Annotated in this window: 52 protein-coding genes (2 of these 52 cut by a window edge); 32 read left to right on the forward strand and 20 right to left on the reverse strand. The window is 70.3% G+C overall.

Features of this window, described 5'->3' with window-relative positions:
* Positions 1–155, reverse strand: partial view of a cysteine desulfurase family protein gene (locus tag BLU20_RS07625; protein WP_083372146.1) — the start only. Its footprint begins 1,003 nt before the window's first position; the window shows 155 of its 1,158 coding nt (coding positions 1–155); the start codon lies at positions 153–155; the stop codon falls past the left edge of the window.
* 318 nt (positions 156–473) lie between these two features.
* On the opposite strand from BLU20_RS07625, the gene ctaC reads away from it, so the two are divergent.
* Genes ctaC through BLU20_RS07640 form a run of 3 tightly spaced genes read left to right on the forward strand, consistent with a single transcriptional unit; the run spans position 474 to position 3,525 of the window.
* The gene (gene ctaC, locus BLU20_RS07630; protein ID WP_052367125.1) at positions 474–1,340 is read left to right on the forward strand and encodes an aa3-type cytochrome oxidase subunit II; all 867 of its coding nucleotides are present in this window, start codon (positions 474–476) and stop codon (positions 1,338–1,340) included.
* Positions 1,340–3,127, forward strand: a complete 1,788-nt coding sequence (gene ctaD, locus BLU20_RS07635; protein WP_029253595.1) for an aa3-type cytochrome oxidase subunit I — start codon at positions 1,340–1,342, stop codon at positions 3,125–3,127. The genes ctaC and ctaD overlap by 1 nt, the downstream gene beginning before the upstream one ends.
* Positions 3,124–3,525 carry a cytochrome c oxidase subunit 4 gene (locus BLU20_RS07640; protein ID WP_083372147.1) on the forward strand — a complete coding sequence of 134 codons (402 nt, stop codon included), beginning with the start codon at positions 3,124–3,126 and terminating at the stop codon, positions 3,523–3,525. Before ctaD ends, BLU20_RS07640 begins: the two co-directional genes overlap by 4 nt.
* A 384-nt stretch (positions 3,526–3,909) precedes the next feature.
* On the opposite strand, the gene BLU20_RS07645 is transcribed toward BLU20_RS07640, so the two are convergent.
* From BLU20_RS07645 to ctaE, 5 genes are all read right to left on the reverse strand, one after another.
* Positions 3,910–4,533 carry a superoxide dismutase gene (locus BLU20_RS07645; protein ID WP_029253593.1) on the reverse strand — a complete coding sequence of 208 codons (624 nt, stop codon included), beginning with the start codon at positions 4,531–4,533 and terminating at the stop codon, positions 3,910–3,912.
* A 181-nt stretch (positions 4,534–4,714) separates the two neighbouring features.
* Positions 4,715–6,385 carry a cytochrome bc1 complex cytochrome b subunit gene (gene qcrB / locus BLU20_RS07650; RefSeq protein ID WP_083372148.1) on the reverse strand — a complete coding sequence of 557 codons (1,671 nt, stop codon included), beginning with the start codon at positions 6,383–6,385 and terminating at the stop codon, positions 4,715–4,717.
* On the reverse strand, positions 6,382–7,413 hold the full coding sequence (gene qcrA / locus BLU20_RS07655) for a cytochrome bc1 complex Rieske iron-sulfur subunit (protein ID WP_083372149.1): 1,032 nt from the start codon (positions 7,411–7,413) through the stop codon (positions 6,382–6,384). The genes qcrB and qcrA overlap by 4 nt, the downstream gene beginning before the upstream one ends.
* Positions 7,410–8,195 carry a cytochrome bc1 complex diheme cytochrome c subunit gene (gene qcrC / locus BLU20_RS07660; RefSeq protein WP_029253590.1) on the reverse strand — a complete coding sequence of 262 codons (786 nt, stop codon included), beginning with the start codon at positions 8,193–8,195 and terminating at the stop codon, positions 7,410–7,412. The genes qcrA and qcrC overlap by 4 nt, the downstream gene beginning before the upstream one ends.
* Before the next feature lie 70 nt (positions 8,196–8,265).
* Positions 8,266–8,907, reverse strand: coding sequence for an aa3-type cytochrome oxidase subunit III (gene ctaE / locus BLU20_RS07665; RefSeq protein WP_083372150.1), 642 nt, complete (start codon positions 8,905–8,907; stop codon positions 8,266–8,268).
* Positions 8,908–9,178: 271 nt separating this feature from the next.
* Here ctaE and BLU20_RS07670 point away from each other — a divergent pair, with 271 nt between their 5' ends.
* Positions 9,179–9,607, forward strand: coding sequence for a response regulator (locus tag BLU20_RS07670; RefSeq protein ID WP_083372151.1), 429 nt, complete (start codon positions 9,179–9,181; stop codon positions 9,605–9,607).
* A 40-nt stretch (positions 9,608–9,647) separates the two neighbouring features.
* A complete protein-coding gene (gene trpD / locus BLU20_RS07675; protein ID WP_083372152.1) occupies positions 9,648–10,727 on the forward strand; it encodes an anthranilate phosphoribosyltransferase in 1,080 nt (359 codons plus the stop codon).
* 7 nt (positions 10,728–10,734) lie between these two features.
* Here the strand turns inward: trpD and BLU20_RS07680 are convergent, their stop codons facing one another.
* Genes BLU20_RS07680 through BLU20_RS07690 form a run of 3 tightly spaced genes read right to left on the reverse strand, consistent with a single transcriptional unit; the run spans position 10,735 to position 14,672 of the window.
* Positions 10,735–11,016, reverse strand: coding sequence for an Lrp/AsnC family transcriptional regulator (locus BLU20_RS07680; protein ID WP_029253586.1), 282 nt, complete (start codon positions 11,014–11,016; stop codon positions 10,735–10,737).
* Positions 11,017–11,047: 31 nt separating this feature from the next.
* Positions 11,048–12,829 carry a DEDD exonuclease domain-containing protein gene (locus BLU20_RS07685; RefSeq protein ID WP_083372153.1) on the reverse strand — a complete coding sequence of 594 codons (1,782 nt, stop codon included), beginning with the start codon at positions 12,827–12,829 and terminating at the stop codon, positions 11,048–11,050.
* 31 nt (positions 12,830–12,860) lie between these two features.
* Positions 12,861–14,672: an AMP-dependent synthetase/ligase gene (locus BLU20_RS07690; RefSeq protein ID WP_083372154.1), complete on the reverse strand. Its 1,812-nt coding sequence runs from the start codon at positions 14,670–14,672 to the stop codon at positions 12,861–12,863.
* A gap of 142 nt (positions 14,673–14,814) precedes the next feature.
* Between BLU20_RS07690 and BLU20_RS07695 the strand changes: the two genes are divergently transcribed.
* The gene (locus BLU20_RS07695) at positions 14,815–15,759 is read left to right on the forward strand and encodes an ROK family glucokinase (protein WP_083372155.1); all 945 of its coding nucleotides are present in this window, start codon (positions 14,815–14,817) and stop codon (positions 15,757–15,759) included.
* On the opposite strand, the gene BLU20_RS07700 is transcribed toward BLU20_RS07695, so the two are convergent.
* Positions 15,756–16,295, reverse strand: a complete 540-nt coding sequence (locus tag BLU20_RS07700) for a hypothetical protein (protein ID WP_083372156.1) — start codon at positions 16,293–16,295, stop codon at positions 15,756–15,758. The genes BLU20_RS07695 and BLU20_RS07700 overlap by 4 nt on opposite strands.
* 64 nt (positions 16,296–16,359) lie before the next feature.
* On the opposite strand from BLU20_RS07700, the gene BLU20_RS07705 reads away from it, so the two are divergent.
* The 3 genes from BLU20_RS07705 (at position 16,360) to BLU20_RS07715 (ending at position 19,799) form a co-directional block, all read left to right on the forward strand.
* Entirely contained in the window at positions 16,360–17,151 is a 792-nt protein-coding gene (locus BLU20_RS07705) for a lysophospholipid acyltransferase family protein (protein ID WP_231959145.1), read from the forward strand.
* A gap of 76 nt (positions 17,152–17,227) precedes the next feature.
* Entirely contained in the window at positions 17,228–18,445 is a 1,218-nt protein-coding gene (locus BLU20_RS07710) for a pyrophosphate--fructose-6-phosphate 1-phosphotransferase (RefSeq protein WP_029253580.1), read from the forward strand.
* Position 18,446: 1 nt separating this feature from the next.
* Complete coding sequence (locus BLU20_RS07715; protein WP_083372157.1) at positions 18,447–19,799, forward strand: class II 3-deoxy-7-phosphoheptulonate synthase; 1,353 nt, start codon at positions 18,447–18,449, stop codon at positions 19,797–19,799.
* Between the two features lie 30 nt (positions 19,800–19,829).
* Here BLU20_RS07715 and pknB read toward each other — a convergent pair whose 3' ends face one another.
* The gene (gene pknB / locus BLU20_RS07720) at positions 19,830–21,578 is read right to left on the reverse strand and encodes a Stk1 family PASTA domain-containing Ser/Thr kinase (protein WP_172829045.1); all 1,749 of its coding nucleotides are present in this window, start codon (positions 21,576–21,578) and stop codon (positions 19,830–19,832) included.
* Positions 21,579–21,644: 66 nt separating this feature from the next.
* On the opposite strand from pknB, the gene BLU20_RS07725 reads away from it, so the two are divergent.
* Positions 21,645–22,052 (forward strand): Rv2175c family DNA-binding protein, encoded by a 408-nt coding sequence (locus BLU20_RS07725; protein ID WP_231959146.1) that lies wholly within the window; start codon positions 21,645–21,647, stop codon positions 22,050–22,052.
* Positions 22,053–22,054: 2 nt separating this feature from the next.
* Here the strand turns inward: BLU20_RS07725 and BLU20_RS07730 are convergent, their stop codons facing one another.
* On the reverse strand, positions 22,055–23,152 hold the full coding sequence (locus BLU20_RS07730) for a polyprenyl synthetase family protein (protein WP_197675383.1): 1,098 nt from the start codon (positions 23,150–23,152) through the stop codon (positions 22,055–22,057).
* Positions 23,153–23,156: 4 nt separating this feature from the next.
* A complete protein-coding gene (locus BLU20_RS07735) occupies positions 23,157–23,645 on the reverse strand; it encodes a hypothetical protein (RefSeq protein WP_157270388.1) in 489 nt (162 codons plus the stop codon).
* Positions 23,646–23,762: 117 nt separating this feature from the next.
* Here BLU20_RS07735 and BLU20_RS07740 point away from each other — a divergent pair, with 117 nt between their 5' ends.
* From BLU20_RS07740 to BLU20_RS07750, 3 genes are all read left to right on the forward strand, one after another.
* Positions 23,763–24,842, forward strand: a complete 1,080-nt coding sequence (locus BLU20_RS07740) for a DUF4192 domain-containing protein (protein ID WP_083372160.1) — start codon at positions 23,763–23,765, stop codon at positions 24,840–24,842.
* A gap of 91 nt (positions 24,843–24,933) precedes the next feature.
* Complete coding sequence (locus tag BLU20_RS07745; protein WP_083372161.1) at positions 24,934–25,323, forward strand: universal stress protein; 390 nt, start codon at positions 24,934–24,936, stop codon at positions 25,321–25,323.
* A 192-nt stretch (positions 25,324–25,515) separates the two neighbouring features.
* Positions 25,516–27,123: an RNA polymerase sigma factor gene (locus BLU20_RS07750; protein WP_231959147.1), complete on the forward strand. Its 1,608-nt coding sequence runs from the start codon at positions 25,516–25,518 to the stop codon at positions 27,121–27,123.
* 112 nt (positions 27,124–27,235) lie between these two features.
* Here BLU20_RS07750 and BLU20_RS07755 read toward each other — a convergent pair whose 3' ends face one another.
* Positions 27,236–27,463, reverse strand: a complete 228-nt coding sequence (locus BLU20_RS07755; protein ID WP_043110000.1) for a DUF7455 domain-containing protein — start codon at positions 27,461–27,463, stop codon at positions 27,236–27,238.
* Positions 27,464–27,563: 100 nt separating this feature from the next.
* Here BLU20_RS07755 and BLU20_RS07760 point away from each other — a divergent pair, with 100 nt between their 5' ends.
* The 4 genes from BLU20_RS07760 to BLU20_RS07775 all read left to right on the forward strand — a co-directional run bounded on the left by BLU20_RS07760 (position 27,564) and on the right by BLU20_RS07775 (position 31,286).
* Positions 27,564–29,693 (forward strand): DNA gyrase/topoisomerase IV subunit B, encoded by a 2,130-nt coding sequence (locus BLU20_RS07760; RefSeq protein ID WP_083372163.1) that lies wholly within the window; start codon positions 27,564–27,566, stop codon positions 29,691–29,693.
* An 86-nt stretch (positions 29,694–29,779) separates the two neighbouring features.
* Positions 29,780–30,220: a DUF4430 domain-containing protein gene (locus BLU20_RS07765; RefSeq protein WP_083372164.1), complete on the forward strand. Its 441-nt coding sequence runs from the start codon at positions 29,780–29,782 to the stop codon at positions 30,218–30,220.
* A complete protein-coding gene (locus BLU20_RS07770; protein WP_083372165.1) occupies positions 30,199–30,783 on the forward strand; it encodes a DUF6580 family putative transport protein in 585 nt (194 codons plus the stop codon). Before BLU20_RS07765 ends, BLU20_RS07770 begins: the two co-directional genes overlap by 22 nt.
* A 146-nt stretch (positions 30,784–30,929) precedes the next feature.
* The gene (locus BLU20_RS07775) at positions 30,930–31,286 is read left to right on the forward strand and encodes a DUF2200 domain-containing protein (RefSeq protein WP_083372166.1); all 357 of its coding nucleotides are present in this window, start codon (positions 30,930–30,932) and stop codon (positions 31,284–31,286) included.
* 18 nt (positions 31,287–31,304) lie between these two features.
* Here the strand turns inward: BLU20_RS07775 and metH are convergent, their stop codons facing one another.
* Complete coding sequence (gene metH, locus BLU20_RS07780; protein WP_083372167.1) at positions 31,305–34,859, reverse strand: methionine synthase; 3,555 nt, start codon at positions 34,857–34,859, stop codon at positions 31,305–31,307.
* A gap of 83 nt (positions 34,860–34,942) precedes the next feature.
* Between metH and BLU20_RS07785 the strand changes: the two genes are divergently transcribed.
* Positions 34,943–35,944, forward strand: a complete 1,002-nt coding sequence (locus BLU20_RS07785; protein ID WP_172829046.1) for a GNAT family N-acetyltransferase — start codon at positions 34,943–34,945, stop codon at positions 35,942–35,944.
* A gap of 10 nt (positions 35,945–35,954) precedes the next feature.
* Here the strand turns inward: BLU20_RS07785 and BLU20_RS07790 are convergent, their stop codons facing one another.
* The gene (locus BLU20_RS07790; RefSeq protein WP_083372169.1) at positions 35,955–38,423 is read right to left on the reverse strand and encodes a DNA gyrase/topoisomerase IV subunit A; all 2,469 of its coding nucleotides are present in this window, start codon (positions 38,421–38,423) and stop codon (positions 35,955–35,957) included.
* Positions 38,424–38,579: 156 nt separating this feature from the next.
* Between BLU20_RS07790 and BLU20_RS07795 the strand changes: the two genes are divergently transcribed.
* The 4 genes from BLU20_RS07795 to BLU20_RS07810 are packed head-to-tail and all read left to right on the forward strand — an operon-like array spanning position 38,580 to position 43,645.
* Positions 38,580–41,231 carry a GNAT family N-acetyltransferase gene (locus tag BLU20_RS07795; RefSeq protein ID WP_083372170.1) on the forward strand — a complete coding sequence of 884 codons (2,652 nt, stop codon included), beginning with the start codon at positions 38,580–38,582 and terminating at the stop codon, positions 41,229–41,231.
* Positions 41,232–41,284: 53 nt separating this feature from the next.
* Positions 41,285–41,854: a DUF5998 family protein gene (locus BLU20_RS07800; RefSeq protein ID WP_029253562.1), complete on the forward strand. Its 570-nt coding sequence runs from the start codon at positions 41,285–41,287 to the stop codon at positions 41,852–41,854.
* Positions 41,851–43,008, forward strand: a complete 1,158-nt coding sequence (locus BLU20_RS07805; protein WP_231959148.1) for an alkaline phosphatase family protein — start codon at positions 41,851–41,853, stop codon at positions 43,006–43,008. Before BLU20_RS07800 ends, BLU20_RS07805 begins: the two co-directional genes overlap by 4 nt.
* A gap of 1 nt (position 43,009) precedes the next feature.
* The gene (locus BLU20_RS07810) at positions 43,010–43,645 is read left to right on the forward strand and encodes a thymidine kinase (RefSeq protein WP_029253560.1); all 636 of its coding nucleotides are present in this window, start codon (positions 43,010–43,012) and stop codon (positions 43,643–43,645) included.
* An 11-nt stretch (positions 43,646–43,656) separates the two neighbouring features.
* On the opposite strand, the gene sepH is transcribed toward BLU20_RS07810, so the two are convergent.
* The gene (gene sepH / locus BLU20_RS07815) at positions 43,657–44,826 is read right to left on the reverse strand and encodes a septation protein SepH (RefSeq protein WP_083372171.1); all 1,170 of its coding nucleotides are present in this window, start codon (positions 44,824–44,826) and stop codon (positions 43,657–43,659) included.
* Between the two features lie 141 nt (positions 44,827–44,967).
* Here sepH and BLU20_RS07820 point away from each other — a divergent pair, with 141 nt between their 5' ends.
* The 3 genes from BLU20_RS07820 to BLU20_RS07830 all read left to right on the forward strand — a co-directional run bounded on the left by BLU20_RS07820 (position 44,968) and on the right by BLU20_RS07830 (position 46,931).
* The gene (locus BLU20_RS07820; RefSeq protein WP_043109998.1) at positions 44,968–45,621 is read left to right on the forward strand and encodes a trimeric intracellular cation channel family protein; all 654 of its coding nucleotides are present in this window, start codon (positions 44,968–44,970) and stop codon (positions 45,619–45,621) included.
* On the forward strand, positions 45,618–46,448 hold the full coding sequence (locus BLU20_RS07825; protein ID WP_083372172.1) for an inositol monophosphatase family protein: 831 nt from the start codon (positions 45,618–45,620) through the stop codon (positions 46,446–46,448). Before BLU20_RS07820 ends, BLU20_RS07825 begins: the two co-directional genes overlap by 4 nt.
* A gap of 183 nt (positions 46,449–46,631) precedes the next feature.
* Positions 46,632–46,931 carry a DUF4193 domain-containing protein gene (locus BLU20_RS07830; RefSeq protein ID WP_029253556.1) on the forward strand — a complete coding sequence of 100 codons (300 nt, stop codon included), beginning with the start codon at positions 46,632–46,634 and terminating at the stop codon, positions 46,929–46,931.
* 75 nt (positions 46,932–47,006) lie between these two features.
* Here the strand turns inward: BLU20_RS07830 and BLU20_RS07835 are convergent, their stop codons facing one another.
* A complete protein-coding gene (locus tag BLU20_RS07835; RefSeq protein ID WP_029253555.1) occupies positions 47,007–47,471 on the reverse strand; it encodes a DUF3093 domain-containing protein in 465 nt (154 codons plus the stop codon).
* A gap of 54 nt (positions 47,472–47,525) precedes the next feature.
* On the opposite strand from BLU20_RS07835, the gene dut reads away from it, so the two are divergent.
* The 4 genes from dut to BLU20_RS07855 all read left to right on the forward strand — a co-directional run bounded on the left by dut (position 47,526) and on the right by BLU20_RS07855 (position 50,047).
* Positions 47,526–47,984, forward strand: a complete 459-nt coding sequence (gene dut / locus BLU20_RS07840; protein ID WP_269457183.1) for a dUTP diphosphatase — start codon at positions 47,526–47,528, stop codon at positions 47,982–47,984.
* A 113-nt stretch (positions 47,985–48,097) separates the two neighbouring features.
* A complete protein-coding gene (locus tag BLU20_RS07845; protein WP_083372173.1) occupies positions 48,098–48,826 on the forward strand; it encodes a DUF3710 domain-containing protein in 729 nt (242 codons plus the stop codon).
* A complete protein-coding gene (locus BLU20_RS07850) occupies positions 48,823–49,206 on the forward strand; it encodes an OB-fold nucleic acid binding domain-containing protein (RefSeq protein WP_083372174.1) in 384 nt (127 codons plus the stop codon). Before BLU20_RS07845 ends, BLU20_RS07850 begins: the two co-directional genes overlap by 4 nt.
* A gap of 1 nt (position 49,207) precedes the next feature.
* Entirely contained in the window at positions 49,208–50,047 is an 840-nt protein-coding gene (locus BLU20_RS07855) for a DUF3159 domain-containing protein (protein ID WP_231959149.1), read from the forward strand.
* Here BLU20_RS07855 and BLU20_RS07860 read toward each other — a convergent pair.
* Together BLU20_RS07860 and BLU20_RS07865 are read right to left on the reverse strand one after the other, a co-directional pair.
* Complete coding sequence (locus BLU20_RS07860; protein WP_083372175.1) at positions 49,962–50,708, reverse strand: potassium channel family protein; 747 nt, start codon at positions 50,706–50,708, stop codon at positions 49,962–49,964. The genes BLU20_RS07855 and BLU20_RS07860 overlap by 86 nt on opposite strands.
* Positions 50,708–51,364 (reverse strand): potassium channel family protein, encoded by a 657-nt coding sequence (locus tag BLU20_RS07865; RefSeq protein ID WP_029253549.1) that lies wholly within the window; start codon positions 51,362–51,364, stop codon positions 50,708–50,710. Before BLU20_RS07865 ends, BLU20_RS07860 begins: the two co-directional genes overlap by 1 nt.
* A 79-nt stretch (positions 51,365–51,443) precedes the next feature.
* Here BLU20_RS07865 and BLU20_RS07870 point away from each other — a divergent pair, with 79 nt between their 5' ends.
* The 3 genes from BLU20_RS07870 to acnA all read left to right on the forward strand — a co-directional run.
* Positions 51,444–53,447: an APC family permease gene (locus BLU20_RS07870; protein ID WP_083372176.1), complete on the forward strand. Its 2,004-nt coding sequence runs from the start codon at positions 51,444–51,446 to the stop codon at positions 53,445–53,447.
* On the forward strand, positions 53,444–54,691 hold the full coding sequence (locus BLU20_RS07875; protein ID WP_083372177.1) for a class I SAM-dependent RNA methyltransferase: 1,248 nt from the start codon (positions 53,444–53,446) through the stop codon (positions 54,689–54,691). The genes BLU20_RS07870 and BLU20_RS07875 overlap by 4 nt, the downstream gene beginning before the upstream one ends.
* Before the next feature lie 181 nt (positions 54,692–54,872).
* On the forward strand, positions 54,873–57,037 hold the 5' portion of the coding sequence (gene acnA / locus BLU20_RS07880) for an aconitate hydratase AcnA (RefSeq protein ID WP_083372178.1). 592 nt of this gene lie beyond the right edge of the window; the window shows 2,165 of its 2,757 coding nt (coding positions 1–2,165); it begins with the start codon at positions 54,873–54,875; the stop codon falls past the right edge of the window.

Below are 57,037 nucleotides of genomic sequence, written 5' to 3' on the forward strand. Positions count from 1 at the left end.
TCGAGCAGTGCCCGGGCCCGTCGACCCTCGGCATGGAGGCGACGCGGGTCGGCCCAGCCGTCCGCGAGGGACCGGACGTAGGCCTCCCTGGCAAGCGGGTGAAGGGTCGCGTTGCCCGAAGCGTCGAGCAGTGTGCGGGGTGGTGATTCCGTCATCGGCCGTGGTCTCCTGGCTGCTCGTGGGCGTCCGACCCACCACCGTACGGGGAGGCGGCTCGGCAATTATCTGACAGTCCGGGCGAGGGCGTGCCGAACCCGCTGGAATCGTGGGCCGAAGGTGACGGAACCGTCTGTATGCCGGGTTCGTCTCGCGTCATCCGAGCGAATCCCGGGCTAGGCTTCGTGTGTCAAGGACGAAGGTTCTGCGTGGGACTCGTGGAGACACACCACGAGACATCCAGGACGTGACGTGAAAGGCACCCCTTGCGTTCGAACTCACCACGCCGCACACGGCGCGCACTCGTTTCAGCAGCGATGACCGCTGCCGGCGTCGCGCTGCTCTCCGGCTGCTCCAGCGACGCTCTCCAGCGCGGCTTCCTTCCGGGCTTCGACGACGGCGAGGTGACAAACCAGACCGGGCGCATCACCGACATGTGGGTCGGCGCCTGGGAGGTTCTCCTGGTCGTCGGTCTGATCGTGTGGGGCCTGATGCTCTGGTGCATCACGGTCTACCGCAAGCGCAAGGACGACAACCAGCTGCCGGTCCAGACGCGGTACCACATGCCGCTCGAGATCATGTACACGGCCGTGCCGACGATCATGATCCTCACGTTCTTCTTCTTCACCGACCGTGACATGACCGAGATCCAGGACACGAGTGCGGAGCCGGACCTCACGATCCAGGCCATCGGCAAGCAGTGGAGCTGGGACTTCAACTACCTGGACAGCGACGTCTACTCCGTCGGCCAGCAGGAGTCGGACCCGAGCTCGCTCGGCGTCGACGACCGCATCGAGGACGCACCGGGAACGGCCGAGTCGCTGCCGACCCTGTACCTGCCGGTCGACCAGCGCGTCGAGTTCGAGTTGCAGTCGCGTGACGTCATCCACTCGTTCTGGGTCCCGGCCTTCTTGTACAAGCAGGACATGATCCCGGGTCGCACCAACACGTTCCAGGTGATCCCCGAGCGCGAGGGCGTCTACGCCGGCAAGTGCGCCGAGCTCTGCGGAGAGTTCCACTCCGGGATGCTCTTCAACGTCGCCGTCGTCTCGCAGGAAGAGTTCGACGAGCACATGGACGAGCTGCGCGAGCTCGGTCAGACGGGGTCGATCCCCGTCGAGGGCTTCAGCCGCGAGCAGAGCGAGCCCACCAACGACGCGCACGCAGAAGGCGAGGAGAGCTGATGGTCGCCCAGGCCGAGACGATTCCGGGCCTGGCGCCGCAGCGCCAGACCCTCGGACGGACAGTCATCAAGTGGGTGACGTCCACCGACCACAAGACGATCGGGTACATGTACCTGATCACGTCGTTCATCTTCTTCTGCATCGGCGGGCTGATGGCCCTCGTGATCCGGGCCGAGCTCTTCGAGCCCGGGATCCAGATCGTGCAGAGCAAGGAGCAGTACAACCAGCTCTTCACCATGCACGGCACGATCATGCTGCTGCTGTTCGCGACCCCGCTGTTCGCCGGTTTCGCCAACGTCATCATGCCGCTGCAGATCGGCTCGCCCGACGTCGCCTTCCCGCGGCTCAACATGCTGTCGTACTGGTTCTACCTCTTCGGCGGCCTGATCGCGTCGGCCGGCTTCTTCACGCCGCAGGGCGCCGCGTCGTTCGGGTGGTTCGCGTATGCGCCGCTGTCGAACACGACGTTCAGTCCAGGGCTCGGGGGAGACCTCTGGGTGTTCGGACTCGCGCTCGGTGGGTTCGGGACCATCCTCGGTGCCGTCAACTTCATCACGACGATCATCACGATGCGCGCGCCGGGCATGACGATGTTCCGGATGCCGATCTTCTCCTGGAACGTCCTCGTGACGAGCATCCTCGTGCTCATGGCGTTCCCGCCGCTCGCCGCAGCGCTCTTCGCCCTCGGTGCAGACCGCGTGCTCGGTGCGCAGGTGTTCAACCCCGAGAACGGTGGTGCGATCCTCTGGCAGCACCTGTTCTGGTTCTTCGGGCACCCTGAGGTCTACATCATCGCCCTGCCGTTCTTCGGCATCGTCTCCGAGATCTTCCCGGTCTTCAGCCGCAAGCCGATCTTCGGGTACAAGACGCTCGTCTACGCGACGATCTCGATCGCTGCGCTCTCCGTCACGGTCTGGGCGCACCACATGTACGTGACCGGTGCCGTGCTGCTGCCGTTCTTCGCGTTCATGACGATGCTGATCGCCATCCCGACCGGTGTGAAGTTCTTCAACTGGATCGGCACGATGTGGCGCGGGAAGCTGACCTTCGAGACTCCGATGCTCTGGAGCATCGGATTCCTCATCACCTTCCTCTTCGGTGGACTGACCGGTGTCATCCTCTCGAGCCCGGTGCTCGACTTCCACATCTCCGACACCTACTTCGTGGTCGCACACTTCCACTACGTCGTCTTCGGAACCGTCGTCTTCGCGATGTTCGCCGGCTTCTACTTCTGGTGGCCCAAGTTCACCGGGCGGATGCTGAACGAGCGACTCGGCAAGGTGCACTTCTGGATGCTCTTCGTCGGGTTCCACATGACGTTCCTCATCCAGCACTGGCTCGGTGTCGAGGGCATGCCCCGTCGCTACGCCGACTACGCGGACGAGGGGTTCACCTGGGAGAACCAGCTCTCGACCGTGGGTGCCTTCCTTCTCGCGGCGTCGACGCTGCCCTTCTTCTGGAACGTCTACACGACCTGGCGCAACGCGCCGAAGGTCACCGTGGACGACCCGTGGGGCTACGGGCGATCGCTCGAGTGGGCCACCTCGTGCCCGCCGCCGCGACACAACTTCGTCTCGCTGCCGCGGATCCGTTCTGAGTCGCCCGCGTTCGACCTGCACCACCCCGAGGTCGCCGCGATGGAGCATCCCCAGGCTGATCAGACGATCCTCGACAAGATCTACGGCGATGCCGAACGGCAGGGCCAGCAGGACACCGCCATCGAGCGTGTCGCCGAAGGCACCGGCGATCATGCTGCGTCGAAGAAGGATGAGGAAGGAACGTCATGAAGGTCGAGTACAAGGTCTTCCTGGCCATGACGCCGTTCTACATCGTCGTGGGGGTCATCTACGGGATCGCGACGGACTGGTCCGAGCCTGTCGGTATCGTCGGACTCCTCCTGACCGCCGGCCTGGTCACGATGATCGGCTTGTACCTCGTCCTCACGGCCAAGAAGATGGACGACCGGCCGGAAGACGACCCTGAGGGCCTGATCGAGGAGGGTGCCGGCGACCAGGGCGTGTACGCCCCGTGGAGCTGGTGGCCTCTGGCTACGGGGTTCTCGGCGGCCGTGGTCTTCGCCGCACTCGCCGTCGGCTGGTGGCTGCTCTACATCGGTGTGGCCATCGGTATCGTCGCTCTGGTCGGCTGGGTCTTCGAGTACTCCCGCGGACAGCACGCGCACTGACCTCTCAGCGTCGTTGCGTGCCTGACGCAGACACAGCGCCTCACCGCTCGCACAGAGCGGTGAGGCGCTGTTGCTTTCCCCGTCGCGACGGGGAGAGGGTCTCGGGGTCGGGCGACATCGGCTGATCACCGCTGACAGCGCTCTGTTCGCGGCAGAGATGTGGGCGTCGTGGTGCGGCGTGCACCACCGTCGCCCGAGCTGCGCTCTCCATGGCCGCCATCGCCCGTTGTCGAGATCGAACGAGCGTGGTCCCTCGCGTCACCCGGTTCCGCACTACGTGCCCACCGCCCGCCACCGACGCCAGAGGCCCGGCATCCTTGATGGATACCGGGCCTCTGGGCCTCACGGGGCGGTCGACGACCGCCGTGCGGAGAACGGACTAGCTCACGGGACGATCAGGCCCTGCGTCTGCGTCCGGGCACGGCTCAGGCGTGCCGACGCGTCCTCCCAGTTGATGATGTTCCACCACGCGCTGATGTAGTCGCCACGCACGTTGAGGTAGTCGATGTAGTAGGCGTGCTCCCAGCAGTCCAGCAGGACGATCGGGGTCAGGCCCATCGGAATGTTGCCCTGCTGGTCGTAGAGCTGGACGATGATCAGCTTCTGACCGATCGAGTCCCAGGCGAGGATCGCCCAGCCAGAGCCCTGCACGCCGGCTGCGACCGCGGTGAAGTGCTTCTTGAACGCCGCGAAGGAGCCGAAGTGCTCGGTGATCGCGTCGCCGATCTCGCCCTCGGGCTCGCCGCCGCCCTCGGGGGAGAGGTTGGTCCAGAACGCGGAGTGGTTGACGTGCCCACCGAGGTTGAACGCGAGGTTCTTCTCGTGCAGGTTCACGGCAGCGAGGTCGTCTGCCTCGCGGGCGGCCTCAAGCTTCTCGAGAGCCGTGTTCGCGCCGGTCACGTAGGCCTGGTGGTGCTTGGAGTGGTGCAACTCCATGATCCGCCCGGAGATGTGCGGCTCGAGCGCGGCGTAGTCGTAGGTCAGGTCGGGGAGCGTGTAGACAGCCATGCTGTGTAATCCTCCAATATCGGACCACGGTGCAGCACCGTGGTGTCAACGTCACTGCTGCGATGGATCGCCGCAGTGCGGTCATGCAGACGGCCCGCGAGAGTGCCCAGAGATCTGGTAAGCACTCTCGCGGGCCGTCTGTACTACTTTGCCGAACCTGCGGACAACTCGCGAGGGAGGATCAGCGATCACCCTCGTGCGTCGTGTCACCCGCGTGCAGCTCGGGAGCCTTGGCTCCCTCGAGCTCGTCGTGCGATCCGTGGGCGTGCGCCGCCGCCAGCTCGGACGGCGTGACCGGCTCGATGCGGTCCTCGTAGAAGAAGCGCGAGAGACGAGCCCAACGACGCTCCTTCTTGTAGCCCTTCCGGCGCACGCCTCGTGCGTCGGACTGAGGCTCGAGCTCGAGCGGGGTCGGTGCGTCGTACGCCACGCGCAGCCAGCGCTCCTGCTCGTCGAGCGGACGGTGGACCTCGATGTACTCGCCGTTCGCGAACCGGACGATACGCCCGGTCTCGTGGCCGTGGAGCACCAGCTCGCGGTCCTTACGCTGAAGTCCGAGGCAGATGCGCTTGGTGACCCAGAACGCGAACCAGGGTCCGACGAACAGCAGGATGCGGAAGACCCACGTGATCTCGTTGATCGAGAGCGAGAAGTGCGTCGCGATGAGGTCGTTCGACCCGGCGAGCGCCAGGATGATGAACGCCGTCAGGAAGGCGACGCCCAGGCCCGTGCGGACGGGCACGTTCCGCGGACGGTCGAGCACGTGGTGCTCACGCTTGTCCTTGGTGACGCGTGCCTCGACGAAGGGGTACACGATCAGGAACGTGAACAGGATGCCCGGAATGATCACGGCAGGGACGAGCACGTTCAGACTGAGCGTGTAGCCGCCGATGACGTACTCCGTCACGCCCGGCATGAGGCGGAGCGAGCCCTCGAGGAAGAGCATGTACCAGTCGGGCTGCGCGCCCGCCGAGACGGGCGAGGGGTCGTACGGACCGTAGTTCCAGACGTTGTTGATCGCCATGGTGCCACCCATGAGGGCGAGCACGCCGAAGACGACGAAGAAGAAGCCGCCGGCCTTGGCCACGTAGACGGGGAAGAGCGGGAAGCCGACGACGTTCTTGTCGGTGCGTCCACCACCCGGGTACTGCGTGTGCTTGTGCAGGACGACCATCATCAGGTGCAGGCCGATCATCGCGAGGATGATGGCCGGGACGACCAGGATGTGCAGCGTGAAGAGGCGGGGAATGATGTCCTCGCCCGGGAACTCGCCGCCGAAGACGAAGTACGACATGTACGAGCCGATGATCGGGATCGACTTGATGACGCCGTCCGTGATGCGAAGACCGTTGCCGGACAGGACGTCGTCCGGGAGCGAGTAGCCCGTGAAGCCGGCGCCGAGGCCCGTGATGAGCAGTCCGATGCCGACCAGCCAGTTGAGCTCACGCGGCTTGCGGAACGCACCGGTGAAGAACACGCGCATCATGTGCGTCACGATCGCGGCCATGAACAGCAGCGCTGCCCAGTGGTGGATCTGGCGCATCAGGAGTCCGCCGCGGACGTCGAACGACATGTGCAGCGTCGAGCTGAACGCCTCCGACATCAGGACGCCGTCCATCGTCGCGGGTGCGCCGTGGTGCTCGATCAGCGCCATGCTCGGGACGAAGAACATCGTCAGGAAGAAGCCGCTGAGGATGAGGATGACGAAGGAGTAGAGCGCGACCTCGCCGAGGAGGAAGGACCAGTGGTCCGGGAAGGTCTTGCGCGCGAACTCCTTGACGGCCTTGCCGAGTCCGGTGCGCTGGTCGAGGTAGTCAGCCGTACCCGCGGCTGCTCGTTCGGTCGTACTCACTTCAGACGCTCCCAGTAACTCGGGCCGACAGGCTCGTGGAAGTCGCTCTTGGCGACCAGGTAACCCTCGTCGTCGACGGAGATCGGCAGCTGCGGCAGCGGGCGCTTGGCAGGTCCGAAGACGACCTTGGCGCCGTCCGCGATGTCGAACGTCGACTGGTGGCACGGGCAGAGGAGGTGGTGCGTCTGCTGCTCGTAGAGCGCGACGGGGCAGCCGACGTGCGTGCAGATCTTCGAGTACGCGACGATGCCGTCGTGGGACCAGTCCTTGCGGTCCTCGGCCTCCTTGAGGTCGCGCGGGTCGAGGCGGACGACGAGGACGACGGCCTTGGCCTTCTCCGTGATCCACGCGTGCGACTCGCGCTCCTCCTCGGTCGCGTCGGGGATGACGTGGAAGACGGATCCGATGGTGACGTCGGCGGCCTTGATCAGTCGACCCGTGGGGTCGATGGCGAGGCGGGTGCCCTTGTCCCAGCGGGTGTGGCGGAACTTGCTGACGTTCCAGTCGCCGCCGACCGAGCTGACGAGCGGCACGGCGATGGTGAGCGGGAAGATCGCGAGCGCGGAGAGCGCTGCGCCCTTGAGGACGCCGCGGCGTGCGATGCCGGAGTCGGCCGCACCGTCCGAGAGCTTCTGGACGGCGATCTCACGCTCGGCGTCCGGGGTGCGCTGCTCGTGGCGCTCCTCAGTCACCTCGGTGTCGTTCATCAGGGTCTTGGCCCAGTGGACGGCGGCGAGGCCGATGCCGAGCAGGGCGAACGCCATGCCGAGCCCGAGGCTCAGCGTCGAGATCCGCACGCCGTCGGTGGTGCCGTCCGGGCGGAAGACGAAGTAGGCGACGATCGAGGCGACCGTGCCGATGATCGAGATGAGGAAGAGAATGACGACCTGGCGCTCGGCGCGCTTGTCCGCGGCGGGGTCGGAGTCGGCACGGCGGTGCCGGTGCTCGGGCAGACCCGGGTCGTCGAAGCGGTCGACGTCGCGGTTCTGTGCGTCCCCGAGCTCGGTGGAGTGCTGGTTGTCGTTCACGAGGACTTTGCTCCGATCCACACGGCGGCACCGATCAGGAGACCGAGGCCGACGACCCAGGCCCAGAGGCCTTCGCTGACTGGTCCGAGCGAGCCGAGAGACAGGCCACCGGCCGAGCCGTCGCGCTGCTCCTCGATGTACGCGATGACGTCGCGCTTCTCCTCGGGGGTGATGTTGGCGTCGTTGAAGACCGGCATCGACTGCGGTCCGGTCTGCATGGCCTCGTAGATCTGACGGTCGGTGACGTCAGCCTCGAGCAACGACGGGGCGAACTTGCCCTCGGAGAGCGCGCCGCCAGCACCGACGGCGTTGTGGCACATCGCGCAGTTGGTGCGGAAGACCGCAGCGCCCGTCGCGGGGTCGCCCAGTGCCGGGTCGACCTGCTCGTCGGTGGGAACGGTCGGGCCCGTGCCGAGGGACGCGACGTAGGCGGCGAGCTGCGCGGTCTGCTCGGCGTCGAACTGTGCGGGCTTGCGGATGGCCTGGGGGCCGTTCGACTGCATCGGCATCCGGCCGGAGGAGACCTGGAAGTCCACCGCGGCCGCACCGACACCGACGAGCGAGGGAACGTCGTCGGTTCCGGTCGCGGACGGGCCGTGGCACGTCGCGCAGTTGGCCTGGAAGAGCTTCTCGCCCGTCTCGATGTCCTGGGTGCTCGCTGAGTCTGCGCTAGCAGGGCTGGGCGCCAGGAGGGCGTAGAGCCCTCCGGTAGCCAGCAGTGCCAGCAGCAGGAGCACGACCGGTGCCAACCGGTGGTGCCTGCGGGCGGCGAGTGCCTTCACGAATCGATCCTCGTCTCGCTGTGTGGGTGTCGGTGGTGGGAGTGGTGGGACGCTTCGATGCGCCCGGTGACTACTGCAGGATGTAGATGACGAAGAAGAGGGCGACCCAGACGACGTCGACGAAGTGCCAGTAGTAGGACGTCACGATCCCGGTGGTGGCCTCGTGGTGCCCGAAGCGCTTCGCGGAGAAGGAGCGGCCGAGGAGGAAGAGGAACGCGATCAGACCGCCGATCACGTGCAGTCCGTGGAAGCCGGTCGCCAGGTAGAAGACCGACCCGTACGGGTGCGACGAGATCGTCAGACCGTGCTCGACGAGCTCCGCGTACTCGTAGATCTGACCGGCGATGAAGAATGCGCCCATCAGGTAGGTCAGGGTCATCCACTCGTTCATGCCCCAGCGACGGACGTCCCAGATGGACCCGGCGCGTACGGGCTGGAAGCGCTCGGCGGCGACGACTCCAGCCTGGCAGGTGAAAGACGAGAGGATCAGCACCGTCGTGTTGATCGCAGCGAACGTGATGTTCAGGTGGTCGGTCTGGGCCGTCCACTCGTCCTGCGGGACGACGGAGCGAATCGTGAAGTACATCGCGAAGAGGCCGGCGAAGAACATGAGTTCGCTCGCCAGCCACACGATCGTCCCGACCGACACGGGGTTCGGTCGGTTGACGTTCACATGCTGGTGGGCCTGGGGGGCAGCCGTTGCAGTCGACACGTCAGCCAGTATGGCTGATGACGGGCTGTTCGTGGCTGCGCTGGGTGCCGGGGGCGGGCGTCAAATCTCACAATCTCTCCATAATTTCTTGTCATGGTCTCCCGCTCGTGACGGATGGATGAAGACTGTCAGGAAAGGTCATCCGGGTCTCGAACCGCGATTCGTCCGCCGATCGTCGTGATCTGCCGGAGCCTTCGTGCCAAGATTCACCCAGGGCGTCGACGACGCCCCTCCCGTCAGGGAGACTCCTTGGGACCACGTGAGGACGACGATGACGACGACTCGACCGGCGACGACAGGCTCGACCAGGAGCGACGTGGGCGAGACCGCAGGCCCTCGAATCCTCTTGTACAGCGACGACCGGACGGTCCGCGAGTCGGTGCGCCTCGCCGTCGGCTCCCGTCTCGGCAAGGGGCAGCCGCGCCTCGAGTGGCTTGAGGTCGCCACCGCGCCCGAGGTCGTCGCCCGCGCCGGCGAGGGCTGGGACCTCCTGGTCCTCGACGGCGAGGCCGACAAGGTCGGTGGGATGGGGCTCTGTCGACAGCTGAAGAACGAGATCTACCAGTGCCCGCCGGTGCTCGTCCTCACGGGTCGGCCCCAGGACGCGTGGCTCGCCTCCTGGTCCCTGGCCGACGACGTCGTCTCTCGCCCGTTGGACGCCGTGAAGGTGCGGGAGACCGTCACCGGCATGCTGGCCTAGTACGGAACACCCCGCTCCTCCCGCACCCGAAGGACCCACCGTGACGACAGACCCGCGCTCGACCGCCACCCTCGCGACCGCCGCGCCGACGTGGCCGGACCTGCTCGCACGGGTGGTCGGCGGCGACGACCTCACCCGGGACGAGGCGTCGTGGGCCATGACCCAGGTGATGGCGGGCGACGTCTCCCCGGTCCGGCTGGCAGGTCTGCTCGTGGGTCTGCGCGCCAAGGGGGAGACCGTCGAGGAGCTCACCGGTCTCGCCGACACGATGCTCGAGCACGCCGTGCGGTTCGCCGTCCCACGACGGTCGGTCGACATCGTCGGCACGGGCGGCGACCGTGCGCACACGGTCAACATCTCGACGATGTCGGCGCTCGTGATTGCCGGTGCCGGCCTCCAGGTGACCAAGCACGGCAATCGCGCCGCGTCCTCCTCGTCCGGATCGGCGGACGTGCTCGAGCAGCTCGGCATCCGTCTCGACCACTCGCCCGAGAGGGTCGCGGAGATCGGCGAGGAGGCGGGCATCACCTTTTGCTTCGCGCAGGTCTTCCACCCGTCGTTCCGGCACGCGGGCGTCGCCCGCAAGGAGCTGGGCATCCCCACCGTCTTCAACTTCCTCGGCCCGCTGACCAACCCCGCGCGGCCGGAGGCGGTCGCGATCGGCTGCCCCGACGCCAGGATGGCGGAGCTCATGGCGGGGGTGCTCGGCGCACGAGGAACCGACGGCCTGGTGTTCCGTGGCGACGACGGTCTCGACGAACTGGCGCCGACCGCGCGGGCCACCGTCTGGGAAGTACGCGACGGTTCGGTCCGCGAGCACCGGCTCGACCCCGTGGGCGACCTCGGTCTCGACCCCATCGACGTCGCCGACCTGCGCGGGGGCGAGGCATCGTTCAACGCCGAGGTGGCGCGGCGTTTGCTCGACGGCGAGCCGGGGCCGGTACGCCAGACCGTCGTGCTCAACGCCGCTGCGGGGATCGTCGCCGACGGGACCTTGCCGGGGACGGGTGCCGGTGACCTGGTGGACCGTCTCCGCGCCGGGATGCAGCATGCCGAGCAGAGCATCACGTCGGGCGCGGCACGCGCCGTGCTCGAACGCTGGGCCGCCGCGGCCGTCTAGCGGGTTCCTAGTCGGCGAGACCCAGGTCGAACGCCTGCGCGAGGTCGACGTCGGAGTACGTGCGGAACGCGATGAACGTCTCGGTCCGGAGCACCCCCGGTACCTTGCTGAGCCGGTCGGCGATGACAGAGGCGAACTCCTGGTGCTCACGGACCCTGACGACGACGACCAGGTCCATCTTCCCCGTGACCGAGTAGACCTCTGACACGCCGTCCAGGCCGGCGATCTCCGAGGCGACCTCGGGGATGCGTGCCGGGTCGGTGTCGACGTGGACGATGGCGGTCTGCATGTGTGCCTCCAGGTGAAGTGGTGCGGCCAATCTAGCCCGCCGGTGCCAGACTCGCCGCGGCGTGCGGCGCGCGAGGAAGGGCTGCCGACAGGTCACCGTAGGCCACCGCCGACCGGACGGGAAGAGCCCAGGTCCCGTCGATCTGCACGACGCGCACCCCGGGGCTCTCGAGCCAGTCGCCGACGATCGCGGCCTCGTGCGGGTGGCACGCGGGCGCCGGTGCGGTCGGTGCGTCGACCCGTTCGGCCGTTGCGACCAGCGCGTCGATCGCCGGGCCAGGATGCGTGCCGGCCGGCACGACCGTCGTCCCGGCGAACCGCCCGTACCGGACGACGACGACCTCCCACCCGCGGTCCGTCGTCGGGCGGGCGGCGACGATCTGCGAGCACGTCGCGAGCGTGCCGAGACGCTGCGTTCGTGCCGCACCGGCCAGGAACTCGCGCAGACGTCGGGTGACCTCGGACGCCTCCTCGAACCTCGTCTGCGCCGAGAGCTCGCGGATCCGGCGTCCCAACGCGTCGACCACCGGTCGGGGGTCCTCGGTCATCGCCGACCGTGCCGCGTCGACGGCATCCCCGTAGCCCGGGTCGCCCTCGACCGCGACGCACGGCGCCGAGCATCGGCCGAGGTCGGCGAGCAGGCAGGCGCCCGTCGTCGAGCCGGCACGTCGCGGGAGCCGGGATGTGCACTGGCGGACCGGGATCGCCTCGCAGAGCGCCTCCATGGCCTCCGTCGCGGTGCGCCGGGAGGCGAACGGCCCGATGTAGGTACCCACGGAGCCGTCGGCCTGGCCCCGGACGTCGCGCACGACAGACGGGCGAGGGTACGGCTCGTCGGTCAGTCGGAGCCAGGCGCCGCGCTCAGGACGCGTCGAGCGACGGTTGTACCGGGGCTCGTGCTCCGTGATCAGGCGGATCTCGCGAACCTGGGCTTCCAGCGTCGTCGCGCAGGGCACCGCACGGACCGCCTCGGCGACGCGCACCATCTCAGAGATCCGGCGCCGTTTCTCCGCCGCCGTGAAATAGCTGCGGACCCGTCTGCGCACGGTCCTCGACGTCCCCACGTACAGCACCTCGCCGTCGGGACCGGTGAACAGGTAGACGCCGGGGCCCTCAGGGAGTCCGTCGGCGAGATGGCGTTTGCGCCGTACCTCGGGGGCGACCGGGTCGGCGGCGGTCGCCAGGTCCTCGAGGTGTGTCACACCGAGCGGTGCAAGACGGTCGAAGATCCCGTGGAGGACGTCCACGGTCGCGCGGGCGTCGGCGAGCGCACGGTGCTCGGGGGAGACCCGGGCACGGAAGTATCCCGCGAGGGTCGAGAGCTTGTGGTTGGGTACCTCGTCCCGCGTCACGGCCCGCCGGGCGAGAGGCACGGTGTCGACCACCTGGGGTGCGGGCCAGACGAATCCGGCTGCGACCGTCGCCGCGCGCAGGAAGCCGACGTCGAAAGGTGCGTTGTGCGCGACGAGCACGGCGCCCCGGGCGAACTCCCAGAACGAGGGCAGGACCGCCTCGATCGGTGGTGCGTCGACGGTCATCGCCGTCGTGATGCCGGTCAGCCGTGCGACGAACGCGGGAACCGGCATCCCTGGGTTCACGAGAGTCTGGAACTCACCGAGCACCTCGCCCCCGAGCACCTTGACGGCGCCGATCTCCGTGATTCCGGCGTTCGCCGGGGAGCCCCCCGTGGTCTCGAGGTCCACGACGACGAACGTGACGGCGTGGAGCGGTGTGCCCAGTTCCTCGAAGGACGCCTGGTGGGGCGTCGAGAGGTCGGGGGAGGCGGTGGAGGGGCCGCCCGTCGTCGTGCTCATGGGAGTCGACGGTACGGGCGGCCACCGACACTCAGCGCTTGGCCGCGGCGTCCGCGTACAGCGCGTCGATGTCGTCCGCGAAGTCCCGGACGACGAGGTTGCGCTTCACCTTCATGGAGGGGGTGAGGTAGTCGTTCTCGATCGTGAAGTCCGTGCCGAGGATGGTGAACGCGCGGATCGACTCGGCGCGTGAGACGGCCTGGTTGGCCCGTGCGACAGCCTCGTCGAGCGCGTGGCGCACGTCGTCGTCGGTCATCGCCTCCTCGACGGTGAGCTGCGGCTTTCCGTGCATCTGGCACCAGCCCGGCAGGCCCTCGGGGTCGAGGGTGACGAGTGCTCCGATGAACGGTCGCTGGTCACCGACCACGACGCACTGGCTGACCAGCGCGTGCGCACGCAGCCGGTCCTCGAGAACGGCAGGGGCGACGTTCTTGCCGCCCGCGGTCACGATGATCTCCTTCTTGCGGCCCGTGATCCGCAGGAATCCGTCCTCGTCGAACGAGCCCAGGTCACCGGTGCGGAACCAGCCGTCGACGAACGCCTCGGCGGTCGCCTCGGGGTTGTCGTGGTACCCGCGGAAGACCTGGTCGCCCTGGAGGAGGATCTCGCCGTCCTCGGCGAGCTTGGCGGAGCATCCGGGGAGCTGCGTGCCGACGGTGCCGATCCGCACGTCGCCCGGTCGGTTCACGCAGGTCGGGGCGGTGGACTCGGTGAGACCGTATCCCTCGAGGATCGTGACGCCGTTCCCGCGGAAAAAGTGCCCGAGGCGTTCGCCGAGCGGTCCGCCACCGGAGACGGCGAAGCGCGTCTGGCCGCCGAGCGCGGTGCGGAGCTTGGTGTAGACGAGCTTGTCCGCGACAGCGTGCTGCAGCTTCAGGAACAGGCTCGGACCCTTGGGGTCGTCGAGGGCACGGGAGTAGCCGATGGCGACCTTCGTGGCCCAGTGGAAGATCTTGAGCTTGCCTCCGGCGGCAGCCTTCTGCTCGGAGGAGTTGTAGACCTTCTCGAAGACCCGGGGGACCGACAGGAGGTAGGTGGGCCTGAACGCCGCGAGGTCGTCCATCAGGTCCTTCGTGTCCGCGGTGTGACCGAGGACGGTCCCGCCGGCGACGACCAGGACGCCGATGAATCGTGCGAAGACGTGGGCGAGGGGCATGAAGAGCAGGGTCCGGGAGCCGGCGGCCCCGAAGACCTCCGGCACGGCCTCGACGGCGTTCAGCGCGAGCAGCTGGAAGTTCGCGTGGGTGAGCTCGACGCCCTTCGGACGCCCCGTCGTCCCCGACGTGTAGATGATCGTCGCGACCGAGTTCTGGTTCGCGAGCGCGGTCCGGCGGTCGAGCTCGGCGTCGTCGACGTCCTTGCCCGCGGCACGCAGCTCGTCGATCCCGCCGTCGTCGATCGTCAGGACCTTCTCGAGGCCCGGCAGCGAGTCACGGACCTCGGCGACGGTCGCGGCGTGGTCCGCGGTCTCGACGAGGATCGCCCGCGCCCCCGAGTTCGAGCAGATCCACTCGACCTGCTCCGCGCTCGACGTCTCGTAGACGGGGACGGACACGAGTCCGGCGGTCCAGGTGGCCCAGTCAAGGAGAGTCCACTCGAAGCTGGTGTGGGCCATGATGGCGACACGGTCGCCCGGCTCGGCGCCGAGCGCGATCATGCCCTTCGCGGTCTCGCGCACCTGGCGCTGGAAGTCCTCGGCGGAGATGGTCTCCCACACGCCGGGCCGGGTCCGCCGTTCGATGAGGGTGCCGTGCGGGTCTGCGGCGACGCGGTCCGTGAGGAGCGCGACGAGATTGCTGGTGGGCTCCACCTCGACGAGGCGGGCGGTGGTGAACGCATCCATGGGTGACTCCGTTGTCCGAGGGCGGCGACTGGTGAACTCTACCGTCGTCGGCAGGGTGCTCGGCGCACCGGGTAGTCGGTAGAGTCGGGCGCGCGGAACGCGCCAGGAGCGGGACAGGCCAGGAACTGAGACGAGGACATTCATGCATGCCATCGGGGTCGACATCGGCGGAACGAAGATCGCGGCGGGTGTGGTCGATGACAGCGGAAAGATCTTGGCCCAGGTGCGACGCGAGACCAGTGCCGACGACGTCGCGAGCATCGACGCCGCGGTCGCCGACGCGTGCCGCGAGCTGGAGACGGACTTCGAGATCGGTGCGATCGGGCTGGCCGCGGCCGGGTTCGTCAGCCCGGACCGGACGTCGGTGCAGTTCGCGCCGAACATCGCGTGGCGCGAGTACCCGCTCGCCGAGAACGTCGGCAGGCTGCTCGACGACGACGTCCCGATCGTGGTCGAGAACGACGCGAACGCGGCCGGATGGGCCGAGTTCCAGTTCGGCGTCGGCAGGGACGCGACGGACATGCTCATGCTGACCGTCGGCACGGGGCTCGGCGGCGCCATCATCGTCGACGGCTCGCTGGTCCGCGGTCGCTGGGGCGTCGCCGCGGAGGTCGGGCACATGCGGGTCGTTCCCGGCGGCCACTACTGCGGCTGCGGCCACGAGGGCTGCTGGGAGCAGTACGCGAGTGGCAGCGCTCTCGTCCGCGACGGCCAGGCGGCTCTGCTGGCCCAGCCCGACGCGGGGGCACGGTTGCGCGAGATCGTCGGGCCGGACCCGGCGGAGCTGCGCGGACCGCAGATCACGACCGCGGCGCAGGAGGGCGACGAGCTCGCCGTGAGCCTCCTCGCGAACCTCGGGCGCTGGCTCGGCGAGGGTGCCGCGTCGGTCGCCGCCCTCCTCGACCCGGAGATCATCGTCATCGGCGGGGGAGTGGGGGCTGCCGGCGAGCTGCTCCTGCGGCCGACGCGCCAGGCGTACAACCAGCAGCTCTCGGCGCTGGGTCACCGGCCGGAGGCCCGGATCGAGCTCGCGATGCACGGGAACGAGGCGGGAATCGTCGGGGCGGCGGACCTCGCCCGTCGCTAGACGATCGCGCCGGGATCGTCGTCCTCGGGGTCCCGGTGCGCCGGAAGACGCCAGAGCAGGAGTCCGATACCGGCGAGGAACGCGACGCCGCAACCCTGGGCCACGCTCGTGGGGAAGGGACGCACGAAGATCGCCGTGAGGAGGAAGACGGCGGGCCCGGCGACCGCCAGGACCCATGCGAGCGTGAGCAGCGGGGAGCGGCCCGTGATCGGCGGCGGCGTGGGTGGGACGAAGTGGCTCTGCTCCTCCTCGAGCGCCTCGACCTCGTCGGACGCCGGCCAGTCGCGCGGTCCGGGGGGGGTGACCCAGGGAGCCACCGGGGTTCCGGCCGGCCCTCGGCCACGGGCCGGAGGCTCGTGCGGCACTGGTCGTGGCGTCTCCGTCACCGTCGACGAGCCCTCGTCGAGCTCGGCGACGATCTCGGCCCACCGTGCGTCCACGTCCAGCGGCGGATTCTGGGATGATTCGTCCGCGGTCGGTCCGTCGTCCTCGCCCGGAGGATCCTGGTCGTCGTGGTCAGCATTCGGTGCGGCCATGGTGCTCACTCTAGAGTCGTATCCACGTCCCCGGTGTCCGGGCGGGGTCGATCGAGGAGGAACGTTGTTCTACTGGTGGATGAAGCAGGTGTTCGTCGGACCCCTGCTACGGCTCATGTTCCGGCCCTGGACACGAGGGGTCGAGAACATTCCCGCCGAGGGCGGGGCGATCCTGGCGAGCAACCACATGGCCGTCATCGACTCCTTCGTGCTGCCCCTCGTGCTCGACCGCAAGGTGCAGTTCCTGGGCAAGTCGGACTACTTCACGGGTACCGGGGTCAAGGGGCGCCTGACCGCAGGGTTCATGCGCGGCGTCGGCACGATCCCCGTCGACCGTGCGGGAGGCAAGGCCTCCGAGGCTGCGCTGAACACCGGGCTGCGGGTGCTCGAGGACGGGGACCTCTTCGGCATCTACCCCGAGGGAACCCGCAGCCCGGACGGGCGTCTTCACCGCGGCAAGACGGGGGTCGCACGCCTCGCTCTGGAGTCGGGCGCGCCCGTCGTCCCGGTCGCCATGGTGGGCACCCGTGAGGCGCAGCCCATCGGCAAGGTGGTCCCGCGACCGCTGCGGATCGGCGTCGTCGTGGGCGAGCCGATGGACTTCAGCCGCTACCGCGGCATGGAGAACGACCGCTTCATCCTCCGCGCGGTCGCCGACGAGATCATGTACGAGATCATGCGGCTGTCTGGGCAGGAGTACGTCGACGTCTACGCCGCGACCGCCAAGGCGCGGGCGGCGGCGGGCAAGCAGGTCGCCGACGTCCCCGTGGGCCCGGCGGCTCCCGGTGGACGCCCGGCCCCCGATGCTCCAGTCCCTGAACCACCCGCTGACGAACCGACGACGTCGGTAGACTAGTCCTGCACTCCCGCGCGCCCCGCGGTGACCTCACCGTGTGCGAGTACGCATCCTTCGACGAGAGGTACCACCCACCATGTCCGTCCGTCGCGTCGCCCTGCTCACCGCCGGTGGGTTCGCTCCTTGCCTTTCCTCGGCAGTGGGTGGGCTGATCGAGCGCTACACCGAGCTGGCTCCCGAGGTCGAGATCATCGCCTACGAGCACGGCTACCACGGTCTGCTCACGGGGACCAAGATCGTCATCGACGCGGAGACCCGCAAGAACGCCGGGCTCCTGCACAAGTTCGGCGGCTCGCCCATCGGGAACTCGCGCGTCAAGCTCACGAACGCGAAGGACTGCGTCAAGCGCGGGCTCGTCTCCGAGGGGCAGGACCCCCTGCACGTGGCTGCCGAGCAGCTGAAGACCGACGGCATCGACGTCCTGCACACGATCGGCGGCGACGACACCAACACGACCGCCGCGGACCTTGCCGCGTACCTGGCCGAGAACGACTACGGGCTGACCGTCGTCGGCCTGCCCAAGACGATCGACAACGACGTCGTGCCGATCCGTCAGTCGCTCGGTGCCTGGACCGCGGCCGAGGAGGCTGCCGGGTTCGCGCGCAACATCATCGGCGAGCACCGGTCCGGACCGCGCATGCTGATCGTGCACGAGGTCATGGGGCGCCACTGCGGCTGGCTCACCGCTGCCGCCGCCGCGAAGTACCGCGAGGGTCTGGACGCGGAGACGTGGCTGCCGAGCATCGGCCTGACGCGCGAGCGCTGGGACGTCCACGCGGTCTTCATCCCCGAGGCCGCGCTGGACATCGACGCCGAGGCGGAGCGCCTGAAGAAGATCATGGACGAGCAGGGCAACGTCAACATCTTCCTCTCCGAGGGCGCCGGCATGCACGAGATCGTCGCGCAGCTCGAGGCCGCCGGCGAGACCGTCGAGCGGGACCCGTTCGGTCACGTCAAGCTGGACACGATCAACCCGGGGCAGTGGTTCGCCAAGCAGTTCGCCGAGAAGCTCGGTGCTGAGAAGGTCATGGTGCAGAAGTCCGGGTACTACTCGCGTGCTGCGGCCGCGAACCCCGAGGACCTGCGTCTGATCAAGTCGATGACCGACCTGGCGGTCGACTGCGCGTTCCGCGGAGACTCCGGCGTGATCGGTCACGACGAGGAGAACGGCGACCGCCTGCGCGCGATCGAGTTCCCTCGCATCGCCGGTGGCAAGCCGTTCGACGTGTCGCAGCCCTGGTTCGTCGAGCTCGTCGAGGACCTCGGCCAGTCCCTCGTCCCCGCGTCGCACTGACATGACGACGACCGTCGACCCGGAGGTGCTCGCCGGACTCGAGCACTTCCGGGCGCTCGTCGCCCGGCAGCAGCCCACCTGGCCCGACGCGGACCGGCTGGACGCGGCGGTCCGGCACCTCGGGAGCCAGCCGCCCCTCGTCGTCCCGGCGGAGGCGGACACCCTGCGGGACCGTCTGGCCGCCGCCGGGCGGGGCGAGGCCTTTCTGCTCCAGGGCGGTGACTGCGCCGAGACGTTCGCCGAGGCCGACGCCGGCAGGATCCGCAACAAGGTCCGGACCATCCTGCAGATGGCGGTCATCCTGACGCACGGTGCCAGCATGCCCATCGTCAAGATGGGCCGGTTGGCGGGGCAGTACGCGAAGCCCCGCAGCTCCGACACCGAGGTGCGGGACGGCCTGGAGCTGCCCGCGTACCGCGGCGACATGGTCAACGGGCACGAGTTCACGACCGAGTCGCGGACGCCTGACCCGCACCGACTCGTCCAGGCCTACGACATCTCGGCCGCGACGCTGAACGTCGTCCGCGGTTTCACCCGCGGGGGTTACGCGGACCTGCGCCGCGTTCACGAGTGGAACCAGGGCTTCATGCGGAACCCTGCGTACGCCCGCTACGAGCGCACGGCCAACGAGATCGACCGGGCGATCCGGTTCATGGACGCCTGCGGGGCCGACTTCGACGCGCTCCGTACCGTCGAGTTCTTCGTCAGCCACGAGGCACTCATCCTCGACTACGAGCGTGCGCTCACCCGGGTGGACTCCCGCACGGGCCGCGCGTACGACACGTCGGGGCACTTCCTCTGGATCGGGGAGCGCACGCGTCAGCTGGACGGCGCGCACGTGGACTTCCTCTCGCGCGTCGCCAACCCGGTCGGGGTCAAGCTCGGACCGACCACGACGCCCCAGGACGCCGTCGACCTCGTCGAAAGGCTGAACCCGGGGTCGGTCGAGGGACGGTTGACGTTGATCAGCCGCATGGGGGCCGGAACCGTCCGGGACGCGCTGCCACCGATCGTCGAGGCGGTCCATGCGTCGGGTGTCCCGGTCACGTGGATCACCGACCCGATGCACGGCAACACCATCACCTCGGCCAGCGGATACAAGACCCGGCGGTTCGCCGACGTGCTCGACGAGATCGCCGGGTTCTTCGAGGTCCACCGCGCGCTCGGGACCGTCCCCGGCGGCGTGCACTGCGAGCTCACGGGCGACGACGTGACCGAGGTCCTGGGCGGGAGCGAGGAGATCGACGACGAAGGGCTCGCGCGCCGGTACGAGACGCTCGTCGACCCGCGGCTCAACCACCAGCAGTCGCTGGAGACGGCCTTCCTCGTCGCGGAGATGCTTCAGCGGTCCTGATCACCGACCGCCACGATCACGCTCGACGTCCTACGCGACGTCAAGCGTGATCGTTCCGCCGCTCTCGAGCGACTCCCCGCCGTTGGGATCCTGGGCGACGACGACGCCCAGGAACGCGCCGAGCACCTCGTTGACCTCCACGGTGAACCCGGCGTCCTCGAGCTCGGCCCGAGCGTCCTCGACGTCGTCCCCGACGACGCGGGGGACCGTCACCTCGTCCGGGCCGTCAGAGACGGTGAGCGTGACGGTCGTGCCGACGGGTTGGGTCGACCCTTCCTCGACCGAGACCGCGACGACCTCGCCCTCCGGCGCGGGGTCCGCCTCGCGCTGCGACTCGGCGACGTCGAAGCCGGCGTCGCGCAAAGCCTCGGTGGCAGCGTCCTCGGAGGCACCGACGAGCCCGTCGGGCACCGTCGCCGTCTCCGGCCCGAGAGAGACGATGAGGGTGACCGTGCCTCCGAGGTCCACACGGGTGCCACCGTCCGGGTCGGTGCCGACGACGTGGCCCGCGGCGACGTCGTCGTCGTACTCCTCGACCGTCGTCGCCTCCAGCCCGGACGCCTGGATCGCCTCGACGGCGGCGTCGGACGAGACTCCGACGAGTCCGTCCGGGACGGCACGGGTGGCCCCCGGTCCCGAGACGAACCACCACGTCAGACCGCCCGTCGTGAGGATGAGCAGCGCGACCAGGACCCAGGTCAGCGGTCGAGCGAGCCGGCTCCGCCCCGTGCGCGGGGTCGTCGGTGACTCGACGAGCGTGGTGGCGTCCTCGGACGGGTGCGCGGTGCGCCGTCCGGCCGGATACGACGCAGGAGTCGCGGCAGGGGTCGGGCCCAGGACGGAGGTCGCCGCCAGCACTCTCGTACCGTTCGTGGACGCCTCGGCCGTCCCGGGGTCGACGGCAGCACGGACGGCAAGCTCGTCCGCGGAGAGCTGCGAACGCAGACTGCGGAGGGCACCGAGGGCCACCGTCGCGTCCGACGGTCGGGATGCGGCGTCGCGGGCGGTGAGCTGCTCGACGAACGCGTCGACAGGAGCCGCGATGGCCGGGCAGGAGCCCGACGGTGCGGGCACGTCCTCGGAGACGTGGCGCGCTGCGATCTCGCGGGCGTCGGTGCCCGCGTAGGGCTGGCGGCCCGTCAGCATCTCGAACGCGAGCACGCCGACCGAGTAGACGTCCGCGCTCGCGTCGACCGTCGTCCCACTGATCACCTCGGGAGCCATGTAGGCGACGGTACCGAGAGCGCTCCCTGGCGACCCCGGCCGCGCGTGAGCGGCGCGCGCGAGGCCGAAGTCCGCGACACGGACCCGCCCGTCGCGGTCGATCAGCACGTTCTCCGGCTTGACGTCCCGGTGCACGAGGCCTGCGGCGTGCGCGCCGGCGAGGGCACCGAGGATCTGGTCGAGCAGCTCGAGCGAGTCGCCGACGCTCAGCGCTCCTGCGTCGCTCATCACCCGACGGAGGTTCGTGCCCGGCACGTACTCCATCGTCAGATAGCTGAGATCGCCGTCCTCGCCCTGGTCGTGGACGGCGACGATGCCCGGGTGCGAGAGCCGTGCCGCGGCCCGCGCCTCGTCGCGGAACCGGGTGGCCGCCTCGGGGTCGAGCGTGCCGTCCGCGAGGTGCGGGCTGATGACCTTGAGCGCGATCCGTCGTTGGAGCCGCCGGTCGTTCGCGAGGTAGACGGTGGCCATGCCGCCACGAGCGACGGTGGACAGGACCTCGTACCGCCCGTCGACGAGTCGGCCGACGAGGGGGTCGGTGTCGCTGGAGTTCACGCCCAGAGCGTAGCCGTCCGCGACGGCGTCGTGTCGACGGCAGCCCGGGGCACGTACGCTGGGCACGTGGATCTTGAGAACCTGGTGGACGAGTGGATGACCGTGCCCGACCTTGCCGACGCGCTCGGCACGACGGCGAGCCGTGCTCGCGGAGTCGTGTCCGACCGGCGGGTGCTGGGCGTCCGACGGGGCGAACGCGCGACGTTCCAGATCCCGGCGAAGTTCGTGGTGAGCCGTCGTGAGGAGCAGATCGCCTCGGGTAAGGGGGCGCCGGTCGACGCCGCCGACGACCGGCGCGTCGTCCTCTCGTCGCTCGCCGGGACGATCACGGTCCTCGGCGACCGGGGGTACAGCGACGAGGAGATCCTGTCGTGGCTCTTCAGCGAGCAGGAACCCCTCGGCTGCGCACCCATCGACGCTCTCCGCGCCGGTCGGACGACGGAGGTCCGCCGGATCGCCCAGGTCGCCGACTGACGTCAGACGCGCCGCTGGGCCGCCGCCCGACCGAGGGCGAGCAGGACCGCGCGGCCCGACTCGTCGAGGTCCGCGTCCCGGAGGGCGCTCTCCGCCGCGTCCGCGAGGTTCTCGATCAGGGCCTCGACCTCGTCGACGGCACCCGTGGAGACGAGGATCGTGCGGACGTCGTCGATCCGTGACCCCGTCAGGTCCTCGTCCCCGAGGGCGGCCATCACGGTCTCCCGTTCCGCCTCCGAGGCGGACCGGAGCGCGCGGCTGACCAGGACGGTGCGCTTGCCCTCGCGCAGGTCGTCGCCCGCCGGCTTGCCGGTGACCGTCGGGTCCCCGAACACTCCGAGCAGGTCGTCACGGAGCTGGAACGCCTCGCCGAACGGCAGTCCGTACGCGCGCACCGACGCAGGGTCGGCGCCCGCGATGGCGGCGCCGAGCGCCATGGGGTGCTCGACCGAGTAGCGTGCCGACTTCGCGCGGATGATCGCACGCGAGCGAGCCTCGTCGGCGTCGAGGTCGACGCCCCACGGCATCACCTGCGCACGGACGTCCAGGAACTGGCCGACGGTGACCTCGGCCTGCATCAGGTCGAAGACCGCACGTACGCGGGCCGCGACCCCGGGATCCAGGTCCGCCGTCGCCAGGGTCGCCTTCTCGCCGCACGAGCTCAGGAGCAGGTCGCCGAGGAGGATGGCCGCGTTCGTCCCGAACTCGTCGGGGTTCCCGTCCCACCCCTGAGCCCGGTGCACTGCCGCAAAGGCGCGGTGGGCGGCGGGACGGCCGCGGCGGGTGTCCGAGCGGTCCATGACGTCGTCGTGCACGAGCGCCGCGGCCTGGAACAGCTCGAGCGCCGCACCGGTGCCGATCGCCGCCGACCGGTCGGCAGAGTCGGCGCGCCCGCCGTGGGCCCTCCACGACCAGTAGCAGAACGCGGCCCGGAGCCGCTTGCCGCCGGCGAGGAGCTGTTCGGCCTCGTGCAGCAGGGGCAGGGTCGCCTCGTCGACGGCGAGCATGCGGTCGCGCAGCGCGTCGAGGTGGAGCGAGAGCGCGTCGTCGACGTCGCGGCGGACGTCTTCCTGGTCAAGAAGCTCGGTAGGTGTCGGCACGGACTCAGCCTAGGGTGTCGTCGTCCGGGACCAGGCGTCCGCTGAGGGAGACCAGGGTGCTGCCGTCGTCCTCGACCGTCATCAGCACGACGGACTCGTCGGTCTGCTCCGAGGTGCCCTCGCCGGTCGTGCGCGCGTAGACCCGCTGGGTCGGGTCGCCGCTCGCGTCGAACCCGGATCCTGACAGGAGCTCGTCGTAGTAGGCGGCGACGTCCTCGGGGCCGTCCGGCGTGCGGAGATTGACGGAGACGACGACGAGCGCGCCGTCCTCGCGCACCGAGGAGGCCAGCACCTCGGCCCCCGGGGCCGGTTGCGCCACGACGGCGGGAAGTCCGGGCGCCAGCGTGCCCACCGTCGACGCCGGGTCGAACCCGGCGTGTGCTGCTGTCGGCTCGCTCGTGGGCTCCTCGACGGTCGTGCACGCGGTGGCGGTCAGAAGGACGAGTCCGACCACGACCAGTCGACGAGCCCTCCCGGGGGCGATGAGTTCCACGGGCATACCGTAGTGCTGCGCGGCGACGGCAGGAGCCACGGTCGTCCACAGGTGGTCGTCCACAGCACCAAGGGCCCGCCTGGGCGAGGACGGGACCCCGCGCGCTTGCATGGGTCCATGGACACCACGATCCGGGTCGAGAACCCCGCAGAACTGATCGCCTACATCCCGCACCGGCTGGGATTCCGTCCGGCCGGCAGCATCGTCGTCGTCTCGTTGCGACCGTCAGGCGGCCGGGTCGGGCTCGTCGCACGGATGGATCTCGACGACGTCGAGAACGGTGGCGCGACACTTCTCGCGCAGCACATGCGGGGCGACGGTGCCGAGCGCGTCGTCCAGGTCGTCTACGACGACCGCGAGCCACGGCCGGACGCTCGCGCCTGGTCGGTCGCGCACCGGGTGGAGAAGATGCTCGCGGCCGTCGTGGTCGACGTCGTCACCTGGTGGGTCTCACCACACGGGTACGGGTGCCTCGACTGTGAGCCGACACGCTGCTGCCCCGAGGGTGGGCGGCCGCTGACGGATCTCGAGTCCACCGAGGTCGGGGCACACATGGTCGTCGCCGGGTCGTCCGTCGCCGACTCCCGCGACGCCGCGTTCGCGCTCCCGGCGGTCGAACCCGCTCGGCGGCGTTCGGTCACGGCCGCCCTGCGACGCGCGCGGCTGCGGCGGGCCACCGCCGAACCTGACTGGCGGCGAGACGGCCTGGAGTCGTGGCGGCGTGCCGTCGGCAGCGCACGTGCCGACGACGAGGTCCCTCCGGCGACGATCGGACGGGTCGCTGCGGCCCTCGAGGACATCCGCGTCCGCGACGCCGTCCTCCTGCATCTCGTCCGGGGTGACGCAGATCTCGTCGACAAGACCGCCGCGGGCTCGCGGGCCGGTGACGTCGCCGACCGGACAGGAGCCGCGATCGCCGCGATCGTCGACCCGGACGTGGGGATCGCGCCGCCGAAGGAGAGTCTCCGGCCGGGGGTGGTCGTCCTCGAACAAGTCGCCGCGTCGACCGGCGCGCACCCACGGGCCGCGGCAGGAACGCTCCTTGCTCTCGTCGCGTGGTGGCAGGGCGACGGCGGTCGCGCCGGGGAGCGACTGCGCGAGGCGCTCGAGGCGGACCCGGCGTACCGACTGGCTCGACTCCTCGACGCGGCGCTCTCGGCGGGCCTCGCACCGGGATGGTTGCGAAGCGCGCGGTAGCGCGGAGGCGTCCGGTACGGTCGGGCAAGGCGCTCCACCGAGTGTCATCCGGAGCGCGCACGCGCATTCGATCTTCCGACGGAGGACCATCATGACCATCGTCGTCGGCCACCTGGCCACAGCCGAGGGACAGGAAGCACTGAACGCCGCCATCGCCGAGGGCGAGCGGACCGGGGGCGAGGTCGTCGTCGTCGTCAGTCGACGCGACGGCGCCGTGCCAGAGACCGAGGACGCCGAGCTCGACCAGCTCGGCGCCCGCTTCGTGGACGCGGGGGTGACGCACCAGATCCGCGTCGTCAACGAGAGCGTCGACGTCGCCGACGACCTCGTCTCGGCTGCCCTGGAGGTGGACGCCGACCTCCTCGTGATCGGGCTGCGTCGACGGAGCCCGGTCGGCAAGCTCATCCTCGGATCGAATGCGCAGCGGATTCTTCTCGAGGCGCCGTGTCCGGTGCTCGCGGTCAAGCCTGCGCGCCCCTGACCGGCGGGAATAACGCGTCGAGAGCCGTGGTTGCGCATCGTATGAGCCCGCCGTGCCGTTGAGCGGCCGCGGTGGGGCAGTACAATAGAGGGAGTCCACCGCGCCCGACGGCGAGCCAGGCACGATCATGCGCCCCCTCGCCGGATGCCGAGCGGTTCTCCGGCCCACCGACGAACAGCTGAAAGGTCCTTCGTGGCGTCCACTTCTCAGCCCACCACCCTTCCCCGTGAGTTCGAGCACGAGGCCCTTCAGGGTCTGCTCCGACGCGGGAGCGAAGACGGACGGATCGACGCGTCGTCGTTCCGGACCGCCTGCGAGACCGCCGGAGTGGGTGACGCCAAGCGGTTGAAGGCCGTGCTGCGTGCACTCGCCGGTGCGGGGGTCGAGGTCGAGATCCCGTCGTCGTCGGCCGTGGCGGCAGCCGCCGAGACGGTCAGTCGTACGACGGCTACCGCCAAGGCGACGAAGCCGACCACCCGCAAGAAGCCGGTCAAGGCTGCAGAGTCCGACGACGCGGAGAGTGCGACGAAGCCCGCCGCCAAGAAGACGACGGCCAAGTCGACCACCGCCAAGACCGCGCCGGCGAAGACGGCCGCGAAGAAGGCGGCCCCGACCAAGGCCAAGGCGGCTCCGGCGGACGAGGCGTCCGAGGAGGACGCGAGCACCGCGAAGAAGCCGGCTGCGAAGGCGAAGGCGAAGGGTGGCCCGAAGCCGAAGCAGGCGCCGCGTCTTCCGGAGCCCGACGGCGAGCTGGCCGAGGACCACCCCGAGGCGGAGCGCAAGAAGCGCATCGTCGAGGTCCCGAAGGCCGACGGCGACGAGAACCGCGGGTTCGTCGTCTCCGACGCGGACGACGACGACGCGCCGGCGCAGCAGGTCGTCACCGCGGGGGCCACGGCCGACCCGGTGAAGGACTACCTCAAGCAGATCGGCAAGGTCGCGCTCCTCAACGCGGAGCAGGAGGTCGAGCTCGCGAAGCGGATCGAGGCTGGTCTCTTCGCGGACGAGCGACTGAACTCCGGTGAGATCACCGACAAGAAGATGATCCGCGACCTCAAGTGGATCGCGCACGACGGCCGTCGGGCGAAGAACCACCTGCTCGAGGCGAACCTGCGCCTCGTCGTCTCGCTCGCGAAGCGCTACACCGGCCGCGGCATGCTCTTCCTGGACCTGATCCAGGAAGGGAACCTCGGCCTGATCCGTGCGGTCGAGAAGTTCGACTACACCAAGGGCTACAAGTTCTCGACGTACGCGACCTGGTGGATCCGTCAGGCGATCACCCGCGCGATGGCGGACCAGGCACGGACCATCCGTATCCCGGTCCACATGGTCGAGGTCATCAACAAGCTCGCGAGGGTCCAGCGGCAGATGCTGCAGGACCTCGGTCGTGAGCCGCTGCCCGAGGAGCTCGCCAAGGAGCTCGACATGACGCCGGAGAAGGTCGTCGAGGTCCAGAAGTACGGGCGCGAGCCGATCTCCCTGCACACTCCCCTCGGTGAGGACGGCGACAGCGAGTTCGGCGACCTGATCGAGGACTCCGAGGCGGTCGTCCCGGCCGACGCCGTGAGCTTCACGCTGCTCCAGGAGCAGCTGCACCAGGTGCTCGACACGCTCTCTGAGCGCGAGGCCGGCGTCGTCTCGATGCGCTTCGGGCTGCAGGACGGCCAGCCCAAGACCCTCGACGAGATCGGCAAGGTCTACGGCGTGACACGTGAGCGGATCCGACAGATCGAGTCCAAGACGATGTCGAAGCTGCGCCACCCGAGCCGCTCGCAGGTGCTGCGCGACTACCTCGACTGAGACCGGCAGCGCGGTCGGACCTGTCGGGTCCGACCGGCCGGTCCGCGTCCGACGACGAAGGCCCCCACCCGAACGGGTGGGGGCCTTCGTGCGATCCGGGCGTGCGGGGGAACTACTCCGCGCGTGCTCCGGCCGGTGCACTTCCGTGCTCGGCGAGGAGGCGGTCGGTCTCGTCCTGGACGGAGGTTGCCACGTCGGAGTAGGCGTCCGCGTGGGCGCGCGCGTGGTGGCCGCAGAACAGGAGTTCTCCGTGTTCGAGGACGACACGCACGTAGGCCTGGGCCGAGCAGCGGTCGCACCGGTCGGCAGCGGTCAGCGGTTCAGTGGTCGTAGCATTCACACCACCATGTAACCACCTTCCTCGTCGATCTGGTGCAGGGTTCGCTCCGCGCGTAGCGCCTTGTCCGCCGTGTCGTCGGCCTCGTCTACGCTGGGGCCTCGTGACAGCCACTTCAGCGGACTCCAGCTATACCGCCCGCCACCTCTCCGTCCTCGAAGGTCTCGAAGCGGTGCGCAAGCGCCCCGGGATGTACATCGGGTCGACCGACTCGCGCGGTCTGATGCACTGCCTCTGGGAGATCATCGACAACTCCGTCGACGAGGCCCTGGCCGGGAACTGCTCGCAGATCCGCGTCGTGCTCCACGCGGACTCGTCGGTGACGGTGGAGGACGACGGGCGCGGGATCCCCGTGGACGTCGAGCCGAAGACCGGGCTCTCCGGGGTCGAGGTCGTGTTCACCAAGCTGCACGCCGGTGGCAAGTTCGGCGGCGGGTCGTACACGGCCTCCGGCGGCCTGCACGGTGTGGGAGCCTCGGTGGTGAACGCCCTGTCGGCTCGACTCGACGTCGAGGTGGACCGCGGCAGCAAGACGCACCGGATGACGTTCCACCGTGGGGAACCCGGGCAGTTCGACGACCGGGGTAAGGAGCCGAGTCCCGACTCACCGTTCGAGCCGTTCGTCTCTCGCTCGGAGCTGGCCGTCGTCGGCAAGGTCAAGCGAGGGGTGACCGGCACCCGCGTGCGCTACTGGGCGGACCGTCAGGTCTTCCCGAAGGATGCTCGGTTCGCGTACAACGAGCTCGTCACCCGGGCACGTCAGACCACGTTCCTCGTGCCGGGCCTGCGGATCACCGTGCGCGACGAGCGTGGCCTGGCCGGGACCCCGGGGGAGGACGGCCCCTCGGAGGAGTCCTTCGTCCACTCGGGCGGAACCGTCGACTTCGCCGAGTTCCTGGCGCCCGACGCCGCAGTGACGAGCACGTGGCACCTGACGGGCTCGGGGTCGTTCACCGAGACGGTCCCCGTGCTCGACGACCGCGGGCACATGACGCCCCAGCCCGTGGAGCGGGAGTGCGAGGTCGACATCGCGGTCCGGTGGGGGACCGGCTACGGAACCGAGGTCCGGAGCTTCGTCAACATCATCTCGACGCCGAAGGGTGGCTCGCACCAGGCGGGTTTCGACGCGGGTCTGCTGAAGGTCGTCCGCAAGGCCGTCGAGGCGAACGCACGGCGGCTCAAGGTCTCGACGAAGGACGGCTCCGAGAAGATCGAGAAGGACGACGTGCTCGCCGGGCTGACCGCCGTCGTCACGGTCCGACTGGCCGAGCCTCAGTTCGAGGGGCAGACCAAGGAGGTCCTCGGCACCGCGCCGGTCCGGGGGATCGTGGCACGCGTCGTCGAGAAGGAGTTGACGGCGAGGTTCAGCTCCGCGAAGCGGGACGACAAGACCCAGGCGACGCTCCTGATGGACAAGGTCGTCGCGGAGATGCGGGCGCGGGTCTCGGCCCGCAAGCAGAAGGAGATCTCGCGCCGCAAGAACGCGCTGGAGTCCTCGTCGCTGCCGGCCAAGCTGGCGGACTGCCGCAGCAACGACGTCGGTTCGAGCGAGCTGTTCATCGTCGAGGGGGACAGCGCCCTGGGTACGGCCAAGCTCGCCCGCGACTCGAACTTCCAGGCACTTCTGCCCATCCGCGGCAAGATCCTCAACGTCCAGAAGGCCTCGCTCAGCGACATGCTGAAGAACGCCGAGTGCGCGGCGATCATCCAGGTGATCGGTGCCGGGTCGGGGCGCTCGTTCGACCTCGAGGCGGCCCGGTACGGAAAGATCGTGCTGATGACGGACGCCGACGTCGACGGCGCCCACATCCGGACGCTGCTGCTGACGCTGTTCTTCCGCTACATGCGGCCGATGATCGACAACGGACGCGTCTACGCGGCGGTCCCGCCCCTGCACCGCATCGAGGTCGTCGGGAGCGGCCGTCGCAAGGGGGAGTACATTTACACCTACTCCGAGGCGGAGCTGAACACGACGCTGCGGAAGCTCGACAAGGCGGGTCGTCGCTACAAGGACGACATCCAGCGGTACAAGGGACTCGGCGAGATGGACGCCGACCAGCTCGCGGAGACGACCATGGACCCGCGGCACCGGACCCTGCGCCGCGTCACGGCCGAGCACGCGGAGGCGTCCGAGCGGGTCTTCGAGCTGCTCATGGGTTCGGACGTCGCCCCGCGCAAGGAGTTCATCGTGGCGGGTGCGCGAGAGCTCGACCAGTCCCGGATCGACGTCTGAGCACGGGTGACGGCGTGTTCACCGTCACAGCGTCCGGGCGCTGGACCGGTCGGGAGGCTCTGCCCGGGCGCGCCTAGGATGCGGTCGTGACCTCAACACTGCTCAGGACGCCCCGTCGCCTCGCGACCCTCGGTGCCGGCCTCTTCGTGACCGCTGCTCTCCTCTCCGGATGCGCGCAGGACGCGTCCGAGGACGACAGCCCGGCGGTCTCCGAGTCGTCGGAGGAGTCCACGTCCTCGGTCGAGGTCGAGATGACGACCGACGACACGGGCGACGTCGTCGAGGCCACCTACGACGGCCAGGAGGGCGAGACGGCCCTCGACCTCCTCACGGAGGGCGACCCGGAGGCGGTCGTCAGCGGTGAGGGCGAGAATGGCTTCGTGACCGGGATCGGAGGTCGCGAGGCCGACGACACCACGAACGAGTTCTGGGCGTTCTACGTCAACGGCGAGCAGGCCCAGGTGGGTGCTGGCGTCTACACCACGACCGACGAGGATGTAGTGACATGGAAGCTCGAGACCTTCTGACGCAATGGTGGCGACCCGCACTGGCGGCGGTGCTCGTCGTCCTCGCGCTGGGGTTCCGCCTCGTCCGTGAGGACCTGGGCCTCCCGCCCAACCTTGAGATCGTCACGGCCGCGACGTTCGCGGCCGCTCTGCTCCTGCGCCATCCGGTGGCGCTCGCCGTTCCGCTGGTCGCGACCGTCGGCTCGGACGTCCTGATGGGCAACACGTCGATCGCGCTGTTCACGTGGTCGGCGTGGGCCGTGATCGGGGTGGCGGCCTTCGCCGTCCGCCGACTCGGCGACCGTCACCGCTTCCTGACCGCGCTCGGGTTCGGCGTCGGGTCCTCCGTCTGGTTCTTCCTCTGGACCAACGCGGGCGTCTGGTTCTTCGCGCGGGGCGTGTACTACCCGGCCGGGCTCGACGGCCTGATCGCGAGTTACGTCGCCGGCCTGCCGTTCTTCCGGACGATGCTCGTCGGCAACCTCGTCCTGGTCCCTGCCGCCGCCGCGCTCGTGAGCGTCGTCGAGCGGCTCGAGCAGCACGCCGGGCTGGCGCAGGTGCCGGCGGTCGCACCCTCGCGCTGAACCACTCCGTCGGCGCCGGGGCGCCGACCCGACGGCGGGCCCGGGGAGTTCCCCGGGCCCGCCGTGCTGTGCCCGGGAGAAGCGGCCGCCCGTGGGCGACAATGGGAGTCATCGACCCGTCGGCAGCACGAGCGAGGAGCACCACCATGACCCGGCACAAGATCTTCGACATGACCTTCGCGAGCATCTACCCCTTGTACGTGAACAAGGTCGAGCGCAAGGGGCACAGCAGGGCCGAGCTGAACCAGGTCGTCGAGTGGCTGACCGGCTACGACGAGAACGCCCTGGACCGGACGATCGAGGACGAGTCCACCATGGAGGAGTTCTTCGCCCAGGCCCCCGCGATGAACCCGAACGCGCCCTTGATCACCGGCGTGATCTGCGGGCACCGGGTCGAGGACATCGAGGACCCGTTGATGCAGCAGATCCGGTGGATGGACAAGCTGGTCGACGAGGTCGCGCGGGGCAAGAAGATGGAGAACATCCTCCGTACACCCGCGTGACGCCGTCCTTGCCGTCTGTCACACGCTGAAGTACTTCGCCTCCGGGTGGTGCAGGACGAAGGCGTCCGTCGACTGCTCGGGGTGCAGCTGCAGCTCGTCGCTGAGCACGACACCGACGCGTTCGGGGCGCAGCAGCTCGACGACCTTGCGGCGGTCCTCCATCTCGGGGCACGCGGGGTAGCCGAGCGAAAAGCGGGCGCCGCGGTACTCGAGCTTGAAGTACCCCTCGACCGTCCCCGGTTCCTCGCCCGCGAGCCCGAGCTCGTCCCGGACGCGCGCGTGCCAGAACTCGGCGAGCGACTCGGTGAGCTGGACCGAGAGCCCGTGCAGCTCCATGTAGTCGCGGTACTGGTTCGCGGCGAACATCTTCGCGGTGTGGGCGTCGACCGCGTCGCCCATCGTCACCAGCTGGACGGGCAGGACGTCGAACCGGCCCGTCTCCTCGACCCATGCGCGCGGACGGACGAAGTCCGCCAGGCACAGGTGCCGGTCGCGACGTTGACGCGGGAACGTGAATCGGAGCCGCTCGGTGCCGGGTTCTCCGCCGGAGCCGCCGTCGGGTCCGTCGTGGTGGGCGACGACGACGTCGTCACCCTCGGACCACACGGGGAAGTACCCGTAGATCACGGTCGGGTCCATCATTCCCTCGGCGGCGATGCGGCTCAGCCACTCGCGGAGCCGGGGGCGGCCCTCCGTCTCGACGAGGTCCTCGTACGATCGCCCGTCCTCGCCGCGACCCGGCTTGAGGCCCCACTGGCCCATGAACGTCGCACGCTCGTCCAGCAGCGCAGAGTACTCCGCGAGCTGAAGCCCCTTGACGATGCGGGTTCCCCAGAAGGGCGGTTCGGGGACGTCGTTGTCGATCGCGACGTCGGAGCGCGCCGGGAGGTCCTCGACCGGCGTCTCGGTCACGGTGACGGTCGCGTGCCGGCGCTTCTTGAGCGGGGGGAGCCCGACGCTGTCGGGGGCCTCGCCGCGGGCGATCCGCACCAGCGGTTCCATCAGGCGCAGTCCCTCGAACGCATCGCGGGCGTAGCGCACCTGGCCGTCGTACACGGCGTCGAGGTCGTCCTCGACATACGTGCGGGTCAGTGCGGCTCCACCCAGCAGGACCGGGTACTTGTCCGCAAGGCCTCGCGTGTTGAGCTCTTCGAGGTTCTCCTTCATGACCACCGTGGACTTCACGAGCAGACCGGACATGCCGATGACGTCGGCCCCGTGCTCCTCCGCCGCCTCGATGAAGGCGCTCGCGGGCTGCTTGATCCCGATGTTGACGACATCGTAGCCGTTGTTCGTCAGGATGATGTCGACGAGGTTCTTGCCGATGTCGTGCACGTCGCCGCGCACGGTGCCCAGGACGATCGTGCCCTTGCCGGCGGCCTCGGTCTTCTCCATGTGAGGCTCGAGGAGTGCGACCGCGGACTTCATCACCTCGGCGGACTGGAGGACGAACGGCAGCTGCATCTCGCCCTTGCCGAAGAGCTCGCCGACGACCTTCATCCCGGCCAGGAGGTGATCGTTGACGATCTCCAGCGCGGAGGTCCCGGTCGCCCGAGCCTCGTCCAGGTCGGCCTCCAGGCCCTTGCCCTCGCCGTCGATGATGCGGCGCGAGAGGCGTTCGCCGACCGGGAGCGCCGCCATCTCGGCGGCGCGCTGGTCCTTGAGGGCCGCCGAGTCCACCCCGGAGAAGAGATCCAGCAGGTGGGAGAGCGGGTCGTGCGTCAGGTTCCCCGCGTCGTCGTAGACCCGCTTGTCCCAGATCAGGTCGAGCGCGGCCTGGCGCTGCTCGTCGGGGATCTTGTTCAGGGGGAGGATCTTGGCCGCGTGCACGATCGCCGAGTCGAGGCCGGCCTGCACGCACTCGTGCAGGAACACCGAGTTCAGGACGGTCCGCGCGGCGGGGTTGAGCCCGAACGACACGTTCGAGACCCCGAGGGTCGTGTGCACACCCGGGTACTTGGCGACGAGCGCACGGATGGCCTCGATGGTCTCGATCCCGTCGCGACGGGTCTCCTCCTGCCCGGTGGCGATCGGGAACGTGAGCGTGTCGACGATGATGTCGTCGCGGCGCATGCCCCACTCGTCGACGAGCGTGTCGATGAGGCGGGAGGCGATCGCCACCTTGTGCTCGGTGGTGCGTGCCTGCCCCTCCTCGTCGATGGTCAGGGCGATCACGGCGGCACCGTGCTCCTTGACGGCCGGCATGATCCGGCGGAAGCGGGAGCTTTCGCCCTCGCCGTCCTCGAAGTTCACCGAGTTCACGACGGCACGGCCGCCGACGAGCTCGAGCCCCGCGCGGATCACGTCGGGCTCGGTCGAGTCGATCACGAGGGGGAGGGTGGAGGCGCTCGCGAACCGCGAGACGATCTCGCGGACGTCGGCGACGCCGTCACGCCCCACGTAGTCGACGCAGACGTCGAGCAGGTGTGCGCCCTCGCGGGTCTGGGTCCGGGCGATCTGCACGCACTCGTCCCACTCGCCGGCGAGCATCGCCTCGCGGAACGCCTTGGATCCGTTGGCGTTGGTGCGCTCGCCGATCGCGAGGAACGCGGAGTCCTGGGTGAAGTCGACGTGCGAGTAGAGGCTCGCGACGCCGTTCTCGCGCGCTGGTTCGCGCTCCGCCACGGGTTGTCCCCCCACGGCCTCGACGACCTGGCGGATGTGCTCCGGTGTGGTCCCGCAGCAGCCACCGACCAGTCCGAGGCCGAACTCGGTGGCGAACTGCGCGTGCGAGGCCGCGAGCTCGGCGGCCGTCAGCGGGTAGGAGGCGCCGTCCTTGCCGAGGACGGGAAGCCCGGCGTTCGGCATGCAGGTCACGGGGATGGTGGCGTGCTTCGACAGATGGCGCAGGTGCTCGCTCATCTCGGCGGGGCCCGTGGCGCAGTTGAGCCCGATCGCGTCGATGTCGAGGGCCTGGAGGGTCGTGAGCGCCGCGCCGATCTCCGAGCCCATGAGCATCGTGCCGGTGGTCTCGACGGTCACGGAGACGAAGATCGCGATCGACGAGCCGAGACGCTCCATGGCCTCGAGAGACCCGTTCACGGCGGCCTTGGTCTGGAGCAGGTCCTGGCTCGTCTCGACCAGCACCGCGTCCGCGCCACCACGGACGAGCCCCTCGGCCTGGAGCGCGAACGTCTGCTTGAGGTGGTCGTACGTCGTGTGGCCGAGGCTCGGAAGCTTGGTCCCCGGGCCCATGGAGCCGAGCACCCACCGGGGCTTGTCGGGCGTCGACCAGTGGTCGGCCCGCTCGCGGGCGATCCGTGCGCCGGCCTCGGCCAGCTCGGCGATCCGGTCGTCGATGTCGTAGTCCGAGAGGTTCGACCAGTTGGCACCGAACGTGTTCGTCTCCACGCAGTCGGCCCCGACGGCGAAGTACGCGTCGTGGACCGCGGCGATCGCGTCCGGACGCGTGACGTTGAGGATCTCGTTGCAGCCCTCGAGGCCCTGGTAGTCGTCGAGCGTCAGGTCCTGAGCCTGCAGCATCGTGCCCATCGCGCCGTCCGCGACGACGACGCGGTGCCGGACCGCGTTGAGAAGGGCAGCAGAACCAGGGGTGAAGGCGGGGCGTGACATGGCCCCGATTCTAGGTGCCCCGGGCACGCGGCAGGATGCTGTCTTACGTTGGGCCCATGACTTGTGAACCGCTCTGTCTGCGTGTGTCCGCTCCCGTCCCGAGCACTCCCGTGGTCCCAGGTCTCGCGGTCCGGGCACTGACGGTCGACGACGCCTCCGCGGTCGCCGTGCTCGTGGAGCGGATCGAGGCCGCCGACGCACTGCCGACGCGCACGACGCCGAGCGCCGTCGCCGAGGAGCTGGCGTACTCGTGGAACGACCTCGCGGTCGACTCCCTCGGGGTGTTCGACGGCGCCACGCTGCGCGCCTGCGCGCTGGTCGACCGGTTGCCCGGCAGCGACGTGCGGGCGGTCCGGATCGTCCTGCACGGGGGCGTCGACCCCGAGCTGCGTCGTCAGGGAGTAGGAGGACTCCTCCTCGACTGGCAGCTTGCTCGCGCACGGCAGCGCCTCGCGGCCTCGGACAGCACGGCCGTCGGTCGGATCATGGCGGGCACGAACGACGGTGAGGGCTCGGCGGGGCATCGCGCGCTGCTCGCCCGGGCAGGGATGTCTCCCGCGCGCTACTTCACGATCATGCGCCGCGACCTGACCGACCCGATCCCGACGGTGGAACCTCGCGGCGACGTGCGGATCGTCCCGTACGCGGACCGGTACGACGAGGCCACGCGGGTCGCGCACAACGACGCCTTCCGGGACCACTGGGGCTCGGAGGAGCAGACGGCCGAGGCATGGGCGCAAGGGCGGGACGGCTTTGCACCGGAGTGGTCCTTCCTCGCCGTCGCGGGCGACGGCGAGGACGAACGCGTGGTCGGCTACGAGCTGGCCAGCCGCTCCGAGGAGGAGTGGCCCGTCGTGGGATACACGTTCGGGTACACCGAGCTGCTGGGCGTCGTCCGTGACTTCCGGGGACGGCGGATCGCCCCGGCGCTGCTCGCCCGGGCGATGGAGCGGTTCCGGGCCGACGGCATGGAGTACGCCGCCCTCGACGTCGACTCGGCGAGCCCGTCCGGGGCCGACGACCTCTATGCCTCGCTCGGATACCGGCGACGGCACTCCGACGTCGTCTACACGATCGAGGTGTAGCCGGAGCGCGTCAGCCGATCGAGCCGACCGAGGCGGAGAGCGGTTCGCCCGAGCCGTCGCGTCGGTCGTCGTCGGCCGGCAGGTCGATCGGCTGCCCGGCGCCGCCGAGCGCGCGCGGCGGTCCCTGGCCGACCCAGGCGTGGATCAGTGTGTCGGCGCCCTTGAGGAAGCGATGGGCGCGGACGCCTCCGGTGGCCCGTCCCTTCGCGGGGTACAGCTCGTACGGCGTGACCTTCGCGGTGCCGGTCTGGGTGCCTGGCAATGCGGAGGACGACCCGGCGATCGTGACCACCCGCACCAGGTCGCGGACCGACGCGGGGACGACCGCGAACGCAACGGCGCTCACGCCGGCGGGGAGCTTGATCCCCGCCATGCCCGCCGCGCTGCGTCCCTGCGGGCGCACCAGCGACGCGGAGTAGTGCAGGAGCGCGGCGTCCGAGCTGACGAACACGACCTCGTCGTCGTCCGAGGCGTGCTCCGCCCCGACGACCCGGTCGCCGTCGCGCAGGCTGATGACGTCCCACTCGTCGCGGTTCGAGGGTGCGTCGCTCAACGAGACCCGCTTCACGACCCCTCCTGCGGTGCCGATCGCGACAGGTGGCGCGTCGCCGTCGAGCGAGACGAGAGCGACGACCTCCTCGCCCTGGTCGAGGCTCACGACCTCGCTCAGCGGCACACCTCCGGCAAGGCTCGGCGGCCCGTCCGTCGGCGGGAGCCCGGGGAGCTCGAGGACCGGCACGCGCAGGACGCGACCGCCGGAGGTGAGGAAGCCGACGTCACCGCGGGTGGTCGCGCGCACCCGGCCACGGATCGCGTCGTGCGCGGAGCGGCGCCCGGTGCGCACGGGCTCGTCCGCCCCGGCGGTCTGGGCCACGAGCCCGGTGGGGGACAGGAGCACCCAGCAGGGGGCGTCCGCGATCTCCAACGACACGGCCGGGGCCTTCGACCCAGCCTTCGCGGCCACGCTCTGCCCGCCGGCGGAGTCGAGCAGGACGGTCCGGCGGGGAGTGCCGTAGGTCGACGCGACCTCCGCCATCTCGTCGCCGACCACGCGGCGCAGGACGGCGTCGTCGGCCAGGATGCGCTCCAGCTCGGCGATCTCCTCGCGCAGCTGGGACTCCTCCTTCTCGAGCTCGATCCGGGAGAACTTCGTCAGCCGCCGCAGCTGGAGGTCGAGGATGTACGACGCCTGGGCCTCGGAAAGCTCGAACACCGACTCCAGGCGCTCGCGGGCCACGGACGCGTCGTCCGACGACCGGATGACCTGGATGACCTCGTCGATGTCGACGATCGCCAGGAGCAGGCCCTCGACGAGGTGCAGACGGTCGCGCCGACGGCCCAGCCGGTACGTGCAGCGCCGCCGGACGACGTCGATCCGGTGGTCGACCCACACCTCCAGCATCTCGCGCAGGCCCAGGGTGCGCGGCTGGCCCTCGACGAGCGCGACGTTGTTCATCCCGAAGGACGTCTCGAGCGGCGTGTGCTGGTACAGCTGCTCGAGGACGGCCTCGGGGTTGAAGCCGTTCTTCACCTCGACGACGAGCCGCATGCCCTTGGTCCGGTCGGTCAGGTCGACGAACTCGGCGATGCCGGCGAGCTTCTTCTTCTGCAGACCGTCCTTGATCTGCTCACGGACCTTCTCCGGCCCCACGGTGTACGGCAGCTCGGTGATGACGATGCCCTTGCGCCGCGGCGTGATGTTCTCGATGCGCGCGGTCGCCCGGGTGCGGAACGAGCCGCGCCCCGTCCGGTAGGCGTCGCGGATGCCGTCGAGCCCGACGATCTTGCCGCCGCTCGGCAGGTCGGGACCTGGGACGAACTTCATCAGGTCCTCGAGCGTCGCGTCCGGGTCCGCCAGCAGGTGGCGCGCCGCGGCGACGACCTCGACGAGGTTGTGCGGCGCCATGTTGGTGGCCATGCCGACCGCGATGCCCGACGCCCCGTTGACGAGGAGGTTCGGGATCGCCGCCGGAAGCACCTCGGGCTGCGTGAGCTTGTTGTCGTAGTTCGGGACGAAGTCGACGACGTCCTCGTCCAGGCCCGCCGTCATCGCGTTCCACGGGGGAGCGGGGCGCGCCTCGGTGTATCGCGCCGCAGCGGGCCCGTCGTCGAGGGACCCGAAGTTGCCGTGCCCGTCGACGAGGGGCAGCCGCAGGGAGAACGGCTGCGCGAGACGGACGAGCGCGTCGTAGATCGCACTGTCTCCGTGCGGGTGGAGCTTGCCCATCACGTCTCCGACGACGCGTGCGGACTTCACGTACGGCCGCTCGGGACGCAGCCCCATGTCGGACATCTGGTAGAGGATCCGGCGCTGCACCGGCTTGAGGCCGTCCCGCGCGTCCGGAAGGGCGCGGGAGTAGATCACGGAGTACGCGTACTCGAGGAACGACGTCTCCATCTCAGCGGCGACGTCGATGTCGACGATCGTCTCGTGGATCTCGGCGGGGTCGATGCCCGGTCCGGAGGACCTACGTGCCATGGCTGCTCGGAACTCCTGTCGAAGCGCGGAAGACGGGGGCGGGGCACAAGGCCTCGCGCAGGGCACGGTAGCCGATGCCACGGACACCCGGTGACATCGTGCCATCGACCGGCGCGCGCCCTGGGTGCGCCGCGCCTGGTCGCCTAGGCTGATCGCGTGAGCGACACCGAGCCGCGCTATCCGATCGAGTGGGAGGCCGACGTCGTGCTCCGCGACGGGTCGACCGCGCACCTGCGTCCCATCGAGCCCACCGACGCGGACGCGCTCCAGCGATTCCACATGGCGCAGTCGGAGCAGTCGACGTACCTGCGGTTCTTCGCACCCATGGAGCGGCTGTCCGCGCGTGACCTGGAGCGCTTCACCACGGTGGACCACCACGACCGGGTGGCGCTCGTCGTCGTCCGCCGGGTGGTCGACGGCGAGGAGATCGTGGGCGTCGGACGGTTCGACCGGGTCGCCCGGGACGAGGCCGAGGTGGCGTTCAACATCGCCGACGCCGCGCAGGGACGAGGCGTGGGATCCGTCCTCCTCGAGCACCTGGCGACGGCGGCGCGCGAGGTCGGTGTGCGCCGCTTCACCGCGGACGTGCTGCCGCAGAACGGGCGGATGATCGCCGTGTTCCGCGAGGCGGGCTACGCGGTGACGCAGCACCTGGACGACGGTGTCGTCCAGGTCTCGGTGGACCTCGACCCCACGGAACGCTCGCGCGAGGTGATGGCCGACCGCGAGCACCGCGCCGAGGCGCGGTCGATGCAGGCGGTGCTCGGTGCCCGGTCCGTCCTCGTCGTCGGTCCGCCCGGGCCGTGCCTGCAGGCGTACGCCGCCGAGCGCGTCGCGGCGTCGCTCCGTGCCGCGGAGACCCGGCACCTCGTCGTCACCGTCACGCAGGCCTCCGACCTCGACGTGCTCGACGAACCGGTCGAGCTCGCCGTCGTCTCACTCGCCCCGGAGATCGCGGTCGACGTCGTCCCGCACCTGGAGAACCTCGGTGTCCGGGCGCTCGTCCTGCTCTCCGGCGGGTACGCCGAGGCAGGGGCGCAGGGCCTGGCGCTGCAGCGGGACCTGCTGCGTGCCGCCCACGGCGCGGGGATGCGCGTCGTCGGGCCGGCGAGCTACGGGCTCTTCGTGCGCCGAGAGGACGGCGACCTGAACGCGAGCCTGAGCGAAGAGCTCCCTCCTGCGGGGCGGGTCGGGTTCTTCTGCCAGTCGTCGCCGATGGCGGTCACCCTGCTCGCGACGGTCGCGCGTCGTCGGCTCGGTGTCTCCTCGTTCCTCTCCGCGGGGAACCGCGCCGGGGTCTCGGGCAACGACCTGATGCAGTACTGGCAGGACGACGAGAACACCGACGTCGTCTGCCTCTACCTCGAGTCGATCGGCAACCCGCGGAAGTTCTCCCGGATCGCGCGGCGGCTCTCGCGGGTCAAGCCCGTGGTCGTCGTGACGGCCGGCCGGTCGGGACACGTCGTGCCCGCCGGGCACGCCGTCCGCACGACCCGGGCACCCCGGCGGACGCTCGACGAGATGCTGCGACAGTCCGGTGTGATCCGCGCCGACAACACGCACCACCTGGTCGACATCGCCCAGCTGCTCGAGCACCAGCCGCTGCCGACCGGCAGGCGGGTCGGCATCCTCGCGAGCTCGCCCGCCCTCGCCGCGCTCGTCGCCGAGGCGGTGTCCTCCGCCGGGCTGGAGGTCGCGGAGGTCTCGCGCTCGCTCGCCGAGGACGCGGACGACGAGACCGTGACCGCGGCCGTCGACGCGGTCTACGCCGAGGGGACGTGCGACGCCGTGGTCGTGGTGCACGTCCCCACGCTGCGTCCCCGCACGGGTCGGGTCGCCTCGGCCGTCGCGCGAGCCGCGGCCCGGACGGGCAGGACGTCCGTCGTGTCGATGCTCGGCCTGCACGGGCTGGACCCGGAGCTGACCGCGACGTCCGCGGGCGTCGAGCGCATCGTCCCCGCCTACTCGACACCCGAGGACGCGGTGGCCGCGCTGGGCGCCGTCGTCCGCTACGTCCGCTGGCGGGCGCAGGACCAGGGCGTCTCCGTCAGTCCGCCCGGCCTGCGCCCGGCGGCGGCCCGCGCGGTCGTCGAGTCGGCGCTCGCGGGGCCGGAACCCGTCGCGCTCGACGAGCGCGACACGCATGCCGTGCTCGACGCCTACGGCATCGACCTGTGGGAGACGGTCAACGTCTCGACCGTCGACGAGGCGGTCCGGGCGGCCGACGAGCTCGGATACCCCGTCGCGCTCAAGCACACCGCCGAGTCGTTGCGTCACCGGTCCGACCTCGGCGCGGTCCGCCTCGACATCCAGGACGCGGACGAGCTGCGCGAGGACTTCGCCGCCATGCTCGGCGCGTTCACGGACGTCGTCCCCGCCGTCGCCCCGGCCCCGTTCGAGATCCAGCGGATGGCCGGCAAGGGTGTCGCGTGCGTGATCCGCTCCGCCGAGGACCAGCTCTTCGGACCGGTCGTCTCCTTCGGGCTCGCCGGTGACGCCGTCGACCTTCTCGCCGACGTGGCCTCCGGCGTCCCTCCGTTGACGGACGTCGACGTGGCGACGATCGTTCGGTCCGTGCGGGCCGCGCCCCGGCTCTTCGGCTACCGCGGCGCCCCGGTCTCGGACGTCGCCGCACTCGAGGACCTCGTCGCGCGCGTGTCCGTCATGGCGGACGACCTGCCGGAGCTTCGCAGCCTCGAGCTGTACCCCGTCGTCGTCGCCGAGCGTGGTGCCACCGTCCTCTCCGCGCGGTTGACCGTCGCACCCGCCCACCGCGCGGACACCCTGCGACGCGCGCTGCCGGCCTGACGGGGTGGCCCGGGCCGTCGGCACGATGGGATGATGGGGCCGTGCCTCGATCGATGACTCCCTCCGACCTCCTGTCCGCCGAGCTTCGTCGAGCCGGCTACTACCCCGAGCTGGTGCGCGACGTCCTGGACGTCGCGATCGCCGACGAGGCGGTGGAGTCGAGCCTCGTCCACGTCGAGACCACCTTCGACGGGGCGGAGGTCCGCCGGCACCTGACCGTGCTCGTGCTGACCCGGACGCGTCTCGTCTCGGCGCACGTCGACGACTACCCCGCGGACAGCGAGCACCCGTCGGCGTCCGCCGCCGCGACGACGGAGTCCGTGCCGCTGAGCGCGCTGAGGTCCGTCACCCTCACGCAGGTGATGGCCGACCCCGAGCACCATCGCCCCGGCCAGGGGGCGGCGGAGATCACCCTCGCCGTCGGCTGGGGAGCGGCCAACCGGATCGACCTGGAGCCCGCCCAGTGCCCCGACCCGCAGTGCGACGCGGACCACGGGTACACGGGCCAGTCCGTGCCCGACGACGTCGTCGTCCGGATCAGCGCCGACGCCGAGGGTGCCGACGCCGTGCGCTCGGCGACCGACTTCGCACGCCGACTGTCCGCCGTCAGCGGGGTCCGGTGAGCATCTCCCTCCCGGACGCGATGGTCGCGCCGCGGTACGACCACCTCTCGCTCGCCGCGGTCCTCCCGGCCGCAGCCGGGGCGCTCGGCCTCGACGTCACGACGTCGACGGGGATCTCGTCTGTCCAGGCCGCCCGCGCGCTGGGGCTCGAACCCGCGCAGCGCGTCTGCGTCGTCCTCGTCGACGGGCTCGGCCTGCACAACCTGCGCGAACGCTCGGGGCACGCTCCCGTCATGCGCGGTCTCCTGGACGGCGGGCTCGCGCTGACGTCGAGCTTCCCCAGCACGACGGCGGCAGCCATGGGGACGTTCGGCACCGGGACGGCCCCCGGTCGCACCGGCATGCTCGGCTACACCCAGCGCGACGCGACGACGGGGACGCTCGCGAACATGGTGAGCTGGGCCGGTGCGAGCGCGCCCGAGTCGGTCCAGCGCGAGGCGACGGTCTTCGAGCGCCTTGCCGCTGCGTCGACGCCGGTGACGTCGGTGGGCCCGCGCCGGTTCGAAGGATCGGGGATGACGCGCGCCGCGCTGCGTGGCGGACGGTACGTGCGGGCGGAGTCGCTCGCCGAGCGGGTCGAGGCCGTGGTCGACGTCCTGCGGCGACCCGGCCTCGCGTACCTCTACTGGGGAGACGTCGACAAGGCCGGGCACCATCACGGGGCGGACTCGTGGCAGTGGGGGGACGAGCTCGAGGCGTTCGACCGTGAGCTGTCCGATCTGCTCCGTCGGGTCCCGCGGGGCACGACGGTGCTGCTGACCGCGGACCACGGGATGGTCGACGTCGACCGAGCCCTGCGCTGGGACGTCGCGCAGGATCCGGCGCTCGCGGCCCAGGTCGACATGGTGGCGGGGGAGCCCCGCGCCACCCACCTGTACACCGACGACCCCGCCGCGGTGGTCGAACGGTGGAGCGACGTCCTCGGCGACGCGGCACTGGTGATCACACGTGACGACGCTGTCTCCGCAGGACTTGTCGGCCCGCTCGCGGACCACGTACGGTCCGCCATGGGCGACGTCCTCGTGGCCATGCGCGGTCGAGCGACGGTCGTGGACTCGTCGAGCCAGACCCCCGCGTCGATGGAGCTGATCGGGGTGCACGGCTCGTTGACCGAGGTGGAGATGGTCGTCCCGCTGCTGCGAGAGGTGCGATGACATGGCCGAGCTGGTGTTCTTCTCCGGGACGATGGACTGCGGAAAGTCCACGTTGGCTCTCCAGATGGACCACAACCACGCGGCCAGAGGTCGCGAAGGGCTGATCTTCTCGCGCAACGACCGCGCGGGCTCGGACCGGATCTCGAGCAGGCTCGGGCTCGAGGCTCTCGCCCACGAGGTCCACGACCAGACCGACCTGTGGGCCGAGGTCATGTCCGCACGCAGCCAGGGACGGCCGGTGGACTACGTCGTGTGTGACGAGGCGCAGTTCTACTCCACGGAGCACGTCGAGCAGCTCGCGAGACTCGTCGACGAGCTCGAGATCGACGTCTTCGCGTTCGGCATCACCGCGGACTTCCGCACGCGGCTCTTCCCTGGGTCCGCACGCCTGATCGAGCTGGCGGACCGCGTCGAGGTGCTCCAGGTGCAGTCGCTGTGCTGGTGCGGGGCCCGGGCGACGCACAACGCCCGGACCGTCGACGGGCTGATGGTCGTGGAGGGGGAGCAGGTCGTCGTCGGAGACACGGACAGCGGGGCCGTCGTCGGGTACGAGGTCCTCTGCCGACGGCACCACATGCGCCGCATGACCGAGGTCACCGCGCGGGCGCGGACGACGGGCGAGGACTCCTTGCTCTGACGCAAGCGCGACTAGTCGTGCTTGGCGCCGAAGACGATGTCGTCCCAGCTGGGGACGACAGCACGGCCCTTGCGGCGTCGACCGTTGCGGTTCGCGGACGGGCCGGTGCGCTCCGAGCGGTCGGGGACCTGCTCGTCGGTCGCCGACGTCTGGTCGGGCTCCGGCTTCTCCCGCCGCTCCGTCGAGGCACCGTCGTCACCGCCGGGCGAGTTCTCCGACGTCGTCGGGACCGACTCGGCCGACGACTCGTCCCGACCCGGGGCCTGCTCGACAGGAACCTCCTGCGTGGACGGGACGTCCTCCGGGCCGCCTTCGTCGCGGGCTGAGCCGGGATTCTCCGACGGTCCGTCGTCGTCGTCGTCGGTCAGGTCGGACCGGGGCGGCTCGGGTGTGACGCGCGCAAGGCTGAGGACGACGCCCGGGGCCACGGGAGACGTCTCGTCGTGCTCCTGCGGTTCGTCGTCGTTGCGGACACCCCGGCGGAGGCTCAGGTCGTCCAGGAGCGAGTGGGTCGGGTCCTGGGGCTCCTCGCGGGGTCCGTCGTCCACGGCCGCGAGGACGGGTCGGGTGGCCCGGTAGGCCGACGTCGCCGTCCGCCACACCTCGGTGTCGTCCGCCTCCTGCCCGAGCCAGCGCGCCTCGTCGTCGAGCGCGTGGTGCTCGCGGTCGGTCTGGTCGAACGACCACGTCGCCTTCCGCTCGTCCCCGTCGACGGCGAACCGCAGCTCGACCGTCCAGGGCTCGCCGGGCTCACGACGGGCCGACCACGACCGGTCCTCCTCGCTCACGTTGCGCAGCGAGAGCCGCTCGTCGACCCGTTCGCCGAGAAGATCGTCGCTGTCCGGGTCGGACGGGTCCGCCGGGACCGCCCTCAGCCTGCTGACGACGTACTCCTGCTCGGCCAGGACGGGTCCGGAGAATCGGTGCACCTGCTCCAGGGGGACGCCCGCGCTCGTCGCGACGTGTTCGGGACTCTCCCCGGCGCGCAGCCTCGACTGGATCGCACGGGGCGAGAGCCCTCCCGAGTCGGCGGCGCGCCAGTGCTCCATCCGGGCACGGTCGCGCCGCACCGCGGCACGCAGCGCCTCGGTGATGGGCAGCAGGAACGTCTTGCCCCCGGGTCCGGACAGCACCAGGTGCTCTCCGTCCTCATGCAGCTTCACGAGCTCGAGCTCCGACATCAGTCCCTCCGAGTGTCCGCGGTTCACGTCGATCCGACCGGCACATCTTCGAGGGTGCCACCTCGACCGCCCACGACGGCGGAGGCGACGCGGTGAGCCGCGTTCCGGCGTGGCGAGGGCGGGCCTGGAAGGATGTGTGCCGTGACGTTGCCCATCCACCTCGGAACTGCCCTCGAGATCATCGCCGTCTTCTGCGCGGCGCTGTCCGGAGGGCTCGCCGCCGTCCGCAAGAACTTCGACCTGTTCGGCGTCCTCGTGCTCGCCTGGGCGACCGGGCTCGGCGGCGGACTCATTCGCGACGTCCTCATCGGCGCGACGCCGCCGGTCGGGATCGCCGACTGGCGGCTGCTGGCGGCGGCCTTCGGGGGCGGGCTCCTGATCTTCGTCGCCCACCCCCGGCTCGAGCGGATGCGGCGCAGCGTGATCGTCCTCGACGCCGGTGCCCTCGCGCTCTTCGTGCTCGTCGGCACGACCAAGGGGCTCGAGTACGACGTGGGGTTCCTCGCCGCCGTCGTCGTCGGACTGCTGACCGGGATCGGGGGAGGCATCCTGCGCGACCTCCTCACCGGCGAGTCCCCGCTCATCCTGCAGGACCGGCAGCTCTACGCCGTCCCCGCCGCGGTCGGTGCCGTGGCCACCGCCGTCGCGTGGCGCGCTGACGTCCTGAACGTCTGGGTCCAGGCCGCGATCGTGCTCGGGGTCTTCGGGTTCCGGCTGCTCTCGATCCGGCTCGGGTGGGCGCTCCCGACGACGCCGCGACGTCGGTCCGGGCCGTCCGGGATGATGGGGGGATGAACTCACACGATGCCCCCACGACGGCGTCCCTGCGGGCGCTCGCTGTCCGGATCGCCGAGGAGGCGGGTCGGCAGGTGCGCGACGGGCGGCCCGACGTCGTCCAGGTCGCCGCGACGAAGTCGTCCGTCGTCGACGTCGTCACACAGGCCGACGCGGACTCCGAGGCCCTGATCCGCCGCATCATCGGGACCGAGCGACCCGACGACGGGATCCTCGGCGAGGAGGACGCGTACGTCGCCGGACGCTCCGGCCTGACCTGGGTGGTCGACCCGATCGACGGCACCGTGAACTACGTCTACGACGTGGCCTCCTACGCCGTCTCGGTCGCGGTGGTCGAGGGCGGTCCCGACCCGCTCACGTGGACCGCCCGTGCCGGTGCCGTCCACGACGTGACGACCGGTCAGACCTGGTCCGCCGGAGCCGGGGAGGGGGCCTTCCTCGACGGGTCGCCGATCCGGTGCGCCCAGCCGCGTCCGCTGGGGGAGTCGCTCGTCGGCACCGGATTCGGCTACGACGCGGCGCGGCGGGCGTCGCAGGCCCGCGTCCTCGCGACCGTGCTGCCGCAGGTCCGTGACATCCGTCGGCTCGGGTCGGCGGCCGTCGACCTCTGCCTGGTGGCCCAGGGGCGGCTGGACGCGTACTACGAGCGGGGCCTCAACCCGTGGGACCTGGCGGCCGGTGCCCTCGTCGCCCAGGAGGCGGGTGCTGTCGTGGTCGGGCTCCGCGGGGCGCGCGCGGACGCCTCGATGACCGTGGCCGGGCCCGCCGCCACGGTCGCCGATCTCGGTCGGATTCTCGAGGGTGTGGACGCCGACTCGGATGCGTGACCGAGGACACGGTGCGCTCCGGTAGCATACGCGCGCGATCTGGTGCAGAATCCGTTCGCCTGCGGGAATATGTTCCGCAGCGTCAGCATTGACAAGACTGCATCGCTCATTGCGCGCGTTGTACGTCGTCTGCTCGTGGACGACCCCCTTATTTGATGGCACCGACGGAGAGTGAAGCCCCCGATGGCAACTGATTACGACGCCCCTCGGAAGAACGAGGAAGACCTCAGCGAGGACTCGCTCCAGGAGCTGCAGGCGCGACGCTCCGACAAGTCCTCGGGCGTCGTCGACGAGGACGAGACCGAAGCCGCGGAGAGCTTTGAGCTCCCCGGCGCGGACCTGTCCGGCGAGGAGCTCGCGGTCCGCGTCCTCCCGCGCCAGGCCGACGAGTTCACGTGCACCAGCTGTTTCCTGGTCCACCACCGCAGCCAGCTCGCCGGTGAGAAGAACGGCCAGCCCATCTGCACGGAGTGCGCCGCCTGACCTTCTCGGCACATCCGCCCTGCGACGACGAGCGACCGGCCCCGGGCCGGTCGCTCGTCGTCGTTCTCGGGGGACTCAGCCGGCCGAGACCTCGCTGCGCGCCGCGGTGAGGGCGGCCACGAGTCGTTCGGGATGCCGGGTCGAGACCAGCCAGGCCGGCGTCGGGTCGCGGGGGTCGAGCACCTCTGCGCGGACGGCGTGCTTCGTGGCGGTCCGCAGGCAGGCGTACGTCCGGGCGTCGCTGCCCGGGCCCAGCGCACGGCGGACGTCGTCGGCGTCGAGCACCTCCGGCTCGCCGAGCAGGTCCACGTCGATGTGCGCGTCGCCGGCGACGAGCTCGTGCCCGGTCACGGAGACCACCGGCGAGAGCATCCAGACGACGATCGCTGCCACGACCACCGCGGCGATCGTCACGACCAGCGCCGTGGACGGCCCGACGGCGAGTGCGACGAGACCGAGCAGGGCGCTTCCGGCGAGGGAGCTGAACCAGCCGCCGATGCCGGGGACGAGTCTTTCGGTGTAGCGCGAGGAGCCAGTCATGCCGACATTCTCTCAGGTGCGGAGCCGACGTCGCGTTGTCGATAGGCTCGACGGGTGACGACCTCCCACCAGCCTGTCCAAGTCCTCCTCCAGATGCTCGACGACGTCCCGGCTCCCGCCTATTCGCACCCCGGCGACGCGGGCGCCGACCTGGTGACGCGGATCGACGTCACCCTCGCGCCGGGCGAGCGCGCGACGGTGCCCACGGGGGTCGCGGTCGCGCTCCCGGACGGATATGCCGCGTTCGTCCACCCGCGCTCCGGACTTGCCTCCAAGCACGGTCTGACCGTCGTCAACGCACCGGGGACCGTCGACGCGGGGTACCGCGGCGAGATCGGCGTGACGCTGCTCAACACCGACGCGACGACGCCCGTGACCCTGCGCCGCGGGGACCGGATCGCGCAGCTCGTCGTCCAACGGGTCGAGCGTGTTCAGTTCGTTGCGGCGGAACGGCTCCCGGGCTCCGCCCGGGGTGCTGGCGGGTTCGGGTCCAGCGGCGGCTGGACGGCCTAGGCCCCGCGTGCGTCACGCAGACCGCCGTGGGAGCACTACCCTGGAAGACGCGGCCCAGCGACGGGCCGACCCCGACCGGTGCTCCCGGTCCCGCGACACGGAGGAGAACGTCAGTGCCCTTGTTCCGGCGCCGCTCTGCACAGGCGAGCGATCAAATCGACAACGAGACACCCGCGGGTGTCGACGGGTCGACGTCTGACGACGCGGCCGAGGCCCCCGCCCGGGGCCCGTTCGACTCGTCGCAGGTGACGGAGCTCGGCGGGCGCGTCGACCTCGGTGCGATCTGGTTCCCCGCGGTCCGCGGCATGGAGCTGCGGATGGAGGCCGACAAGAAGACCCGGCGCATCACGGGAGCGGCCTGCGCGATCCAGGGTTCCGGGCTGCAGGTCCAGGCCTTCGCGGCACCCCGCACGGCCGGGATCTGGGACACCATCCGCGAGGAGATCGGTGCGTCGGTCACCAAGCAGGGCGGTGCCGTCGACGACATCCCCGGCCCGTTCGGCCGCGAGCTGCTCGCCCGTCTCCCGGTCAAGACGAAGGACGGCAAGTCGGGGTTCCGGCCTGCGCGCTTCGTCGGTGTGGACGGCCCGCGGTGGTTCCTGCGCGGCGTCATCACCGGACGGGCGGCGGTCGAGCCGGAGCAGGCGAAGCTCGTCGAGGCCGTCTTCGCCAACATCGTCGTGGTCCGGGACGAGGCGGCGCGCCCGCCGCGTGACCTGCTCTCCATGCACATGCCCGGGCAGCCCGAGGAGTCGAAGATCGCCCCCGTCGACGGTCCGGCACCGACGGCACGCGAACTCGACCCCCTGACCCGCGGACCCGAGATCGCGGAGATCCAGTGACCTCCACGCGCACCGCGCATCAGTCTCCGTGGCGTTCGGTCCTCGCGTCGCAGGAGACGATCACCGCGGGCGAGGAGCGCGACGACGCGTCCCGTCAGCTCGGGTGCACTCCCGTCGAGAACCTCAAGGACCGCACGCCTGCGACGGTGTCCGGCGTCCTGAGGTCCGTCGTGCTCCGACCCAGGGAGAACGTCCAGACCGTCGAGGCGGAGCTGTACGACGGCAGCGGGTCGATCGACCTGGTCTGGCTCGGGCGTCGCCGCATCGTCGGCATCGAGCCGGGGCGTCGGGTCCGCGTCGAGGGGCTCGTCTGCGACATCCGTGGACGCCGCACCATCTACAACCCGAGGTACGAGCTCCGGGCGCGGCCCGGTGAGTGACGTGTCGGGGACCGCGCCCGACGACTCGACACCGCAGGGGATGAAGGTCCTCGCGGCGGACGAGTTCTCCGTCACGGACGCGGTCGGCGGGGTGCGCGGTCTGCTGGAGTCGGTGGCTCCCGGGCTGGTCTTCGTGGTGCTCTTCGTCATCACCGAGGACCTGCGGACGACGCTGATCGGGTCGATCGCGATCTCGGTCGTCGCCGTCCTGGCCCGTGTGGTGCAACGAGCGCCGGTCACGCCGGCGCTCAGCGGCCTGCTCGGCGTGGGGATCGGCGTCCTCTGGGCCTGGCGCTCGGGAGACGCCGAGGACTACTTTGCGCTTGGGCTGTGGACGAACGCCATCTACTCGGTCGGACTCCTGCTCTCCATCCTCGTCCGGTGGCCTGTCGTCGGCGTCGTCGTGGAGGGCCTGAGGTCCGGCTTCATCGAGCAGCTGGCGTCGGACGCCAAGAACGACGACGCGTCCGCCGCGACCCCGGATCAGGCCCCGACGGCGGGGGAGTCCGGCACGGACACCGCGCGCGCCGGCGCCGACGACGCCGAGGGGGCGACCGCGAGGTCACCCGGCGCGTTCGCCCGGTGGGCACGCTGGCGGCACGACCGCTCGCTGATGCGGCGGTACCAGGCGGCAACCTGGTTGTGGGTCGGGATGTTCGTCCTGCGGCTCGCGGTCCAGGTGCCCCTGTACGTGACCGGCACCGTGGGCTGGCTCGGTACGGCACGGCTGGTCATGGGGATCCCGCTGTTCGCGCTCACGCTGTGGGTGACGTGGCTCCTCGTGCGTCGTGATCGCTCTCCGGAGCGGGCGGCCGCGTCTCTTCCGCAGGACGAGGCGTAGGCGTTCCGACGAAGAGCGTCTCGAGCGCGTGCGGGTCCGCCTCCCGCCCCGCGACGATGAGCAGCTCGTCCCCGACCTCCAGCGTGTCGTCGTCCGTCGGGGCGAAGGGCTGCGAGCCCCGGACGATCGCCGCGAGGACGGTGTCGGCCGGCCACACGATCGCGGCGATCCGCAGGCCGACGAGCGGTGACGACTCCGGGAGCGTGATCTCGAGGATCTCGGCACCCGACTGGTGGAACGTGAAGATGCGGACGAGGTCGCCGACCGCGACGGCCTCCTCGACCATCGCGGTCATGATGCGGGGTGTCGAGACGGCCACGTCCACGCCCCACGACTCGTCGAACATCCACTCGTTGCGGGGGTTGTTGACGCGGGCGACGGTCCGGGGGACCCCGAACTCGGTCTTCGCGAGGAGCGAGACCACGAGGTTCGCCTTGTCGTCGCCGGTGGCGGCGACGATCACGTCGCACTCGGCGACGCGGGCGTCGCTCAGCGTGGACAGCTCGCAGGCGTCGGCCAGGAGCCAGTCTGCCTCGGCCACCTGGGCGACTCGCATGGCCCCCGGCTGACGGTCGATCAGGGTGACGTCGTGGTCGTGCCCGAGGAGCTCGCGCGCGATCGAGCGGCCGACGGATCCTGCACCTGCGATGACGACGCGCATCAGTTGTCCTCCTCCGGGCCGGGGGCCCGTGTCAGCGTGCGTTCGACGGCCACGACGTCGTCCGTGGCGGCGAGGACGTGGACGACGTCGTTCTCCTGCAGGACGGTTCCGGGATCGGGGAGCATCCCCTCCCCGAAGCGCGCCAGGAACGCGACGCGCCCGGTGATCGCGGCGTCGACCGCCGCGACCGTCCTGCCGATCCAGCGCGCGTGCACGTCGACCTGGACAAGGCGGACCTTGCCGGACGGGTCGCGGTACTCGTCCGTCGCGCCGAGGGGCAGGATCCGCCGCAGCACCTGGTCGGACGTCCAGCGGACCGTCGCCACGGTGGGGATGCCGAGGCGCTGGTAGATCTCGGCACGGCGAGGGTCGTAGATCCGGGCGACGACCTTCTCGATGCCGAACGTCTCGCGCACCACACGTGCCGCGAGGATGTTCGAGTTGTCCCCGTCCGAGACCGCGGCGAACGCATAGGCGTCCTCGATCCCGGCCTGGCCGAGGGTCTCGCGGTCGAAGCCGAGGCCCTTGACCTTCTGACCGGTGAAGTCGGCGGGCAGGCGTCGGAACGCGTCCGAGCTCTGGTCGACGACGGCGACGGAGTGGCCCTTGCGCTCGAGCGACTGCGCCAGCGTGGCGCCGACTCGGCCGCAGCCCATGATCACGAAGTGCACACGATGCACGCTATACCGGATTCGCAGGCGACCACGGGACCTAACCGGCATAGCATGGTCTCTCGTGTCTGATATTGCGGATTCCGCGAAGCGACTGTTCCTCGGTCGCCCCATGCGGAGCGATACTCTCGGCAACACCCTGCTGCCGAAGCGCACGGCTCTGCCCGTGTTCGCCTCGGACGCGCTCTCGTCCGTGGCGTACGCGCCGGACGAGATCCTCCTGACGCTCTCCCTGGCGGGGATCACGGCGGTGACGATCTCGCCGTGGGTCGGACTCGCCGTCGTCGTCGTCCTGCTGACCGTCGTGACCTCCTACCGGCAGAACGTGCGCGCGTACCCGTCGGGCGGTGGTGACTACGAGGTCGTCACCACCAACCTCGGGCCCAAGGCGGGCCTGGGCGTGGCGTCCGCGCTCCTCGTCGACTACGTCCTGACCGTCGCGGTCTCCATCTCGTCGGGCGCGCAGTACGCGGCGAGCGCCGTGCCCGCGCTGCGCGGGCACGAGGCGAGCCTCGCCGTCGTGGTCGTGGTGGTCCTGACGGTCGCGAACCTGCGCGGTCTGCGCGAGTCGGGCCGGCTCTTCGCGATTCCGGTGTACCTGTTCATGGGCGCGATCGGCGCGATCGCCGTCGTCGGGTTCGTGCAGTATCTGACCGGTAACCTCGGACGGGCCGAGAGCGCCGACTTCACCCTGACCGCCGAGTCGGGCTTCAGCGAGGGCCTCACCGGTCTCGCCGGGGCCTTTCTGGTCGCTCGGGCGTTCGCGTCGGGCTGTGCGGCCCTGACCGGGGTCGAGGCCATCAGCAACGGCGTGCCGGCCTTCAAGCGGCCGAAGTCCCGGAACGCGGCCGTCACGCTCGGGATGCTCGGCATCATCTCGGCCGCGATGCTGATGTCCATCCTCCTGCTCGCCCGCGAGACCGGGGTCAAGTACGTCGAGGACCCGCACACGCAGCTCGCGAACGCCTCCGGCGCGCTGCCGGCCGACTACGTCCAGCATCCCGTGATCAGCCAGCTCGCCGCGACCGTCTTCTCGGGCCACCCAATCGTGCTGATCCTCGTCGCGGTCGTGACCGGCGTGATCCTCGTCCTCGCCGCGAACACCGCGTTCAACGGGTTTCCGATCCTCGGGTCGATCCTCGCGAAGGACGGGTACCTGCCGCGCCAGCTGCACACGCGCGGGGACAGACTCGCCTTCTCGAACGGGATCATCACCCTCGCCGCCGGCGCGATCCTGCTCATCATCGTGTTCGACGCCCAGGTGACCCGGCTGATCCAGCTCTACATCGTCGGGGTGTTCATCTCGTTCACGCTCTCCCAGCTCGGGATGGTCAAGCACTGGAACCGTGCGCTACGGACCGCGATCGACCCGCGCGAGCGCGCACGGATGAAGCGGTCCCGCCTCGTCAACGCACTCGGGCTCGCGATGACCGCGAGCGTGCTGGTGACGGTGCTCGTCACCAAGTTCAGTCACGGTGCCTGGATCGCGATCGTCGCCATGATGGTCGTCTACGTGATCATGCTGGCGATCAAGAAGCACTACACCGGGGTCGCGCACGAGCTCGAGCTCGACGGGGACATCACCGAGGCGCGCGCCCTGCCGAGCCGTGTGCACGCCATCGTGCTGGTCTCCCGCCTGCACAAGCCCACGATGCGCGCGCTCGCCTACGCGCGTGCGTCGCGCCCCTCGGTGATCGAGGCGGTCACGGTCGGGGTGGACCGCGACTCGGTGGGCGAGCTCGTCGAGCAGTGGGAGTCTCTCGACCTCCCGGTGCCGCTGCGTGTGCTCGACTCTCCGTACCGTGAGATCACGCGGCCCGTGCTGGCCTACGTCAGGTCGATCCGTCGAGAGAGCCCGCGTGACCTCGTCGTGGTCTACATCCCGGAGTACGTCGTCGGCCACTGGTGGGAGCAGCTGCTGCACAACCAGAGCGCGCTGCGGCTCAAGGGGCGGCTGCTGTTCTCGCCCGGGGTGGTCGTGGCGTCGGTGCCCTGGCAGCTGAGCTCGTCGGGGGCGAGCGCCGGGAGTGCGGCCGGCGGCCCCGGCCGGGAGACAATCGACCCATGACACCTGAGACGTCCCCCCTGATCGAGATCGAGATCGGTCCCGTCGCCCACGGCGGCCACTGCGTCGCGCGGCACGACGGACGTGTCGTCTTCGTCCGGCACACGCTGCCCGGCGAGCGGGTCCGGGCGAGACTGACCGACGCGGGGGAGTCGGCGAAGTTCTGGCGCGCCGACGCCGTGGAGATCCTCGAGGCGTCGCCGGACCGGGTGACGCCCGCCTGGCCGGAGGCCGGACCCGGCGGCGTGGGTGGTGGGGAGCTCTCGCACGTCTCGCTGCCCGGGCAGCGGCGGTGGAAGGCCGCCGTGCTGAGGGAGCAGCTGTCGAGGTTGGCCACGATCGACCGTGACGTCGACGTCGAGGAGATGCCGGGGGACGAGGCGCGCGGGGGACTGGGCTACCGCACGCGTATCGACCTCGTCGCGGACGCCGAGGGCAGGGCAGGGATGGTCCGGCACCGGTCGCACGACGTCGTCCCTCTCGACTCGATGCCGCTCGCCTCGGAGGAGGTGGCGGCGCTCGCGGTCGCGGAGGGCGTCTTCACCCGCACGTGGGGACCCGGCGCGCGGCTCGAGCTCGTGGCCCCGGCCACCGGTGGGGCGCCCGTGCTGCTCGTCGACGGCAAGCCTGCGCACGGCGGCAAGCCCGACCGGCGACCGAACGCACGCCGGTCGGTCCACGAGGTGGTCGACCACGACGGGCGCCAGTATCGCTACCGTCTCCCCGCCGACGGGTTCTGGCAGGTCCACCGCGAGGCACCGCGCGCCCTTGTCGGCGCCGTGCTGCGGGCCGCGGGCGACGTGCGCGGGCTCCGCGTGCTGGACCTGTACTCCGGAGCCGGTCTCTTCACGGCCCCGCTGGCCGACGCGGTCGGGCCGGACGGCTCGGTCGTCGCGGTCGAGGGCGACGCCGACGCGGTGCGGGCCGCTCGCCGCAACGCCCACGGCCTCGACCGGGTCGACCTGCGGCACGGGGCCGTCGAGCGTGTCCTTGCCGGTCTCGACGAGGGTGCCCGTGCGGACGTCGTCGTCCTCGACCCCCCGCGCGTCGGAGCGGGTCGGCGAGTCGTCGACCAGGTCGCGGCTCTGTCTCCGTCACGCGTCGTCTACGTCGCGTGCGACCCGGCAGCCCTGGCGCGTGACGTCGGCTACCTCACGGCCCGGGGCTACGAGCTGGGGGACCTGCGGGCCTTCGACCTCTTCCCGCACACGCATCACCTGGAGGCCGTCGCGGTCATGGAGCGGTGAGGGGCAGGTCAGCATTGCCTAACTATCTTGACGTCAAGATATATGCGCTATGCTGGACGCGGACACAGTCCCGCCGCGCCCGGTCCGCCGGGCACTGCCAGTCGAAGCCCCCAGAGCCCGGCCGCGCCCACCTCCTGCACGGAGCCGCGGCCAGCGGCTCGCCAGCAGTGAAGGAGCAACCGTGAGCAGCGTCGACACGTTCGGGTCGAAGGGAAACCTGGAGGTCGGTGAGAACTCGTACGAGATCTTCCGACTCTCCGCCGTCGAGGGGACCGAGCGCCTTCCGTACAGCCTCAAGGTGCTTGCGGAGAACCTCCTGCGGACCGAGGACGGGGCGAACATCACCGCGGACCACGTGCGTGCCATCGCCGCCTGGGACCCGGACGCGCAGCCCGACACCGAGATCCAGTTCACGCCCGCGCGCGTGATCATGCAGGACTTCACCGGCGTGCCCTGCGTCGTGGACCTCGCCACCATGCGTGAGGCCGTCGCCGACCTCGGCGGGGACCCGGAGCGCATCAACCCGCTCGCGCCCGCCGAGATGGTCATCGACCACTCCGTGCAGATCGACGTCGCCGGCCGTGCCGACGCGTTCGAGCGCAACGTCGAGATCGAGTACCAGCGCAACCACGAGCGCTACCAGTTCCTGCGCTGGGGCCAGACGGCGTTCGACGACTTCAAGGTCGTGCCCCCGGGCACCGGCATCGTCCACCAGGTCAACATCGAGTACCTGGCGCGCACCGTCATGACCCGCGAGGTCGACGGCGTGCTCCGCGCCTACCCCGACACGTGCGTCGGCACCGACTCGCACACGACGATGGTCAACGGCCTCGGCGTGCTCGGCTGGGGCGTCGGCGGCATCGAGGCCGAGGCCGCGATGCTCGGACAGCCCGTCTCGATGCTGATCCCGCGCGTCGTGGGCTTCAAGCTCACGGGCGAGATCCCCGCCGGCGTGACCGCGACCGACGTGGTGCTCACGATCACCGAGATGCTGCGCCAGCACGGCGTCGTCGGAAAGTTCGTCGAGTTCTACGGCGACGGTGTCGCGTCGGTGCCGCTCGCCAACCGCGCCACGATCGGCAACATGAGCCCGGAGTTCGGCTCCACGGCCGCGATCTTCCCGATCGACGACGTGACGCTCGAGTACCTGCGCCTGACGGGCCGCAGCGAGGACCAGGTCGCACTGGTCGAGGCCTACTCCAAGGAGCAGGGGCTCTGGCTCGACCCGAGCGCCGAGAGCTACGTCCAGCCCAAGTTCTCCGAGTACATCGAGCTCGACCTCGGCTCCGTCGTTCCGTCGATCGCCGGGCCGAAGCGCCCGCAGGACCGGATCCAGCTCAGCCACGCAAAGTCTGCGTTCGCCCGCGACCTGCCGAACTACGCCTCTGACGTCATCGACTCGGTCGACCAGGCCGAGCTCGAGTCGTTCCCCGCGTCGGACTCGCCCTCGACCCACGCACAGGCGCGTCGCGAAGTCGCGGTGACGGACTCGAACGGCAAGGAGTTCAACCTCTTCCACGGCGCCGTGGCGATCGCGTCGATCACCTCGTGCACCAACACGTCGAACCCGTCGGTCATGATGGCCGCCGCGCTCGTCGCCAAGAAGGCCGTCGAGAAGGGACTGACCGCCAAGCCGTGGGTCAAGACCTCGATGGCCCCCGGCTCGCAGGTCGTGACGAACTACTACGAGAAGGCCGGCATGTGGCCCTACCTCGAGAAGCTCGGCTTCCACCTGGTCGGCTACGGCTGCGCCACCTGCATCGGCAACTCGGGCCCGCTCGACGAGAAGGTCTCCGAGGCGGTCCAGGAGAACGACCTCGCGGTCGTCTCCGTGCTCTCTGGGAACCGCAACTTCGAGGGGCGCATCAACCCCGACGTGAAGATGAACTACCTGGCCTCCCCGCCGCTCGTGATCGCGTACGCGCTGGCCGGGACGATGGAGTTCGACTTCGACCACGACCCGCTGGGCCGTGACGAGAACGGCGAGCCGATCTTCCTCAAGGACATCTGGCCGACGGCCGAGGAGGTCGAGCAGACCATCGCCGGGTCGATCGACCGCGCGATGTTCGAGTCCGACTACGCCGACGTCTTCACGGGCGACGAGCGCTGGCGCTCGCTCGAGACGCCCGAGGGCTCGACCTTCGAGTGGGACTCCGAGTCGACCTACGTGCGCAAGCCCCCGTACTTCGAGGGCATGGGCACGACGCCGGAGCCCGTCTCCGACATCTCGGGCGCCCGCGTCCTGGCGAAGCTGGGCGACTCGGTCACGACCGACCACATCTCGCCTGCCGGTGCGATCAAGACGGACAGCCCGGCCGGGGTCTACCTCGCCGAGAACGGGATCGC

This window comes from Paraoerskovia marina, assembly GCF_900105445.1.
Classification (GTDB): domain Bacteria; phylum Actinomycetota; class Actinomycetes; order Actinomycetales; family Cellulomonadaceae; genus Paraoerskovia; species Paraoerskovia marina.

Excerpts from the sequence above, each read along its gene's own strand:
- ctaC (WP_052367125.1), top strand. The coding sequence starts at position 474 with ATGACCGCTGCCGGCGTCGCGCTGCTCTCCGGCTGCTCCAGCGACGCT.
- ctaD (WP_029253595.1), top strand. The coding sequence starts at position 1,340 with ATGGTCGCCCAGGCCGAGACGATTCCGGGCCTGGCGCCGCAGCGCCAG.
- BLU20_RS07640 (WP_083372147.1), top strand. The coding sequence starts at position 3,124 with ATGAAGGTCGAGTACAAGGTCTTCCTGGCCATGACGCCGTTCTACATC.
- BLU20_RS07645 (WP_029253593.1), bottom strand. The coding sequence starts at position 4,533 with ATGGCTGTCTACACGCTCCCCGACCTGACCTACGACTACGCCGCGCTC.
- BLU20_RS07670 (WP_083372151.1), top strand. The coding sequence starts at position 9,179 with ATGACGACGACTCGACCGGCGACGACAGGCTCGACCAGGAGCGACGTG.
- BLU20_RS07680 (WP_029253586.1), bottom strand. The coding sequence starts at position 11,016 with ATGCAGACCGCCATCGTCCACGTCGACACCGACCCGGCACGCATCCCC.
- BLU20_RS07685 (WP_083372153.1), bottom strand. The coding sequence starts at position 12,829 with ATGAGCACGACGACGGGCGGCCCCTCCACCGCCTCCCCCGACCTCTCG.
- BLU20_RS07690 (WP_083372154.1), bottom strand. The coding sequence starts at position 14,672 with ATGGATGCGTTCACCACCGCCCGCCTCGTCGAGGTGGAGCCCACCAGC.
- BLU20_RS07695 (WP_083372155.1), top strand. The coding sequence starts at position 14,815 with ATGCATGCCATCGGGGTCGACATCGGCGGAACGAAGATCGCGGCGGGT.
- BLU20_RS07700 (WP_083372156.1), bottom strand. The coding sequence starts at position 16,295 with ATGGCCGCACCGAATGCTGACCACGACGACCAGGATCCTCCGGGCGAG.
- BLU20_RS07710 (WP_029253580.1), top strand. The coding sequence starts at position 17,228 with ATGTCCGTCCGTCGCGTCGCCCTGCTCACCGCCGGTGGGTTCGCTCCT.
- BLU20_RS07715 (WP_083372157.1), top strand. The coding sequence starts at position 18,447 with ATGACGACGACCGTCGACCCGGAGGTGCTCGCCGGACTCGAGCACTTC.
- BLU20_RS07740 (WP_083372160.1), top strand. The coding sequence starts at position 23,763 with ATGGACACCACGATCCGGGTCGAGAACCCCGCAGAACTGATCGCCTAC.
- BLU20_RS07745 (WP_083372161.1), top strand. The coding sequence starts at position 24,934 with ATGACCATCGTCGTCGGCCACCTGGCCACAGCCGAGGGACAGGAAGCA.
- BLU20_RS07770 (WP_083372165.1), top strand. The coding sequence starts at position 30,199 with ATGGAAGCTCGAGACCTTCTGACGCAATGGTGGCGACCCGCACTGGCG.
- BLU20_RS07775 (WP_083372166.1), top strand. The coding sequence starts at position 30,930 with ATGACCCGGCACAAGATCTTCGACATGACCTTCGCGAGCATCTACCCC.
- metH (WP_083372167.1), bottom strand. The coding sequence starts at position 34,859 with ATGTCACGCCCCGCCTTCACCCCTGGTTCTGCTGCCCTTCTCAACGCG.
- BLU20_RS07790 (WP_083372169.1), bottom strand. The coding sequence starts at position 38,423 with ATGGCACGTAGGTCCTCCGGACCGGGCATCGACCCCGCCGAGATCCAC.
- BLU20_RS07800 (WP_029253562.1), top strand. The coding sequence starts at position 41,285 with ATGACTCCCTCCGACCTCCTGTCCGCCGAGCTTCGTCGAGCCGGCTAC.
- BLU20_RS07810 (WP_029253560.1), top strand. The coding sequence starts at position 43,010 with ATGGCCGAGCTGGTGTTCTTCTCCGGGACGATGGACTGCGGAAAGTCC.
- sepH (WP_083372171.1), bottom strand. The coding sequence starts at position 44,826 with ATGTCGGAGCTCGAGCTCGTGAAGCTGCATGAGGACGGAGAGCACCTG.
- BLU20_RS07825 (WP_083372172.1), top strand. The coding sequence starts at position 45,618 with ATGAACTCACACGATGCCCCCACGACGGCGTCCCTGCGGGCGCTCGCT.
- BLU20_RS07830 (WP_029253556.1), top strand. The coding sequence starts at position 46,632 with ATGGCAACTGATTACGACGCCCCTCGGAAGAACGAGGAAGACCTCAGC.
- BLU20_RS07835 (WP_029253555.1), bottom strand. The coding sequence starts at position 47,471 with ATGACTGGCTCCTCGCGCTACACCGAAAGACTCGTCCCCGGCATCGGC.
- BLU20_RS07860 (WP_083372175.1), bottom strand. The coding sequence starts at position 50,708 with ATGCGCGTCGTCATCGCAGGTGCAGGATCCGTCGGCCGCTCGATCGCG.
- BLU20_RS07865 (WP_029253549.1), bottom strand. The coding sequence starts at position 51,364 with ATGGGCTGCGGCCGAGTCGGCGCCACGCTGGCGCAGTCGCTCGAGCGC.
- BLU20_RS07875 (WP_083372177.1), top strand. The coding sequence starts at position 53,444 with ATGACACCTGAGACGTCCCCCCTGATCGAGATCGAGATCGGTCCCGTC.